At 42.1% G+C, this 57,671-nt stretch carries 57 protein-coding genes and 1 tRNA gene (2 of these 58 only partly in view); 34 read left to right on the top strand and 24 right to left on the bottom strand.

The features are described 5' to 3' along the window. Window positions 1–1,582, bottom strand: partial view of a BamA/TamA family outer membrane protein gene (locus IQ13_RS03070; RefSeq protein WP_144884379.1) — the 5' portion only. 920 nt of this gene lie to the left of the window's left edge; 1,582 of the gene's 2,502 nt are visible here — the first part of the coding sequence; its start codon is at window positions 1,580–1,582; its stop codon lies beyond the left edge, outside the window. 13 nt (window positions 1,583–1,595) lie between these two features. Here IQ13_RS03070 and IQ13_RS03065 point away from each other — a divergent pair, with 13 nt between their 5' ends. Next, the gene (locus IQ13_RS03065) at window positions 1,596–2,333 is read left to right on the top strand and encodes a TrmH family RNA methyltransferase (protein ID WP_144884377.1); all 738 of its coding nucleotides are present in this window, start codon (window positions 1,596–1,598) and stop codon (window positions 2,331–2,333) included. Between the two features lie 77 nt (window positions 2,334–2,410). Here IQ13_RS03065 and IQ13_RS03060 read toward each other — a convergent pair whose 3' ends face one another. Further along, the gene (locus IQ13_RS03060) at window positions 2,411–3,040 is read right to left on the bottom strand and encodes an NAD(P)-dependent oxidoreductase (protein WP_144884375.1); all 630 of its coding nucleotides are present in this window, start codon (window positions 3,038–3,040) and stop codon (window positions 2,411–2,413) included. A 127-nt stretch (window positions 3,041–3,167) separates the two neighbouring features. Between IQ13_RS03060 and IQ13_RS03055 the strand changes: the two genes are divergently transcribed. The 4 genes from IQ13_RS03055 to IQ13_RS03040 all read left to right on the top strand — a co-directional run bounded on the left by IQ13_RS03055 (window position 3,168) and on the right by IQ13_RS03040 (window position 5,764). Next, window positions 3,168–3,587, top strand: a complete 420-nt coding sequence (locus tag IQ13_RS03055; protein ID WP_144884373.1) for a hypothetical protein — start codon at window positions 3,168–3,170, stop codon at window positions 3,585–3,587. Between the two features lie 133 nt (window positions 3,588–3,720). Then, window positions 3,721–4,419, top strand: coding sequence for an SMI1/KNR4 family protein (locus tag IQ13_RS03050; RefSeq protein ID WP_158637288.1), 699 nt, complete (start codon window positions 3,721–3,723; stop codon window positions 4,417–4,419). A gap of 224 nt (window positions 4,420–4,643) precedes the next feature. Next, window positions 4,644–5,093 carry a hypothetical protein gene (locus IQ13_RS03045; protein ID WP_144884369.1) on the top strand — a complete coding sequence of 150 codons (450 nt, stop codon included), beginning with the start codon at window positions 4,644–4,646 and terminating at the stop codon, window positions 5,091–5,093. A gap of 158 nt (window positions 5,094–5,251) precedes the next feature. Continuing rightward, window positions 5,252–5,764, top strand: coding sequence for a hypothetical protein (locus IQ13_RS03040; RefSeq protein WP_144884367.1), 513 nt, complete (start codon window positions 5,252–5,254; stop codon window positions 5,762–5,764). Window positions 5,765–5,842: 78 nt separating this feature from the next. On the opposite strand, the gene IQ13_RS03035 is transcribed toward IQ13_RS03040, so the two are convergent. The 8 genes from IQ13_RS03035 to IQ13_RS03000 form a co-directional block, all read right to left on the bottom strand. Continuing rightward, window positions 5,843–6,847 (bottom strand): hypothetical protein, encoded by a 1,005-nt coding sequence (locus IQ13_RS03035; RefSeq protein WP_144884365.1) that lies wholly within the window; start codon window positions 6,845–6,847, stop codon window positions 5,843–5,845. A gap of 38 nt (window positions 6,848–6,885) precedes the next feature. Continuing rightward, a complete protein-coding gene (locus IQ13_RS03030; RefSeq protein ID WP_242009468.1) occupies window positions 6,886–7,506 on the bottom strand; it encodes a D-glycero-alpha-D-manno-heptose-1,7-bisphosphate 7-phosphatase in 621 nt (206 codons plus the stop codon). A gap of 3 nt (window positions 7,507–7,509) precedes the next feature. Next, entirely contained in the window at window positions 7,510–8,094 is a 585-nt protein-coding gene (locus IQ13_RS03025) for a D-sedoheptulose-7-phosphate isomerase (protein WP_144884363.1), read from the bottom strand. Window positions 8,095–8,112: 18 nt separating this feature from the next. Then, window positions 8,113–9,285 carry a glycosyltransferase gene (locus IQ13_RS03020; protein WP_144884361.1) on the bottom strand — a complete coding sequence of 391 codons (1,173 nt, stop codon included), beginning with the start codon at window positions 9,283–9,285 and terminating at the stop codon, window positions 8,113–8,115. Between the two features lie 24 nt (window positions 9,286–9,309). Further along, window positions 9,310–9,699 carry a GxxExxY protein gene (locus tag IQ13_RS03015; RefSeq protein WP_144884359.1) on the bottom strand — a complete coding sequence of 130 codons (390 nt, stop codon included), beginning with the start codon at window positions 9,697–9,699 and terminating at the stop codon, window positions 9,310–9,312. A gap of 86 nt (window positions 9,700–9,785) precedes the next feature. Continuing rightward, window positions 9,786–10,727 (bottom strand): glycosyltransferase family 2 protein, encoded by a 942-nt coding sequence (locus IQ13_RS03010; protein WP_144884357.1) that lies wholly within the window; start codon window positions 10,725–10,727, stop codon window positions 9,786–9,788. Between the two features lie 7 nt (window positions 10,728–10,734). Next, on the bottom strand, window positions 10,735–11,280 hold the full coding sequence (locus IQ13_RS03005) for a DUF4199 domain-containing protein (RefSeq protein WP_144884355.1): 546 nt from the start codon (window positions 11,278–11,280) through the stop codon (window positions 10,735–10,737). 10 nt (window positions 11,281–11,290) lie between these two features. Further along, window positions 11,291–12,556: a dihydroorotase gene (locus IQ13_RS03000; protein WP_144884353.1), complete on the bottom strand. Its 1,266-nt coding sequence runs from the start codon at window positions 12,554–12,556 to the stop codon at window positions 11,291–11,293. 194 nt (window positions 12,557–12,750) lie between these two features. Between IQ13_RS03000 and IQ13_RS02995 the strand changes: the two genes are divergently transcribed. From IQ13_RS02995 to IQ13_RS02985, 3 genes are all read left to right on the top strand, one after another. Further along, window positions 12,751–12,993: a GIY-YIG nuclease family protein gene (locus IQ13_RS02995; RefSeq protein ID WP_144884351.1), complete on the top strand. Its 243-nt coding sequence runs from the start codon at window positions 12,751–12,753 to the stop codon at window positions 12,991–12,993. Between the two features lie 3 nt (window positions 12,994–12,996). Next, window positions 12,997–13,070: transfer RNA gene (locus tag IQ13_RS02990), tRNA-Pro, on the top strand. Window positions 13,071–13,312: 242 nt separating this feature from the next. Then, a complete protein-coding gene (locus tag IQ13_RS02985; protein WP_144884349.1) occupies window positions 13,313–13,942 on the top strand; it encodes a metal-dependent hydrolase in 630 nt (209 codons plus the stop codon). A 115-nt stretch (window positions 13,943–14,057) separates the two neighbouring features. Here the strand turns inward: IQ13_RS02985 and IQ13_RS02980 are convergent, their stop codons facing one another. Together IQ13_RS02980 and IQ13_RS02975 are read right to left on the bottom strand one after the other, a co-directional pair. Further along, complete coding sequence (locus IQ13_RS02980) at window positions 14,058–15,236, bottom strand: Gfo/Idh/MocA family protein (protein WP_144884347.1); 1,179 nt, start codon at window positions 15,234–15,236, stop codon at window positions 14,058–14,060. Between the two features lie 89 nt (window positions 15,237–15,325). Next, the gene (locus IQ13_RS02975) at window positions 15,326–16,354 is read right to left on the bottom strand and encodes a GntR family transcriptional regulator (protein ID WP_144884345.1); all 1,029 of its coding nucleotides are present in this window, start codon (window positions 16,352–16,354) and stop codon (window positions 15,326–15,328) included. Between the two features lie 172 nt (window positions 16,355–16,526). On the opposite strand from IQ13_RS02975, the gene rhaT reads away from it, so the two are divergent. From rhaT to IQ13_RS02935, 8 genes are all read left to right on the top strand, one after another. Further along, a complete protein-coding gene (gene rhaT, locus IQ13_RS02970; protein WP_144884343.1) occupies window positions 16,527–17,618 on the top strand; it encodes an L-rhamnose/proton symporter RhaT in 1,092 nt (363 codons plus the stop codon). A 22-nt stretch (window positions 17,619–17,640) separates the two neighbouring features. Beyond that, entirely contained in the window at window positions 17,641–19,761 is a 2,121-nt protein-coding gene (locus IQ13_RS02965; protein ID WP_144884341.1) for a bifunctional aldolase/short-chain dehydrogenase, read from the top strand. Window positions 19,762–19,851: 90 nt separating this feature from the next. After that, on the top strand, window positions 19,852–21,126 hold the full coding sequence (locus IQ13_RS02960) for a sugar isomerase (protein WP_144884339.1): 1,275 nt from the start codon (window positions 19,852–19,854) through the stop codon (window positions 21,124–21,126). Next, on the top strand, window positions 21,126–22,499 hold the full coding sequence (locus IQ13_RS02955) for an FGGY-family carbohydrate kinase (protein ID WP_144884337.1): 1,374 nt from the start codon (window positions 21,126–21,128) through the stop codon (window positions 22,497–22,499). Before IQ13_RS02960 ends, IQ13_RS02955 begins: the two co-directional genes overlap by 1 nt. Before the next feature lie 51 nt (window positions 22,500–22,550). Further along, window positions 22,551–23,288, top strand: a complete 738-nt coding sequence (locus IQ13_RS02950; protein WP_144884335.1) for a (Fe-S)-binding protein — start codon at window positions 22,551–22,553, stop codon at window positions 23,286–23,288. After that, window positions 23,285–24,664 carry a lactate utilization protein B gene (locus IQ13_RS02945; protein WP_144884333.1) on the top strand — a complete coding sequence of 460 codons (1,380 nt, stop codon included), beginning with the start codon at window positions 23,285–23,287 and terminating at the stop codon, window positions 24,662–24,664. The genes IQ13_RS02950 and IQ13_RS02945 overlap by 4 nt, the downstream gene beginning before the upstream one ends. Then, complete coding sequence (locus tag IQ13_RS02940) at window positions 24,661–25,245, top strand: LutC/YkgG family protein (RefSeq protein WP_144884331.1); 585 nt, start codon at window positions 24,661–24,663, stop codon at window positions 25,243–25,245. Before IQ13_RS02945 ends, IQ13_RS02940 begins: the two co-directional genes overlap by 4 nt. A 177-nt stretch (window positions 25,246–25,422) precedes the next feature. Then, window positions 25,423–27,345: a glycoside hydrolase family 97 protein gene (locus IQ13_RS02935; RefSeq protein WP_144884329.1), complete on the top strand. Its 1,923-nt coding sequence runs from the start codon at window positions 25,423–25,425 to the stop codon at window positions 27,343–27,345. A gap of 212 nt (window positions 27,346–27,557) precedes the next feature. Here IQ13_RS02935 and IQ13_RS02930 read toward each other — a convergent pair whose 3' ends face one another. Further along, window positions 27,558–28,436, bottom strand: coding sequence for an AraC family transcriptional regulator (locus tag IQ13_RS02930; RefSeq protein WP_144884327.1), 879 nt, complete (start codon window positions 28,434–28,436; stop codon window positions 27,558–27,560). Window positions 28,437–28,602: 166 nt separating this feature from the next. Here IQ13_RS02930 and IQ13_RS02925 point away from each other — a divergent pair, with 166 nt between their 5' ends. The 11 genes from IQ13_RS02925 to IQ13_RS02875 all read left to right on the top strand — a co-directional run bounded on the left by IQ13_RS02925 (window position 28,603) and on the right by IQ13_RS02875 (window position 39,012). Continuing rightward, on the top strand, window positions 28,603–30,246 hold the full coding sequence (locus IQ13_RS02925; protein WP_144884324.1) for a UxaA family hydrolase: 1,644 nt from the start codon (window positions 28,603–28,605) through the stop codon (window positions 30,244–30,246). 21 nt (window positions 30,247–30,267) lie between these two features. Next, window positions 30,268–31,044 carry an SDR family NAD(P)-dependent oxidoreductase gene (locus tag IQ13_RS02920; protein WP_144884322.1) on the top strand — a complete coding sequence of 259 codons (777 nt, stop codon included), beginning with the start codon at window positions 30,268–30,270 and terminating at the stop codon, window positions 31,042–31,044. 119 nt (window positions 31,045–31,163) lie between these two features. Beyond that, window positions 31,164–32,009, top strand: coding sequence for a fumarylacetoacetate hydrolase family protein (locus IQ13_RS02915; protein ID WP_144884320.1), 846 nt, complete (start codon window positions 31,164–31,166; stop codon window positions 32,007–32,009). An 80-nt stretch (window positions 32,010–32,089) separates the two neighbouring features. Next, the gene (gene fucP, locus IQ13_RS02910; protein ID WP_144884318.1) at window positions 32,090–33,343 is read left to right on the top strand and encodes an L-fucose:H+ symporter permease; all 1,254 of its coding nucleotides are present in this window, start codon (window positions 32,090–32,092) and stop codon (window positions 33,341–33,343) included. Window positions 33,344–33,350: 7 nt separating this feature from the next. Continuing rightward, the gene (locus IQ13_RS02905) at window positions 33,351–33,689 is read left to right on the top strand and encodes an L-rhamnose mutarotase (RefSeq protein ID WP_144884316.1); all 339 of its coding nucleotides are present in this window, start codon (window positions 33,351–33,353) and stop codon (window positions 33,687–33,689) included. Then, entirely contained in the window at window positions 33,689–34,516 is an 828-nt protein-coding gene (locus IQ13_RS02900) for an amidohydrolase family protein (protein WP_144884314.1), read from the top strand. The genes IQ13_RS02905 and IQ13_RS02900 overlap by 1 nt, the downstream gene beginning before the upstream one ends. Before the next feature lie 130 nt (window positions 34,517–34,646). Beyond that, window positions 34,647–35,435, top strand: coding sequence for an SDR family oxidoreductase (locus IQ13_RS02895; RefSeq protein ID WP_144884312.1), 789 nt, complete (start codon window positions 34,647–34,649; stop codon window positions 35,433–35,435). An 84-nt stretch (window positions 35,436–35,519) separates the two neighbouring features. Further along, window positions 35,520–36,854, top strand: a complete 1,335-nt coding sequence (locus IQ13_RS02890; RefSeq protein ID WP_144884310.1) for an alpha-L-fucosidase — start codon at window positions 35,520–35,522, stop codon at window positions 36,852–36,854. Window positions 36,855–36,995: 141 nt separating this feature from the next. Then, on the top strand, window positions 36,996–37,640 hold the full coding sequence (locus tag IQ13_RS02885) for a murein L,D-transpeptidase catalytic domain-containing protein (RefSeq protein ID WP_144884308.1): 645 nt from the start codon (window positions 36,996–36,998) through the stop codon (window positions 37,638–37,640). Beyond that, on the top strand, window positions 37,630–38,289 hold the full coding sequence (locus IQ13_RS02880) for a M23 family metallopeptidase (RefSeq protein WP_144884306.1): 660 nt from the start codon (window positions 37,630–37,632) through the stop codon (window positions 38,287–38,289). Before IQ13_RS02885 ends, IQ13_RS02880 begins: the two co-directional genes overlap by 11 nt. 81 nt (window positions 38,290–38,370) lie before the next feature. Then, on the top strand, window positions 38,371–39,012 hold the full coding sequence (locus IQ13_RS02875; protein WP_242009467.1) for a TrmH family RNA methyltransferase: 642 nt from the start codon (window positions 38,371–38,373) through the stop codon (window positions 39,010–39,012). 6 nt (window positions 39,013–39,018) lie between these two features. Here IQ13_RS02875 and IQ13_RS02870 read toward each other — a convergent pair whose 3' ends face one another. The 7 genes from IQ13_RS02870 to miaB form a co-directional block, all read right to left on the bottom strand. Then, complete coding sequence (locus tag IQ13_RS02870; protein ID WP_144884304.1) at window positions 39,019–39,987, bottom strand: YihY/virulence factor BrkB family protein; 969 nt, start codon at window positions 39,985–39,987, stop codon at window positions 39,019–39,021. A 27-nt stretch (window positions 39,988–40,014) separates the two neighbouring features. Continuing rightward, window positions 40,015–41,037, bottom strand: coding sequence for an endolytic transglycosylase MltG (gene mltG / locus IQ13_RS02865; RefSeq protein ID WP_144884302.1), 1,023 nt, complete (start codon window positions 41,035–41,037; stop codon window positions 40,015–40,017). A 148-nt stretch (window positions 41,038–41,185) separates the two neighbouring features. After that, entirely contained in the window at window positions 41,186–41,527 is a 342-nt protein-coding gene (gene secG / locus IQ13_RS02860) for a preprotein translocase subunit SecG (protein WP_144884300.1), read from the bottom strand. 3 nt (window positions 41,528–41,530) lie between these two features. After that, a complete protein-coding gene (locus tag IQ13_RS02855; protein ID WP_144884298.1) occupies window positions 41,531–42,532 on the bottom strand; it encodes a DUF8458 domain-containing protein in 1,002 nt (333 codons plus the stop codon). A 22-nt stretch (window positions 42,533–42,554) separates the two neighbouring features. Further along, window positions 42,555–43,106 (bottom strand): LPS assembly lipoprotein LptE, encoded by a 552-nt coding sequence (gene lptE, locus IQ13_RS02850; protein WP_144884296.1) that lies wholly within the window; start codon window positions 43,104–43,106, stop codon window positions 42,555–42,557. Next, window positions 43,087–44,340, bottom strand: coding sequence for a sigma-54 interaction domain-containing protein (locus IQ13_RS02845; protein WP_144884294.1), 1,254 nt, complete (start codon window positions 44,338–44,340; stop codon window positions 43,087–43,089). The genes lptE and IQ13_RS02845 overlap by 20 nt, the downstream gene beginning before the upstream one ends. 5 nt (window positions 44,341–44,345) lie before the next feature. Beyond that, window positions 44,346–45,776 carry a tRNA (N6-isopentenyl adenosine(37)-C2)-methylthiotransferase MiaB gene (miaB, locus tag IQ13_RS02840; RefSeq protein WP_262711268.1) on the bottom strand — a complete coding sequence of 477 codons (1,431 nt, stop codon included), beginning with the start codon at window positions 45,774–45,776 and terminating at the stop codon, window positions 44,346–44,348. A gap of 135 nt (window positions 45,777–45,911) precedes the next feature. On the opposite strand from miaB, the gene IQ13_RS02835 reads away from it, so the two are divergent. Beyond that, a complete protein-coding gene (locus tag IQ13_RS02835) occupies window positions 45,912–48,335 on the top strand; it encodes an outer membrane beta-barrel protein (RefSeq protein WP_144884292.1) in 2,424 nt (807 codons plus the stop codon). A gap of 9 nt (window positions 48,336–48,344) precedes the next feature. On the opposite strand, the gene IQ13_RS21455 is transcribed toward IQ13_RS02835, so the two are convergent. The 4 genes from IQ13_RS21455 to IQ13_RS02815 all read right to left on the bottom strand — a co-directional run bounded on the left by IQ13_RS21455 (window position 48,345) and on the right by IQ13_RS02815 (window position 50,741). Then, the gene (locus tag IQ13_RS21455; RefSeq protein ID WP_199758155.1) at window positions 48,345–49,187 is read right to left on the bottom strand and encodes an META domain-containing protein; all 843 of its coding nucleotides are present in this window, start codon (window positions 49,185–49,187) and stop codon (window positions 48,345–48,347) included. A 386-nt stretch (window positions 49,188–49,573) separates the two neighbouring features. Continuing rightward, window positions 49,574–49,840, bottom strand: coding sequence for a hypothetical protein (locus IQ13_RS02825; protein WP_144884288.1), 267 nt, complete (start codon window positions 49,838–49,840; stop codon window positions 49,574–49,576). Window positions 49,841–50,039: 199 nt separating this feature from the next. After that, the gene (locus IQ13_RS02820) at window positions 50,040–50,486 is read right to left on the bottom strand and encodes an energy transducer TonB (RefSeq protein WP_144884286.1); all 447 of its coding nucleotides are present in this window, start codon (window positions 50,484–50,486) and stop codon (window positions 50,040–50,042) included. A 72-nt stretch (window positions 50,487–50,558) separates the two neighbouring features. Continuing rightward, window positions 50,559–50,741 (bottom strand): hypothetical protein, encoded by a 183-nt coding sequence (locus IQ13_RS02815; RefSeq protein WP_144884284.1) that lies wholly within the window; start codon window positions 50,739–50,741, stop codon window positions 50,559–50,561. Between the two features lie 262 nt (window positions 50,742–51,003). On the opposite strand from IQ13_RS02815, the gene IQ13_RS02810 reads away from it, so the two are divergent. The 6 genes from IQ13_RS02810 to IQ13_RS02785 form a co-directional block, all read left to right on the top strand. Then, the gene (locus tag IQ13_RS02810; RefSeq protein ID WP_144884282.1) at window positions 51,004–52,896 is read left to right on the top strand and encodes a DNA topoisomerase IV subunit B; all 1,893 of its coding nucleotides are present in this window, start codon (window positions 51,004–51,006) and stop codon (window positions 52,894–52,896) included. 107 nt (window positions 52,897–53,003) lie between these two features. Beyond that, on the top strand, window positions 53,004–53,792 hold the full coding sequence (locus tag IQ13_RS02805) for a class I SAM-dependent methyltransferase (protein ID WP_144884280.1): 789 nt from the start codon (window positions 53,004–53,006) through the stop codon (window positions 53,790–53,792). Between the two features lie 5 nt (window positions 53,793–53,797). Next, window positions 53,798–54,643 (top strand): DUF1835 domain-containing protein, encoded by an 846-nt coding sequence (locus tag IQ13_RS02800; RefSeq protein ID WP_144884278.1) that lies wholly within the window; start codon window positions 53,798–53,800, stop codon window positions 54,641–54,643. Between the two features lie 15 nt (window positions 54,644–54,658). Next, window positions 54,659–55,033, top strand: coding sequence for a DUF4260 domain-containing protein (locus IQ13_RS02795; RefSeq protein WP_144884276.1), 375 nt, complete (start codon window positions 54,659–54,661; stop codon window positions 55,031–55,033). 3 nt (window positions 55,034–55,036) lie between these two features. Continuing rightward, entirely contained in the window at window positions 55,037–57,550 is a 2,514-nt protein-coding gene (locus IQ13_RS02790) for a DNA gyrase/topoisomerase IV subunit A (protein WP_144884274.1), read from the top strand. Window positions 57,551–57,630: 80 nt separating this feature from the next. Beyond that, window positions 57,631–57,671, top strand: partial view of a hypothetical protein gene (locus IQ13_RS02785; protein ID WP_144884272.1) — the 5' end (the start) only. It continues 328 nt past the right edge of the window; only the first 41 of its 369 coding nucleotides appear in the window; its start codon is at window positions 57,631–57,633; its stop codon lies off the right edge, out of view.

Raw genomic sequence — 57,671 nt, 5'->3', positions numbered from 1 at the left:
ACGGACTTACACGCCACAATGCATTCTTGGGCGTTTGAAACTGCCAGCCAAATGTTGAACTCACAGTGGTAAGCGCAAACGATCCATTCTTGTTGATATTTCTATCGATGATAGAAATATTGGAGGTTAAGAATGTTTTGCGGTTGAGCCAACGCCTGCTTTTACGTGTAAACAGTTTATCGGGTATGCGTGGCCATGTTATGGAATTGCTGAAGGTTAACTCGGTTGCCTGCAAACCGGCATTGATAGGAGGTAAGCCAAACTCAATACCGGTACGCAAAGTGTTCGTCATCTGGATACCTTGTTTGGCAATATTACGATCCTGCAAACCAAAGTTTACACCCAAACCAACAAGGTTACCGGCACCTGTCAGCTGGTTTAACGGTTGGTTAAACACACCTTCAAGGTTGGTACTGAACGTGTATCGCTTGTAAGGAATCAGCAATACATCGTAATCGATTTTTGCTGAATCTTCTGTTGAAATTTTTGGCTGAATACGGATAACCTGCCACACATTTAGTTTATTCAACTCTTCAGCTGTTTGGCTAATCTTTAAAGCACTGTACAAACTGTCTGTTCGTAATTTCAGATTACGACGGATAAACAACGGTTTGAACTTCCCTTCCTGAAAACGCACAATAATGTTGTTGCGTACACTATCAACATAAGGAATAGAATCCGTTTTATCGCCCCCTTTAAATTCAGGATAAACAACAATTTTGTTATTGGTGAACTGCTGAAAAACGGCAGGATTTAATTTGGGCTTGGTACGGATGTACACATTGATCACCGGGTTCTTTCTGCGTTCCTGTGCTTCCTGGAATACTTCAAACTGGCGGATAGGATCCAGTGCCAGCAATGGGTCGAGCAGTGCAAGAAAAACCGTATCTACATCGGCATAAATAGCATCACGGGTAAAATTGTAATACCCGTTGTTGCGGAACAGCTCCACCAACCGATTCATTTCGCCCGATACCAGTTGTTCTGAAAAGGGCTTGCCTTTTTTCAGCAAACTTTGCGACAAATATTTGTTCGATAACTCCTGCAGCGGCACAAGGTAGTTACGTCCCGAATCGTTTGGAATAATAGCAATAGAATCGATGCGGAAAACAGGTCCGGTGTTCACAATAAACTTGGTTGCAACCCGTATCTGTTCTTTTTCAGGATTGCCTTTGTAAACTGTATCGAAGGGAAACAGTTCGTAATTGACCTTACCGTTATAATAACCTTCGGTCTTTAGATAGATTTCCATGTTACGGGCACTGTTAACAGCGTACCCCGTATCGTAAACAGCGGGCGACTCGAGTTTCTTAAAAAATACAAACGACTCTTTTACGATTGTTTGCAAACTATCGTCGAGCTGTGTACGTAACCCATCACCCAAAACTGTTTTTTCATCCTTGCTCAACTTATCGTTTACAACCTTTATTTCGTTGTAATAAACAAAGGGCTTATCTATGGGATATTTCTTTACTTTGGTATATTGACGCCGGGTTGGTTTTTTAAATGCCGTGCAGGAAACAATTGCCTGCATTGCAATAAAACTGAATAATATGGTAACAGCTGCCCGGGTGAATTGCATAAAAAGATGATCAATGCTCAGTAAAAACGAAGTCAAATATATCCAAAGTTTAGGCCACAAAAAAAGAAGGGACCAAGAAAGGCTGTTTTTGGTAGAAGGCAGCAAAATGGTGGCCGAGCTGGTGCAGCATTATCCTTCGCAAATAGTGCGGTTATACGCTACCGAAACATTTTACGGGCATTGCGCTGCTGCAAAAAATATACAACAGCATTTTGTTGTTACGGATGATGAACTGGAGCGTATTTCGCAACTGCAAACGCCTAACCAGGCACTGGCCTTACTGCATTATTTTCCACAGCAGGAGTGGAGCGCTGCTGCAAATGATTGGACACTGGTACTCGATGCTATTCGTGATCCCGGCAACATGGGCACCATCATTCGCCTGGCCGATTGGTTTGGCATTAAGCAGATCGTTTGTTCGCCCGATTGTGCAGATATCTACAATCCCAAAGTAGTGCAAGCCACCATGGGCAGCATTATGCGTGTAACCATCATTGAAAAAGAGTTGACAAGCTTTCTCAGCAAGCAGCAACTGCCGGTTGTTGGTGCAGTGCTGTGCGGAAAAGAACTAGCTTCGTTTACGTTTCCAGGAAACGGTATTTTAGTCATTGGCAACGAAGCCAATGGCATTCGTGAAGAGGTGATTCCTTTGCTGAGCGACGCCTTGATGATTCCCCGTTTTGGTGAAGCTGAATCGTTGAATGCAGCCATTGCGACCAGTATCTTTTTATGGGAGCTGAAACGAGGATAGCACTACAAATTAGGATAGCTATGCAATGATTTCATATCCGTTACTATCAGCAACAATCTGCGTTATCCGTGTTTCTATTATTTAGCTGAAATACCAACCCTGCTTTGCACATAAGCATTTTCTTCCAGCTCAGTTAGCATAAACTGGGCAAGATCGCCGGCGTTGATGCGGTATAAATTGGGTTGCGGCGGATAATCTTTATTCGTGGTGTAGTTGCCCGTTGGTCCATCGTTGATGATATCCGGACTGCAGACAAATGTCCAATCGAGCGACGAAGCCTGCAAGTATTCAAATGCTTTGCGGTGCTCGTTGCCAACAGGCAGGTATTCCTGCGGATAATCTTTCTGATCGATGAGCAACGAATGTTCATCAAAATTTAAAATACCCATGCCGCCCAGTGCAACAATGCGGCGTACAGCTGCCTTTTTCATTTGTGTCACAATATTCTTCATACCCAGCGATCGGGATTTATCGGCACCATCAAATGCACCACCAATAACGCTGATCACCGCATCGCAGCCTTTTATTGCATCGTATACATCGCCCTCATCAAACAAAGCGCCTTTGATCAACTGCAGCTTCGGATTACCATCGGCCAGCTGATGCACATTACGGCCATAGGCTTTTACTGCATGTCCACGCCACAACGCTTGCTTTACTACCTGCACTCCAACCTGCCCGGTTGCTCCGAATACAATCAGGTTCATCTTGTGCTGTTTAGATCTACAAATTACAACAGGTTTACGAATAATGCCGGGGTAAGAACCTTGTTAAATTTAACAGGCTGCCAACCTCTTTGCCGTTTTTGTGATCTTTGTGCTTAAATTCAATTGCGTGAAGCAGTTTCTTTTTATACTCGGTTTTGTTTGGTTGTGTGCAGCGGCAAAAGCGCAGCATATCGATAGCTTGTTTTTTAACCTGTATACTGACAGTTTAAAAAAAGGCTCGTGGAATTATATTAACGTGGACGCCAAACTGAGCAATGGCAAATACATGCCGCTTACGTCCGAACAGCTGGATTTTAAAATCAGCGCCGGCAAACTGGAACGCAATACTATCTGGCTCGACTGGACTTTTCCGTACGACAGTGTGGTTGTTGAAGTGCGTTTGAAAAAAGAACCCGCAGTACGCAAAAGCATCACCATTTGGGTAAAGAAAAAAGACGAACAACTCGATGCACCTGTAAATGATTCGTTGCTGCAACAGATCAATAACCGGCCTAAATCATCAACTAAAAAGAAAGGGAAGGGATAGTGTTCTGCACCTCCAGGCCGTTGTTGGTCGCCCGACCAACGAACGAAATGCTTGAATCCATTTAATGTAACTTTTTGGGAAGACAGCACTTGTGTAACTGATAAGGCATGAATAAAATCCTGTGACGCTTTTTTTGCCTGGTACATTTGGTGAAAGACAGGTTGCAGATCAATGGTTGTTTAAACAAGAAGGTGTGTATATTTATACGTCAGGCGCAACATATGCGTCAGTTTTTAAAAATATTACCTTGAAAAAATATTGGGAAAAGATTGAGACATGGATTCTTGCAAATTGCCCACCAATCCTTGACACCTTAAATGCTGGCGCTTCCGAGCAAGACATTAATAATTTAGAAAATGTTATTAGCTTAAAGCTACCACTCGACTTTATTGAATTTTATAAAATTCACAACGGTCAATCATTTACACACTTGAATTTATTTGACGGTGACAGATTATTAAGTGTTGACGAGATTATTTCTGAGTGGAAACTTTGGAACGAAGTTTTGCCAGATATTGACAAAAATTGCAAAGAAATGTATGGTGAAGCAGCAAGCTCAACGCCGGACAAAGGAATAAAGCCTTATTGGTGGAGTTCTTCTTGGATTCCTATTACATCTAACGGCTGCGGTGACAATTATTGCATTGACTTAGACCCTACAAGCGATGGCACTTGCGGACAAATTATCAGGATGTGGCATGACATGCCAAACAGAGACTTACTTGCAACATCATTTAAAAATTGGATAGATAATTATGTGACTGACTTGCAAAGTGGAGTTTATACAATTTCAGATGACGTTGGTTGGGGCGGCATTGTAAAAAAAGATTGACAACAATGCGTCTAAAGTTGGATTTTATGCAGTTTGGGCATGACCAGCAAACATCAAAAAATTTCAAATCCAAACTGTGGTTCGGGCTGGACAAACGACTTTCAACTTTAGTTCTTAAATTCAATTTTATATTTTCAACCCGCAGCGGTTGTCGGCAGATGGAATACTAATTCCCAACCTGCATAAAGCCCTGCTCGTTGGATGTAATTTGTTAGACACCGATAATGGAAGATATTCAATTATATATTTCGAAAGGAACAGTTTTAAGATTAGAATTTCTTGACTTAGTCCATCCAACTTTAGTTCATATAAAGGCAGACCACTGGAATTTTATCTATCAGCTTTACCGTGACGACAAATTGATTGACAGTGGGCTTTTTACACCAAATTATCTGATTATTGAGGAACGACAACTGTTGATTATACAAGAATATGATACTTCAATTCTGAATAAAGAAAACATAAAAACAGATCAAGACCTTGTTTTTAATTTGAGACTGTTTGATTTTTCGAAAGGCAAAACAGGCAGATTTTCAAAACTGACAGGCGGTAATTTCAAACTGGAAAAACTTGTTGACAGCATCTTAATATTCCATAAAAAATATCAAGATGTGACAAAAGAATTTGAAGTAAATATCAACGAAATTAATATGACTGCTGTTGCGGAAAGATAAACTACAGCCAACAGAGCATTTGTAAACGAGAGGCTGAAGTGCTAAATTGAACAGCAAAACATAAATCGACAATAAAACAAACGTGAAGCTGAAGGAACCCAGACATCCACTCCTTCACAAACGTTTTGGGCGTTGGCAGGCATTACAAACCATTTATCATGACCGACAAAGACAAACAATTACTTGCTGAACTTGACTATGGAATTATTACGACTGAAACTTTCTTGAAGAGTTTTTCGGTTGACATAAAAAGTGACACAGAATTTGTAAGGACAGAAATGATAAATGCGATTGCAAATTCTGACCCAGACGAAATTCAAAGGACACTTTCTCTTGTTTTGTTATCAGGTGACATTTCTAAGTATGTTGACATTCTAAACGAACTTCTAATAAATCCCAACCATAAAAGGCATCAACAAATTGCTAAGACCTTACAAGATGAAGCACCAAGTCCATCGACAGTGCCTTTTATCAGGAAAGCGTTGGAAAGCAACTTTGACTATTTAGAATATACCTGTTCCGATTCCTACGCTATTGCAAAATGGTTCAGTTGGCTTTTGTATTCAATCGGGACAGCAGAAGCCATTGACTTAATGAAAGAGTATAGCAATGCCACAGACGAAGGAATACGAAAAGAAATGGCTTATCGACTTAAAAAAGTTCACGTTTGACAAAGCATAACGACAACTAACATTGGGAAGGGCTCTGTTACTTACAATAAAGAAGGCCACGATGCGTGGCCTTTATTTTTAATTCCCTGTTTTCTTTTTCACCGGTGGTTTGGCAACCGGCTTTTTCTGCGGTTGTTGCTTCGGTGCTGCTGGTGGCGCTTCTTCAATAATTTCACCCTTCAATAAACGGTTGTTGAAATCGATGGCTTCAGGTACAGGTGCCTGTCCGTCTTCTAACTTAAAGTTGAAGACTTTATCGATGTGTTGCCATTGTCCGTTTTCCCATTTAAAGCCTTCGTAGTCGCCATCGGGGATGAGTGTGTATTTTTTACCGGGCTCACTTGTTTCTGATACAAGATGATCGAAAATGATCATATCCATTTCCTCATCGTACTGCACACGTGCACGGCCATCTTTTTTGTACTCCAGTAAAAAACGATTCGTTGCAGGCTTCGGTACAGAATCCTGTGCAAACGAAAAAGCACCCTGTTTACCAAACACTGGTTTTTCATTTTCATCGAACCACATCACATCCAACCATTTTCTTGTTGTACGTGTATCGTTTTCATCGTAACCAAACAGCGTATAATATTTTTTACCGTTGAATTCTTTTTCTACAATGCGGTAATACACGGCTCCGATCCACCACATATTGTTGGCAATGGTATCCACATCGTTGGTAATAAACTGGTCAGCATCACGCAGCGGAATAAACTTTTCTGCACCCTTTGGATTACGGAACTGGATAAATCCTTTCTGCCGGCAGTAATCATCATCCTTTACTACCTGCCAGGTAAATATGCGGAACGAACTGTCTTCGCTGTAAATTTTAGAAATGGTTTTTAACGAATCGAACGGATATTGAAATGATTTATCCTGGATGATTGCACGAACGAGAATACGGGTAAAGTTACTGTCGCTGCGGAAACGCACTGCTGCATCTTTGCCACGCACAATTTCATAACCGAATTTCTTGAGCGAATCTTCACGCAAACGAAACTGCTTTAACTCAACCGGAGTAAGCTTCTGTGCCGATGCTGTTACTGCAACAAAAATTGTAAGAAGGGTAAACAGGTTCTTCATTGATGCTATTAACTGTTTAAAGGCAAAATTATTGTGTTTTACGCCTTGCTGCTGAGGGTCTGTGCAAAAGCTAACAAATCTTTATACTGTGCGTCTACCGTAGAGGGGTCGGGCTTTTCCTCAGGACGGGTAGGCAGATAAACGGTAAATGCGCCGAACTTTCTTCCAAACCACATATCGTTGGGCATATTGCCCACCATGATCGATTTCTTCAAATCGATTTCAGGAAAATCCTGTTTGGCCTGCAACGCCATGCCGGGATTAGGTTTACGGTTGATGTGTTTGTTATCGGTTGAAGGGCAGAAATAAATTTTATCGATCCGTCCACCTGCTGCAGTAATTGCCTGCAACATGTTGGTATGAATTTCTTCCAATGTTTCGAGTGTCATCAATCCTTTACCAACGCCTGCCTGGTTCGTCACGACAAAAATGCGATCGAATAATTTCGATAATGCAGCAATTGCCTCCAAGGTTCCTTCGGTGAAATGAAATTCACTCCAGCTTTTGATGTAATCGCCCACCACATCTTTATTGATCACGCCATCACGATCGAGAAACAAGGTCCATTCGTTGGTAACGGGTGGTAATTCTTTATGTGGTAGCGGCATAAAATAAGCGGTATTGGCGGGAACCTTGTTGGTAAGTGTTGTGTGGATCATGCATTAATTCTTTGGATTGAAATAACGCTCTTCCACCAACTGGCAAATGATATGACCGAGCATAATGTGACTTTCCTGTATACGTGGTGTAACCGTCGATGGTACATTGAACAGATGATCACTAAATTCTTTCAGCTTACCTCCACTTGCGCCGGTAAAACCAATGGTGATCATGCCTTTTTCTTTCGCTGCTTTAAACGCTTCAATAATATTGGTTGAATTACCGGAAGTTGATAAGCCCACCAGTATATCGCCGGTATGTCCAACGCCTTTGATGTAACGTGCATAGGCCACTTCAAAACTGTAATCGTTGGCAATAGCAGTTAGGTACGATGTATTTACATGCAATGCTTCAGCAGGTAACGCATCCCGATCGAAGTAAAAACGACCACTGAGTTCTGCAGCCAAATGCTGTGCATCGGCAGCACTACCACCGTTGCCACAAAAAAGAATTTTCTTTCCTGCACGGAAGGCATCCACAATCAAATCGCTGATGCTGTTGATCTTTGTCATCATTGCTTCATCGCTGAGCAATTGCTGTTTTACAGCTATTGAATCGCCGATGATCTGTTTGATCTGTTCGTTCATACTGCAAATGTAAATGAATTAAGCGGTGGCAGCGAGTTGCAGAATAGCCGCCGTCATTTTATCCCAGCCGTATTTCTTTTTTTCTTCCTGCAGGTGAGGCAGAAAATGGGCAGAGCCTTTTTGCATAAATTGCTGCATCGCCTCTGCAATAGATGCTACATTGGGTTCACAAACCAAACCTACTTTTCCTTGCGGTACAAAGGCAGGCAGTCCACCCACATTGGTAACGATCATTGGAATTCCGAAATGATAGGCAAGGGGCGTAACACCACTTTGCGTTGCATTGCGGTAAGGCTGTACCACTACATCGGAAGCACAGAGATAATATTTCACTTCGCTATCGGCAATGAATTCTGTTTTAAGAATCAGGTCATCTGCAATACCCAGCTGTGCGATCTGTTCGTCGTAATGCTTACGGTCTTCGTAAAACTCGCCGGCTATTAGTAATTGGAACTTGGGATTTGGAATTTGGGTATTGGGATCTTGATGTTTGGCAGCTTTCAGTTTTGCAAAAGCTTCCAGCAGCATATCCAATCCTTTGTATTTACGGATGAAGCCAAAGAAGAGAAAGATGAAATCGTTTTGATTGATGTTGAGATGTTTTCTTGCTTCTTCTTTTGAAACAGCATTGCCAAACACATCGTACAACGGATGTGGTTGCAACACAGCCGGTTTTGTTTGGGTGAAGCTGCGCAGATCAGTCATCACTTTTTCGCTCATGGTAACGAAGGCATCAACAGGCTTAATAAAATACTTCGTGAACGCATGATCGCCTGCACGTTTTTCGTGCGGCACTACGTTATCGGCAATACAAACAATTTTTGTATGTCCATTAGCTTTGATGCGGCGAAGGATTGTACCCAACGCCGGGCCCATTAACGGCAGCCAGTAACGTACCACCACTAAATCGGGCTTTTGCTTTTTGATTTCGTTGCCAACGATCATCCAGTTAAGCGGATTAATGGAGTTGACTTTTATGTTGATGTTGAGATCGGCAGGAGCAGGTTCCGATGAATATTGTGTGGTACCCGGAAACAAAAAGCCGGGATATTGCAGGCTGAAAGAGTAGATGCTTACATCGTGTCCTTCGTTTTGAAATTGCCGTGCCAGCCGCTCGTTAAAAATGGCGATACCGCCACGTAAGGGATGCGCAGGGCCGAGGATGATTATTTTTTTTGATGATAGATTCACGGATGACACTGAGTTGAGCTGATTCTAACGGATTTGTTTATTTTCATTGGTAAACACCTTTCGTTTGAAAGAAGGTTTTTCACCAAAGAACAAAAGTAACCCAATCTCATAATCTGTAGCCTTTAAATAGTTGAGAAGCTGCAACTCGTGTTCCATAATAATTCCTCCTTCACCTGCTTTCAGTTCGAGAATACACATGTCTTCAACCAATATGTCAGCATAATAACTGCCGACCTGCACATTTTCGTAATACACTTTAATTGGTTTTTGCTGAAGTGCCTGCAACCCGTTCTTTTGCAATTCAATCAGCAGCGCATTTTCATATACTTTTTCAAGAAAGCCGTATCCAAGTTTATTATAAACATTGTAAAAACAGCGGAGTATTTTACTGGTAAGTTCTTCATGTAGCAGCATAAGGTTGTTTTAATCTAATCAAGATAATCAATGATCAGAAAAAATCCGCCTTAATCTGTATACATCTGTGTTATCCGTGTCTCTATCTATATCCCTGCCTTCTCACCAATCAAATAAAAATTACGTTCAGGTGCATTGCGTGCAATCAGTTCACCAATAAAACCGGCGAGGAATAATTGCGAACCAATGATCATTGACACCAACGCAATAAAAAATGTTGGACGATTGGTGATGGAAAAATTAAAGTCGATGAGCTTGGCTACAATCAAATAGGCGCTGATCAAAAAACCAATCATAAAAAACAGTGTTCCCCACAAACCAAAGAAATGCATCGGACGTTTACCAAACTTCCCTACAAAAGAAATAGTCGCCAAATCGAGGAAACCATTTACAAAACGATCCCATCCAAACTTGGTAACACCATATTTACGTTTGCGGTGTTCCACTACTTTTTCACCAATATTTCTAAAACCTGCCCACTTGGCCAGCACCGGAATGTAACGATGCATTTCGCCGTAAACTTCAATGCTCTTTACAACTTTACCGTTGTACGCTTTTAATCCGCAATTGAAATCGTGCAGATAGATACCACTCATGCGGCGTGTAGCTGCATTAAAAAATTTCGACGGAATATTTTTTGTGAGTGTATTATCGTAACGTACTTTTTTCCAGCCACTCACCAGATCAAATCCATCGGCTTTGATCATCTTGTACAACTCCGGAATTTCATCGGGACTATCCTGCAAATCGGCATCCATAGTAATTACTACTTCGCCAAGTGCTGCTTTAAATCCTTCGTTTAGTGCAGCCGACTTACCATAGTTTCGCTGAAAGCGAATGCCTTTAATATTGCTGTTGGCCGAACGCAGTTCCTTGATCACCTTCCAGGAATCATCGGTACTACCATCATCCACCAGAATAATTTCGTAACTGAGCTGCTGTTCGTTTACCACACGTTCAATCCATGCACAAAGCTCCGGTAACGATTCGGCTTCATCTTTCAGGGGTATAACTATGCTTAAGTTCATGAAGTAATTAAAGAGTTTGAGGCATTTCATTTTCGGGATTCTTCTTCTTTACAATCGCCGCAATAATTAAAGCTAAGAGAAAATAAATAAAGCAGCTGAAAGCAAAGCCCAACAACATATTGCTGATGCTGAAACTATCTTTCTTCCTTGCTTCATCCATTGCCTTATCAATCTGATCCTGCGATGCACCAAATTTCTTGAGCATTTTTTCCGACATGTTCAGCGATTCTTCTGTCATGGCCTGTTTAAACTCAAGATCAATCACATTAAAAAGCACATAGGAGAGAACAGAGATGGCCAGTGCAGTCAATACAAACACACCAAAGCTTGTTTTTAAAGCCTTACCAAATTCAAGATATCCGCCACCTTGTTTTTTAGCAGCCAGACAAGCCATTACTGCAAACACAATAGGCAACAGGTAGCTTGTTACAAATGCCAGCGGACTCATTAATATTTTTACGCCACCCAAATACAAACCAATATAGGCGATGATACCAACAACTGCCGAGATAAGACCGAACTGTAAGAGGGGATTTGCTTGTTTTGTTTCCATAAACAAATGTTTAGTTGAGTTTTAGTTGATTGTTATTGATGATGCCAATCACTTTACCTTTTAACTCTTTGCCAACAAAGGCAGAATTTTTCGATTTTGAACGAATGGCATCTTCTGTAAACACATATGTCGCCAAAGGTTCAAACAATGTTACATTCGCCACTTCACCTTCTTTAATTACCGGTTGTGAAAGCTGCATCAATTTACGTGGGTTGCTGCTGGCCAGCTCCACCCAACGCTCTGCACTCAATGCATCGCCAAACACAGCGCCCATTACACCATAGCAGGTTTCCAAACCAATCATGCCTGGCTTGGCATATTCAAACTCACAAATTTTACTGTCGTATTCGTGTGGTTCGTGATGGGTCGTAATACAATCAACGCCGCCATTTAAAACAGCTTCCCGTAATGCATTCCGTTCAACAGCTGTGCGTACAGGTGGATATAATTTCAGATTCGTATCATACGTCTGCAGATCTTCATCGGTAAAATAAAGATGCGCAGGTGTTACGGAGCAACTGATTGCTGCACCGCTTTGTTTTGCACGATTGATATAATCGATACTCTTGGGCGAAGTAATGCCTGTGAAGTGCAACTTCGATTCGGCATAGCGTGCCAGTTTAATATCTCTGGCTACCTGAATTTCTTCTGCAAGAATGGGTTTGCCCGGCAAGCCCAGTCTTGTACTGATGATGCCTTCGTTCATCAACCCATACGTACCGATTGTTTTATCATCGGGTATCTGGATAATTGTACCATCAAATGCTTTTACATATTGCAAAGCTTTGAGCAACAAACCTGCCGATTGCACAGGATGCAATCCATCAGTAAAAGCTGCTGCACCGGCTGCTTTCATATCGTACATTTCGGCCAACTCTTTCCCTTCGGTTTGTTTGGTAACAGCACCCAGCGGATGTACACTCACCATGCTGTGTTTTGCTTTCTGCACCATGTATTCCACCTGCGACTTACCGGTTACAACCGGGTTGGTGTTCGGTAACAGCAACACTTCGGTAAAACCACCGGCCGCAGCTGCAGCAATACCCGTTTCCAATGTTTCTTTAAACTCAAAACCCGGATCGCAAAAATGTGCAAACACATCTACCCATCCCGGCGACAGATGCAGATTGTTGGCTTCAATCACCTGGTCGGCCTCTTGATTAGCGAGTGTACCGATTTTGCTGATGCGGCCATTATCAATAAAAACGTCTTGTGTACTCTTATGAAAAGGAGAAAGCGGATCGATAATATGCGCCTGACGAATAAGAATAGTCATGTACCTGGGGAAAATTATTGCGCCGCTAAGATCGTTTTTTTTGATTGATTTTGTGCCAAATAGATATAAATCTTACATTTGCAGCCCCCGATGAAATCCAGGGGTGGATTTCTCAATTTTTGTTCGGGACGTAGCGCAGCCCGGTAGCGCATCCCGCCTGAGGCGGGAGGGTTGCTAACCAAAATAGAGAGTTTATGTTTTACGTATATATTCTCTTTAGTAGTTCTTTAGAAAAGTATTATGTTGGTTATACTGAAAATGTAAGTATCAGATTAAATCAGCATAATGCAGGAAAAGGTAATTATACATCGAAAGGTGTTCCTTGGATTTTAATTACAATAGTTGAATGTACTTCTCGATCAAGTGCAGCTCAACTGGAATTGAAAATTAAAAAAAGAGGAATCAAACGATACTTACAGGATCAAGGTCTTGTTTGAGTTCGGGACGTAGCGCAGCCCGGTAGCGCACTTGCATGGGGTGCAAGGGGTCGCTAGTTCGAATCTAGTCGTCCCGACTTTTAAAAGCTTCACAGAAATGTGAGGCTTTTTTATTTGTGCTATTGATAGCGCATCCCGCAGGAGGCGGGAGGGTCGCTAGTTCGAATCTAGTCGTCCCGACAAAAAAGAGCATTGATTTGTCAATGCTCTTTTTTGTTCCTGCAATGCAGATGCAACACACTTCACCGATGAGAGTACACAACAGTTAACAGCTTTTACATTTTATAATTTCTGTATAAATTACAGAAAACTATCTGCTATGTTCCTTGGACATTTTGCTGTTGCTTTCGCAGCTAAGAAAGCTGATAAAACCCTATCTCTTGGCAGTACCATGCTTGCTGCTCAATGGCTCGACTTACTATGGCCTGTGCTCTTGTTGACCGGTACAGAGACGGCAGCCATTGCTCCTGCAGGATCTAACATTCCGCTGGAATTTACTTCTTATCCTTTTTCGCACAGCTTGCTGACTGTAGCAGGCTGGGCACTGTTGTTTGCAGTTGTATTTTACGGAATTACCAAACAACTGCGATCTGCTTTTGTAATAGCCTTTTTGGTTTTGAGCCATTGGTTTTTAGATTGGCTGGTGCATATTCCCGATCTGCCATTAACACCATTTAGCAATGAGAAACTTGGTTTGGGTTTGTGGAATTATAAAACCGCAGAGTTGCTTTTAGAATTACTGATGTATGCGATTGCTGTTGCATTGTTTTTTAAAAGCAGAGTGAACCCGGGAAAAAGAAAAAGTATCATTACATGGTCGCTGATCATATTCCTGTTAGTGATACACATCATGAACGTTTTTGGTCCGCCACCGCCTGCAATTACACCGGTCGCCGTGGTTGGATTATTACAATGGATATTTGTTGCCTGGGGTTACTGGGCCGATTAGTGATCGCTTTGTAGTTCCTCTTACATATGCCAAATTTGACTACAGAAAAATGTATAAAAACAAAAAGCTTCACATTGCTGTGAAGCTTTTTGTTTTTATACCGAATCTGTTGTTTCTATTTTTTCAAACTCATCGGCTTTGCATTTTTCTGTGCAATCAAAGCCAGCTCGGTTGCAAGAAAACAATGCGCCTGGCTCATGGCTGTTTCTGTACGGTTCAAGACATCATCCACAAACAAAGGACCAAAGGGGAGTGCTTCGTTGTTGCAATCCATGTGCAGCATTTCTTTTTTGTTGACGAGGTATAAATGATTGCCACCTTTCTTACCCGAAACAATATCGGTGTTCTTACGCACTTCAATGGTTCCTTCGGTACCCATGATGATCAATCGTCCATCGCCCCAGCTATCCAGGGCATCGGGTGTAAACCAATCGACACGGATATAACCCACACCACCATTACCACTCAGCATTACATCGCCGAAGTCTTCAAAGTTTGGCGCTTGCGGAAAATGTACATTGCCCACCTGCGACATCAGCACCGTTGCTTCGGTTGAATTCGTAAAATGCAAATACTGATCGAACTGGTGTGAGCCAATGTCCGTTAAAATTCCACCGTAACGTTTTTTGTCCCAGAACCAATCGGGCCGTACTGCTAAGCCCGATGTGCCGAACTTATTGCTGATGCGGTGCGGTGCTAAATTGATCGTTTGTATCACATTGCCGATTGCACCAGCCTTTACCAGCTGACTTGCTTTTTCGGTGCCTTTGTTTTCCAAACGCTCACTATACATAATGGAATAGATGCGTTTGGTTTCTTTCTGCACTTTTTTAACTGCTGCCAGTTGTTCTAAACTGATGATGCCCGGCTTATCGGTTAAATAATCTTTGCTGTGCTGCATTACACGAATACCCAGCGGGGCACGCTCATCAGGAATACCGGAGCTGAGCACCAGTTGAATCGACTTATCTTCTAAAATTTCTTTTTCTGATTGAGCCAGTTTTGCTTCGGGATAAGCTTTGGAAAAAGCTGCAAGCAGATCGGCTTCTTTTGCATATACTGCCACCAATTCGCCACCGCCTCTTTTAATGGCATCGGTCATACCATAAATATGCGGATGATTGATATTGATCACTGCGAATTTTATCCTGTTCGGGGCAACAGCAATCGTTTTTGGTTTCGAAGAAGACTGTACTGTGCTGAAGTTTTCAAACATCGGTGTCATAAACATAAGTCCCGATGCTTTTACAGAGTCTTTTAAAAACTGTCGTCTGTGTTTTGTTTCGTTATTCATTTGGCAAGTAGTTGTTTCGTTATTGTTTGCTAAGTGAGTTTATTAAAAGTACAATGCACAACAGAAATTGAGAACGTAAAGAAAAAACACTACAACGAATCCCGCAGCACCAACGAAAACGGCACTTCCAGTCGTTTGTGTTCGCTTTTTAAAACTACCTCGGCAGCCATTTCGCCCATACGTCTAAAATCGGTTGAAATGGTGGTGATTCCATTGAGGATAAAACGTTTCCACGGTGTTTCGTTATATGAAATAATGCCGATGTCTTTACCTACAACCAGATTAGTTTCTTTTATTTTATCAAGTAATACCACCAGGTCATCTTCCATAAGGTTGATGTATACTTCGCCTTCTTTAATGGGCTCCTTTGCAATTTCGTGCACCACTTTATAGTTGAATGCATACTCCATACAGAAATGTTCAAACCCCCGTAATATCTCTTCAGGGAAATACGTGTACGAAGGAAACACCAGTTTCAGATTCTGGTAATTACTCAGCTTGGGCAATGCTTCTTTCAATGCATTGAAAAGATCTTTCTCAAAGTTTTCATATACGGCTGCATACTCCCGTTTAATACCGGGAATCAGTTTGTCTAATAAAATCAACTGCCCATCGGTTATTTCATTGATCACTTCATACGCATTTTCACCTCCTTCGAGGAAGTGGGGAATAATCACATAATGCGTATAACCTTCTTTCCGGCTTTGTAACAACTTACGGAAAAGGGCATAGTCGTTATTATAAATGTAAAAGTCAATTGCTGCCTTATCACCCAGCGTTGCCACAAATGAATCGTAAATGATCTTCTTATGCGAACTGAGTTTATTGAAGATGAGAAAGACTTTAATATCCTGCCGGATATCTGTCTTCGAAATAAAATAACCCTTGCCTGGTACCGAACCCACCACACCCAATTGCTTTAGCTGGCGATATGCCTTCTCGGCCGTATCACGGGCAATGCTCAGTTCAAAACTTAAATCGTTAATGGAAGGCAGCAGGTACTCCTTATGTATCTGGCCCATTTCAACGGCCTTCAGAATGGAGTTTACAATTTGTACATATTTAGGGGTGATGGACTGTTCATCAATTACGATATGGCGGTAAATATTGTCGCTCATAAACAAGATTTGTAGACAATTAAGATCGGTAAGGGATGTAAATGTACAGTTTATGAACGAACCATTTAGCGGCCGACACTGTTCTTAAGCTCAGGATAGTACATGACGGAATTTCTGCCACAGCAAACTACTTTTATCTTTTTATGTCTTGCCATATAAATCAAGGATTACAATGAATGTATTATTAGGCGTTATTTTTCACTTTATCGGCGGTTTCGCATCGGGCAGTTTTTACATTCCTTACAAAAAGGTAAAAGGTTGGCATTGGGAAAGCTACTGGATTGTTGGCGGTTTGTTTTCCTGGCTCATTGTTCCTCCTATAGCGGCTTACTTAACTATCCCTGGGTTTGGCGATATTATCAGCGGAGCAGCCGGCTCAGCTTTAGCAATTACATTTATGTTTGGCGTGCTTTGGGGCATTGGTGGTTTAACCTATGGTCTTGGAGTTCGCTACCTTGGCGTATCGTTGGGCAGCAGCATCATCCTTGGTTTATGCATGGTATTCGGCGCAATCATTCCCGCTATCTATTACGATTTTAATCCTGTTGCAGGAAAAGATACATTCAGTGCAATGGTTGGCTCTAACTGGGGCCTAACCATCATTGCCGGTTTATTGGTGTGTGTAATCGGTATCATCATCAGCGGTAAAGCCGGTATGATGAAGGAGAAAGAACTGAAGACAGCAGGTACCGATCCGCATGGTGCCGAAACAAGCACCGAATACAAATTTGGCCTGGGTATGTTTGTGGCCATTGTTTCAGGTGTACTGAGCGCCTGTTTCAACTTTGGTTTGGAAGCAGGGCAGGAGATGGCCACTGTTGCCAACGAAGCATGGAAAGCTGCCAACCCCGGCGAAGGTGAATTCCTTTACCGGAACAACGTTATTTATGTGGTGTTGCTTTGGGGTGGTTTATCCACTAACTTTATCTGGTGCATGATTTTAAATGCACGTAACAAAACATTCGGCGATTACACAAACAAAAAAACACCGTTATTAAAAAACTATCTCTTCTCCGCATTGGCCGGTACAACCTGGTTCCTCCAATTTTTCTTTTACGGAATGGGCGAAAGCAAATTAGGCAATGGTCCAAGTTCATGGATCTTACACATGGCATTCATTATCCTTGTTGCCAACATGTGGGGCCTTGTGTTGCGTGAGTGGAAAGGCGTAAGCAAAAAAACCATTACAACCATAACAGTAGGCATTATCATTATTATCCTGTCGGTATTACTGGTAGGACGTGGTAACAGCCTCCATATATAATAACAACTGAAAAGAACAGAATATGTCAGTAGCAACTAAGAATTTTAAACACGTAAGCTATTTGTGGGATGATGCAAAGGCTGCAGAATTAGCCGGTGATGAAGTGGCTTTGTTAGTATATCGCTCAAACTTATTGGGAGCCGATCTGCGTTTAACGAACTATGGTGGCGGTAATACTTCGTGCAAAGCCATGGCGAAAGATCCGCTTACAGGTAAGGAAACAGAAGTAATGTGGGTGAAGGGTAGTGGTGGCGACCTCGGCACCATGAAGCGCAGCGGCCTGGCTGCATTGTATGTTGATCGTTTACGCAGCTTAAAAAATATCTATCGTGGTATTGAACACGAAGATGAAATGGTGGAACTTTTCAACCATTGTATTTACGATCTGGCTTCGAAAGCTCCATCGATCGACACTCCGTTGCATGGTTTTCTTCCATTCAAACATATTGATCACTTACACCCCGATGCAGCGATTGCCATTGCTGCAGCCAAAGATGGCGAAAAGATCACCAAAGAATTATTCAACGGAACCATTGGTTGGGTAAAATGGCAGAAGCCCGGTTTTGATCTGGGTTTGCAGTTGAAGCAATGTCTCGATGAAAACCCCGGCATCCGTGGTATCATGCTTGGCTCGCATGGTTTATTTACCTGGGGCGATACTGCTTACGAATCATACATCAACACACTCGAAGTAATTGAGCGTTGTGCAGAATATTTACAAGATAACATCAGCAAACAAACAGCCATTTTCGGTGGTGCAAAAATTGAATCCTTGCCCGAAGCCGATCGTAAAAAACAGGCGGCTGCATTAGCACCGGTGCTGCGTGGTTTCTGCTCATCGCAAAACCGTATGATCGGTCATTTTACCGATGATGCACGTGTGCTTGAATATATCAACTCCAACGATCTGGATCGTTTGGCTCCTTTAGGCACAAGCTGTCCCGACCACTTCCTGCGCACAAAAATTTCTCCGCTGGTGTTGAATCTTACAGCAGGCGAAGATTTGAGTGATACAAAAGCGATCAAAGAAAAAATCGCACCGCTGTTTGAAGCATATCGTGCCATGTATACAGAGTATTACAATACCTGTAAACATCCAAACAGTCCTGCCATTCGTGATACAAATCCGGTGGTAATTATTTATCCCGGTGTTGGCATGTTTACGTTTGCCAAAGACAAACAAACTGCACGTGTTGCTGCTGAGTTTTATATCAATGCCATTAACGTAATGAAAGGTGCAGAAGCCATTTCTGAATACACATCATTACCTCGCCAGGAAGCATTCAACATTGAATACTGGTTACTGGAAGAAGCAAAACTGCAACGTATGCCTAAGCCAAAAGCTTTGAGTGGTAAGGTTGCATTGATCACCGGCAGCGGTGGCGGTATTGGCAAAGCCATTGCAAAGAAATTTGCAGAAGAAGGCGCTTGTGTTATTCTGAACGATATGAATGCAGAGCGTTTGGCCGAAGCAAAAGATGAGTTTGTAAAACTGTTTGGTAAAGATGTAGTAGCTGCCGATATACTGGATGTTACCAAAGAAGATACCGTTCTTGATACGTTAACCACATCGGCACTGGCGTTTGGCGGTGTTGATATTGTGGTAAACAATGCAGGTTTATCTATTTCGAAATCGATCGAAGATCATACAGAGAAAGATTGGGATATTCTTTACGATGTATTGGTGAAAGGGCAATTTGTGGTAACCCAAAAAGCGGTAGAAGTAATGCGCAAACAAGGCATTGGTGGCGATGTGTTGAATATTGTTAGTAAGAATGCCTTGGTAAGCGGCCCGAACAATGCAGGTTATGGTTCTGCAAAAGCTGCACAATTGCACTTATCACGGTTGAATGCGGCTGAATTAGGTAAGGATAAAATCCGTGTAAACGTAGTAAATCCTGATGCTGTAATTGCAGGGAGTAATATCTGGAGTGGTGGCTGGGCTGCAGGTCGTGCAAAAGCTTACGGTATTACCATCGAAGAATTACCGGCGTATTACGCAGGCAGAACTTTATTAAATGAAATTATTTTACCCGATGATATTGCGAATGCATGTTACGCCTTTGTAGGTGGCCTGCTCAACAAATCAACCGGTAACGTATTGAATGTAGATGGCGGTGTTGCCAATGCATTTGTACGCTAAGATTTTTTGTTCATAATCAATAGTTGACGGGTTGGTAGTTCCCTATCGACCCCTTTTTTTAACTTCATTTAATTACTCTAAAATCATTTTATGATTCTCGATAAAAACAGAATTGCTGAGTTTAACGGATTGCATGCTGCATCACACAAACGCAAATTCGATTTTCTTGCTTCAGAAATAAACAATGTGGAAGATGTGCTGCAAAAGCTCATCGATTTCCAGGTTGCCATTCCCAGCTGGGCATTAGGCACAGGAGGTACACGCTTTGGCCGTTTTGCAGGTGCAGGCGAGCCCGGCAGCTTAGAACAAAAATTAGAAGATGTTGGTTTGCTGCATGCGCTCAACCAATCGAGCGGTGCAATCTCATTGCATATCCCATGGGATATTCCAGAGAACTATGCAGCTATTAAAGCACAGGCCGCACAATTGGGTTTGCAGTTTGATGCTGTGAATTCAAATACGTTTCAAGATCAGAAAGATCAGGAACTGAGTTACAAATTCGGTTCGTTGCAACACGTAAACAAAGCAGTGCGTAAACAAGCCATCGAACACAACATTGAAGTAATTAAACACGGTGTGGAGTTGGGTTCGAAATCACTCACCGTTTGGTTGAGCGATGGGAGTTGCTTCCCCGGCCAGTTAAACTTCCGCAAAGCATTTCAAAACACATTGGAAAGCTTGCAGGAAATTTATGCAGCACTACCTGAAGATTGGAAAGTATTTGTAGAATACAAAGCATTTGAACCCAACTTCTACTCAATGACAGTAGGAGATTGGGGACAATCGTTATTGTATGCTACCAAGCTTGGACCTAAGGCATCTACATTGGTTGATCTGGGCCACCATCTTCCCAATGCCAACATCGAACAAATCGTTTCCTTGTTGCTAATGGAAGGCAAACTGGCCGGATTCCATTTCAATGATAGCAAGTACGGTGATGATGATTTAACGGTGGGCAGCATCAAACCTTATCAACTGTTCTTAATTTTTAACGAACTCGTTGAAGGCATGGATGCAAGAGGCATGAATCATGCAACAGATCTTGGCTGGATGATTGATGCAAGCCATAACGTCAAAGATCCGCTGGAGGATTTACTGCAATCTGTTGAAGCTATTATGCTGGCTTATGCACAGGCATTGACTGTTGACAGAGTGAAGCTGAATGCTGCACAGGATGCAAATGATGTGGTAGCAGCACAGGAAATTTTGCAGAATACATTCCGCACCGATCTGCGTCCGTTAGTTGCAGAAGCAAGATTACGCAGTGGCGCTGCCTTGTATCCGTTGCAATTCTTCCGTGAGCAACAACTGCGTGCAGAACTGGTAAAAGAACGTGGAACAAAAACTATTGCAACAGGATTATAATGGCAAAGCTTCCGGTTATAGCAATTTTTGATATTGGTAAAACCAATAAAAAGCTATTGCTGTTCGATGAGCATTACAAAGTAGTGCACGAAGAAAGCCAGCAACTCGAAGAAACCACTGATGAAGATGGGTTTGCCTGCGAGGATGTACTACTGCTGACCAACTGGGTAAAAGCTACGTTTGAAAAAGTTTTACAAGACGAACGTTTCCAGGTAAAGGCAGTGAACTTCTCTGCATACGGGGCCAGCTTTGTGTACCTCGATAAAAACAAGGAAGTCATTCTTCCGCTGTACAACTACCTGAAGCCGTACGCACCGGAGTTACAGAAATTTTTCTATGATACTTATGGCGGCGAAAGCATGGTGTCGAAAGAAACAGCATCACCTGTTCTGGGTAATCTCAACTCCGGAATGCAACTTTATCGCTTACGGTACGAGAAGCCGGAAAAGTTTGCGCAGATCAATTACGCATTGCATTTACCACAATATCTCTGTTTTGTTCTCAGTGGTACATTGCATACAGATATTACCAGCATCGGTTGCCATACCAACCTGTGGGATTTCCAGGAAAAGAAATACCATGAGTGGGTTATAAAAGAACACGTTGCTGAAAAATTTGCACCCATCTTAAAGAGTAATGCGGTTGCAGGTTATACGCAAGAAGAGATTCCCGTTGGTGGCGGTTTACACGACAGTTCATCGGCTCTCATTCCTTACCTCGCATCTTTTCACGAACCGTTTGTATTGCTTTCAACAGGTACCTGGTGCATCACTTTAAATCCGTTCAATCATTCGCAGCTGAGTGATCTTGAACTGCACCAGGATTGTCTTTGTTATTTATCGTACGAAGGCAACCCGGTGAAAGCGTCCCGTTTGTTTGCCGGTTACGAACACGAACAGCAAACAAAACGATTGGCAGAATATTTCAATGTAGCAAACGATTATTACAAACAGGTTGAATACAACCCGGCGATTGTGCAGAGCATTATTGAAACCAAAGCATTTGCCAAAACAAGCAATGATGAGGTGATGATCAAAGAATCGGCATTTGCCAACCGTGAGCTGCTACATTTCAGCAGTTACGAACATGCCTATCATCAGCTCATTGCAGACCTTATTACACAACAGGTGTACAGCACCAACCTTGTGCTGAAAGGAACAAAAGTGAAACGCATTTTTGTTGATGGCGGCTTTGGCAAGAATCCCATTTTTATGCATATGCTTGCCGATGCTTTTACCAATATTGAAGTATTTGCGGCATCAGTTGCACAGGCTTCATCGTTAGGCGCAGCATTGGCGTTTCATAAAAACTGGAACACGAAAGCATTACCCACCGATATCATCGAACTGAAATATTATTCCGAATCGAAATGATTCTGTAGATAACTTTACAGGTAAGTTGTTGTAAGAAAAAAAGACGAAGAGATGAATGTTGGTTTATTTATTCCCTGTTATATCGATCAGTTTTATCCAAACGTAGGTATTGCCACCTTACAGTTGTTAGAAAAACTGGGATGCAACGTAAGTTTCCCGCTCAATCAAACCTGTTGCGGCCAACCGATGGCCAACAGTGGTTTCGCTTCACTCAGTAAATCATGCGATAAAAATTTTGTATCGAACTTCCGTGGTTTCGATTATATCGTTGGGCCATCGGGTAGTTGTGTATTGCATTTAAAAGAACACCTGCACGTTGAACAACATTCCGGCGAAGCGGAGCATATCCGTAAACATGTATACGAACTCACTGAGTTTTTGGTGGATGTATTGAAAGTAGAAAAGCTCAACGCATCTTTCCCGTATAAAGTGGGGTTGCACAACAGCTGTCATGGTCAGCGTGGATTGCATTTATCATCCATGAGCGAACGAAACTTACCAGCCTTTTCTAAACCGCAGCAATTGCTGAGTATGGTGAAGGGCCTCGAATTAAAAATGCCTTCACGCCCCGATGAATGTTGTGGCTTTGGCGGTACGTTTTGTGTGTTTGAAGAAGCAGTGAGTGTGAAGATGGGGAAAGATCGCATTGCTGATCATGCCAATAACGATATACAATACATTACCGGTGGCGATACCAGTTGCCTCATGCATTTAGAAGGGATTTTAAAACGCAACGGCAGCAAGGTGAAGACCATTCATATTGCAGAAATTTTAAACAGCAACGCATGAGCCATAACAGTACATTAAAACATGCCGAAGCTGCTGCACAGTTCATTAACGATGAGCCACGTACCAACTGGCACGATGAAACACTTTGGTTTGTTCGCCAGAAAAGAGATAAAGCCGCACACGGTTTGCCCGAGTGGGAGCAGTTGCGTGAATGGGCTTCGCAAGTAAAAAATCATACACTTTCCAATCTTGATAATTACTTAAAAGAATTTGAAAGTAAAGCGCAGGACAATGGAGTGATTGTACACTGGGCTGCAGATGCTGAAGAGCACAACAGAATCATTTACGACATCATTGCGCATCACAAGATCAAAAAAATTGTGAAGAGCAAGAGTATGCTCACCGAAGAATGCGGGTTGAATGAATTCCTGCACACAAAAGGCATTGAAACAGTTGATACAGATTTGGGCGAACGCATTGTACAATTCAGAAATGAACCGCCGAGCCATATTGTATTACCTGCCATTCATTTAAAGAAACAGGATGTAAGTGATACGTTTCATGAACATCTCAACACCGAAAAAGGAAACAATGATCCGCAATATTTAACCGAAGCTGCAAGGCAGCATTTGCGTGAAAAATTTATTGAATCGGAACTCGCCATCACCGGCGTAAACTTTGCCATTGCAGAAACAGGCGGCTTTGTGGTTTGTACCAACGAAGGCAATGCCGATATGGGTGCACACGCTGCGAAAATTCATATTGCCTGTATGGGTTTTGAAAAGATGATTCCGAGAGCAGAACATCTTTCTGTGTTTTTGCGTTTGCTGGCACGGAGTGCAACCGGTCAACCCATTACAACATACTCCAGTCATTTTCACAAACCAAGACAAGGGCAGGAGATGCACATTGTGATTGTTGATAACGGACGTAGCAGACAGTTGGGTCGTGCTGATTTCAGAAACTCGTTGAAGTGTATCCGTTGTGCTGCATGTTTCAATACTTGTCCGGTATACAGAAGAAGTGGCGGACACAGTTATCATACAGCAGTTGCAGGACCAATCGGTTCTATTCTCAATCCGAATATTGATATGCGTGCAAATGCTGATTTGCCGTTTGCATCCACACTCTGTGGCAGTTGCAGTAATGTTTGTCCGGTGAAGATTGACATACACGATCAGTTGTGGAAATGGCGACAGGTCTTGGTTGCAGAAGGATATGTTGATACAACCAAGAAAGTTGGACTGAAAGGAATGGCGTTTCTGTTGGCAAGGCCAGGACTGTATCGCTTTGCAGGTAAAGCAGGAAGAGCCGTGATGCGTTTATTCCCGTGGATCGTGAACAACAAACTTAATCCCTGGTACAAACAACGGGAAATGCCTGCGCCACCGAAACAAAGTTTTCGTGACTGGTATCTTCAAAACAAGAAACAATGAGTGCAAGAGAAACAATACTGAAAAATATTACAGCGAATAAACCAGAGTTGGTAGAGCTTCCGTCAATTGATCTCAATGCAGTTATTCAATACAGTGATCTTGTACAGCAATACAAAACAGTGTTGCAAAGTATTGGTGGCGGCACAGTAGAGTTGCAGAATCTTGCTTCGCTTAAACAGGAGTTGGAAAGCAGAGTAGCAAAAGGTGATTTTGTTGTGAACAGAATTGCTGCATTAGGCGAAGTGAGTGATTCGCTTGCGTCGCTTACTGCAGATGAACTTGCGGCTGTTGATACAGCTTACCTGCAGGGAGCAGTTGCTGTGGCAGAGAATGGCGCTATCTGGTTATACGAAAGCCAGATGGGGAATCGTTTGCTGCCATTTATTTGTCAGCACCTAGTAATTGTGATAGAAAGAAAGAATATCGTGCCAACTATGCATCATGCATACAAACAAATTGAAAGCGCTAAAGAAGGGTTTGGTGTTTTCTTAGCCGGCCCATCCAAAACAGCCGACATTGAACAATCGTTGGTGATTGGTGCACACGGTGCCAGAAGTTTGATCGTGTATATTATTGGATAGAGTCACGGATGACACGGATTTAAACTGATGTACACAGATTTGATCCGCTATCATCCGCATCCATCAGCGTCATCAGCGTTTCTATTAGCACACATTCGTTAGGGTATTAATTTTTTTCTGATACTATTCTTTCTGTTTCTTTGCGTGAGTAATTGTTAACCCTTTAATCGATTGTTCATGCGTTTGTTGATTGCCGTTTTTCTTCTCGTTTCAGTACAAAAACATCTTGCTGCCCAGGTTGGCATTATCAGTCCCGATAAAAAACTTTCCGTTCAGGTTTCTGTAAACAAAGCAGGAGAAATTAAATACAGTGTACGTTATCTCGATACAGAAGTATTACGCTCTTCATCACTCGGTATTCAAACTGCTACTGTTGATTTTTCGAAAGGCAACAATCTGCTTGGTGCAACACCGGTACAAACAATCAACGATGCGTATAGTATGGTTTACGCCAAGAAAAAACAAAGTACGTATACAGCCAATAAACGCATTGTGCAATTCAAAAACAACAATGGCAAGGCACTCGATATTATTTTCCAGGTGTCGAACGATGCAGTTGCTTTCCGTTACCACTACAACGAAGGAAATAATTTTACCGATAACATCACCAACGAGTTAACAAGTTTTCATTTTCCAACAACAGCCAAAGCATGGTTACAACCGATGCAGGTTTCAAAAACAGGATGGGAGCAAACCAATCCTGCGTATGAAGAACATTATGTACAGGATGTTCCTGTGGGTACAAAATCACCATCGGCGGCAGGTTGGGTTTATCCGGCTTTGTTCCGTGCAAACGATGTGTGGGCGTTAATCACCGAAGCATCAGTGGAACCAAACGACTGCGCAACACGGTTAAAAGCAGAATCACCTGATGGCGAGTACAGCATCGGTTTTCCTGATCCACGTGAGATCATCACCGGTAAAGGATTGTTGCCTACATTTCAATCAACTTATGTTTCGCCGTGGCGCATCATCACTATCGGAAGCTTAGCAACCATCATCGAATCAACAGCAGGAACCGATCTGGCAAAACCATCAGTGATCAAAAACACAGCCTTTGTTTTACCTGGTAAAGCATCTTGGAGCTGGATCAATTCCAAAGATGATTTTATTGTATATGATGAACAGATCAAGTACATCGATTTTGCAGCGAAGATGAACTGGCAATACTGTCTTGTTGATGCTGCGTGGGATACAAAAATCGGCTACGAAAAAATGAAAGAGCTGGCCGACTATGCAAAGACAAAAAATGTTGGTCTGCTGTTGTGGTATAATTCTGCAGGCGATTGGAATACGGTGAAATACACACCCAAGGATTTACTCCTCACCGCAGAAAGCCGTGCAAAAGAATTTCAGCGTTTGAAAGATATGGGCATTAAAGGTGTGAAGATCGATTTCTTTGCAGGCGACGGTCAATCGGTAATGGAATACTATCACAGTATTTTAAAAGACGCTGCGAAACATGAACTGCTGGTAAATTTCCATGGTGCTACGTTACCAAGGGGATGGGCACGCACTTATCCGCACTTAATGACAACGGAAGCAGTGCGTGGTTTTGAAATGATCACATTTGGTCAGGGTGATGCGGATAAAGAAGCTACGCATTGTGCGATGTTACCGTTTACCCGCAATGCATTTGACCCGATGGATTTTACACCGATGAACTTGTACAAACTGCAAACAAAAGTGCAACGCAAAACAACCGCTGCATTTGAATTGGCAACATCAATATTATTTCTATCCGGCATTCAACACTATGCAGAATCGCCGGAAGGTATGCAGCAGGTTCCCGAAAACATTCAGCAGTTTTTACGCAACCTGCCCAACACTTGGGATGATGTGAAATTCGTTGATGGTTTCCCTGGTAAATATGTGGTGATTGCAAGACGTTCTGGCAACAAATGGTATATCGCCGGTATCAATGGCGATGCGGCAGCAAAAACCATTCAGCTTGATCTTTCTTCATTCAAAAAAAAGAAAGCAACATTGATCACAGAAGGAGAAGGCGGCCAGCTGTTTGCCGAAAAGCAAATAAATTCAAAGAAACCGCAAACAATTACAATGCCTGCAGCAGGTGGTTTTGTTGTTGTGCTGGAATAATGATGCCTGGAACGTCATTGCGAGGAACGAAGCAATCTACCTTAGCCAAATCAGATTGCTTCGCCCAACAACAGGGCTGGAAATGACGCTTCGGTTTTTACATTGCGTCATGTCGACGCAGGAAACATCTCCAAGCGTTAACGATGTTTACATACTTTAACAACGCTGCAAATTGGGAGATCCCATCCTTCGTCGGGATGAAGGAAACAGTTCTACTCAACCGTTGTCGTATTATATGCCTGCTGAAAGGCCAACGGTGTTTGTCCGGTAAACCGTTTAAATGTTTTATAAAAGTTGGTTACGTTGTTAAACCCGCTTTCGTAACAGATCTGCGAAATAGAAAGCTTATTTTCAATCAACAATTTACTGGCATGCCCCACACGCAACTCGTGTAAAAAGTTACTGTAGGTTTTACGAGTATGCACTTTAAAATAACGGCAAAACGAATTGGGACTGATATTCGATACTTCAGCAATCTTTTTTAAACTGATCTTCTCTTTAAAATGCGCCAGTGTGTACGCATAAACGGAATTGATCTTGTCCGTTGACTTCTGTTCCAGCTGTGTACTGAACCCTGCAGATGAAATCAGTTTCAGCTGTTTGCTCTGTGCAATCTTTCCAAGTATCTGCAGCAGCAACACAATGCGTTCGCTGTCTTTCGCTTCCAGCATTTTATCGAGATGCGCAATCACAAACTGTTTGGTAGCGCCGGTGATGCTGATGCCACGCTTTGCTTTTTCCAGCAACTGTTTCAGTTTTTTGTTCTCCGGTAATTCCAAAAATGTTTCGCCCCAAAAGTCTTCACGAAAATGCGCCACCGTTGATTGCGCTTTCAATGTTTTGCTTTTCTGAAAATACGCATCATCACATCGCCACAGGTGGGGAAGATTGGCACCGACCAGTATCACATCATCTTTCTTAAAGCGTTGGATGGAGTCGCCGATAAACTGGATGCCTGTTCCTTTCTGTATGTGCAGCAACTCCACTTCGGGATGAAAGTGCCAGCGGTTGTAGAAGTAAGGAACCACATCATGCCGGATGTTGAAACTCTGGTGCGGCGCTGTACTTACTTTAAGCAGATGAGGATTCATTACAGTATTTTATCACAAAATAACGAAATATGCCAGCAGGTTGCCAAAATAGTACAACACAAAGCCAATAAAAGTAAAAGCAAAAGACAGGCATTTACCTATTTTTACCTCTCTTAAAACAACCTTTGCAAAGGGTGTTTTCATTTTTGACTAAGCAATTTGCTATATGAAACAAAACGTGTTAAAAGTCCATCCTACGGACAATGTACTGGTAGCGTTGAAAGACCTGAAACAGGGTGAAACGATCAACTTCGAAAACGAATCCATCACACTTACAGAAGATATTGCAGGCAAGCATAAAATCTTTATGCAGGACATGCAGCCCGGTGAAAAGATCATCATGTATGGTGTAACCGTTGGTACTATTGCACAGCCCGTTTTAAAAGGTGCACGTATGAGTACTGATAATACCAAACATGCAACTGATCAGTTCGATTACCGTGGCAGCAACTTTACGTGGACAGCTCCGGATGTTTCAAAATTCGCCAACAGAACTTTCATGGGGTATCACCGCAAAGATGGCCGTGTGGGTACAGCCAATTACTGGATCTTTATCCCGATGGTGTTTTGCGAAAACAGAAATCTTGATGTGATACGTGAAGCCATGCATAACGAACTCGGTTATGCAGTTACCGACAAATACAAAACCTATACACGCAAACTGGTTGATGCGTATCAGCAAGGACAGGACATTACGCAAATAGATATTTCATCTGTGCTTAATACACCCGGCAGCAGCCGTGTATTTAAAAATGTAGATGGCATTAAATTTCTAACACATCCCGGCGGTTGCGGTGGTACACGCCAGGATGCTGAATTGCTTGGTAAACTATTGGCATCTTACGCCGATCATCCAAACGTTGCAGGCGTAACCGTATTGAGTTTGGGTTGCCAGAATTTGCAGGTGCGTGATTTTGAACGTTACCTTGCTGAACGTAATCCCAACTTCGATAAACCGATTCTTATTTACGAACAACAACAGAGCAGAAGCGAACCGCAAATGATTGCTGAAGCTATACAGCAAACATTTGTGAACCTCATTGAAGTAAACAAGATCGAACGTAAACCTGCACCTTTATCAGAACTGGTGGTTGGTGTGAAATGTGGCGGCAGCGATGGTTTCAGTGGTATTTCTGCCAACCCTGCTGTTGGTTATTGTGCAGATCTTGTTGTTGGTTTAGGTGGTAAAGTATTGCTGGCAGAGTTTCCTGAATTGTGTGGTGCTGAACAAGATTTGATTGATCGTTCGGTGAACGAACCCACAGCACGCAAGTTTATGAAGCTGATGACTGATTACAATAACCAGGCATTAGCAGCAGGTTCAGGTTTTCATATGAATCCTTCGCCCGGTAATATCAAAGATGGTTTGATTACTGATGCCATTAAAAGCAACGGTGCCTGTAAGAAAGGCGGTACATCACCAGTAACTGATGTACTCGATTATACAGAGCCAGCGGTGAAGCCCGGTTTAAATTTAGTATGTACACCCGGTAACGATGTGGAAGCAACCACAGGTAAAGCAGCAAGTGGTGCAACGTTGATTTTGTTTACAACAGGTTTAGGTACACCAACAGGAAATCCTGTTTGCCCGGTTATTAAAGTATCAACCAATACCAATCTTGCAAAACGCATGGGTGATATTATTGATATCGACACAGGCAGCATTATTGAAGGAGAAAAAACAATTCCTGAAGTGGGCGAAGAAATACTGGAGTATGTGATCCGTGCGGCAAGTGGCGAAGTGATTCCGAAAGCTGTATTACTCAACCAGGACGATTTCATTCCATGGAAACGTGGAGTATCTCTCTAACTATTTTTTTGTTTTACGTATATGTTTCAATTTACAGGAAAGACAGCGATTGTAACCGGAGGCGGCAGCGGTATTGGCCGAGCCATCTCCACCATGTTTGCAAAACAGGGTGCATTTGTTTTTGTATTTGATATTGATGAAAACGGATCTGCTGCAACCGTTGCAGAAATTCAACAGGCAGGAGGTAAGGCTGAAGCGGTGATCCTCAACATTACCGACCAACAGGCCATCAAAACTGCTGCACAGAAAATTGTTGATCAACATCAACGCATCGATATACTAGTGAACAATGCAGGTGTGGCGCATGTAGGTACTGCCGATTCAACAACGGAAGAAGACTTTACCCGTCTCTTCAACATCAATGTAAAAGGTGTGTACAATTGTCTGCACGAGATCATTCCTTTTATGAAAGCACAACAAAAAGGTGTGGTGCTGAACATGTGTTCCATTGCAGCAACGGTTGGCATTACCGATCGTTTTGCGTACAGCATGAGTAAGGGTGCCGTGTTGGGTATGACGCTTTCTGCAGCACGTGATTATCTTGCTTACAATATCCGTGTCAATTGTATTTCTCCTGCACGTGTGTTTACACCGTTTGTAGAAGGATTCATTGCGAAGAATTATCCGGGCAAAGAAGAAGAAATATTTGACAAATTATCGAAGAGTCAACCGATTGGCCGTATGGGAACGACAGATGAAGTAGCGCACTTAGCATTGTATCTCTGCAGCGATGAAGCTGGATTTGTAACCGGTTGCGATTATCCGTTAGATGGTGGATTTATAAAACTGAATAATTAAAACGATTTACACTTTGTGTACTTCGTGCAACCCTCTGTGTCCTCTGTGCTATTGCATTACACAAAGTTCACGAAGGAGCCACGAAGAACACAACAAAATAAAACATATAAACTGAAGAAATGAAACTGATACGTTTTGGAGAAGCCGGCAAAGAAAAACCGGGTGTCATGTTAAGCACCATTTGCTATGATGTGTCTGCGCATGTGAGCGATTACGATGAAGACTTCTTTGCCAATGATGGTTTGAAAAAATTAGAACAACTTGTTGCTACAGCAAAGCTGCCGGTGGTGAATGTAGAGCGTTACGGTTGCCCCGTAAAGCGTCCGTCGAAGATTGTTTGTATTGGTTTAAACTACAGCGATCATGCAAAAGAAACAGGCGCAACACCTCCAAGTGAACCTGTGATCTTTTTCAAATCAACATCGGCACTCATTGGCCCGAATGATGAAGTGATGATTCCACGTGATTCGGTAAAAACAGATTGGGAAGTGGAGCTGGCTGTAGTGATCGGCAAAAAAGCTTCGTATGTTGAAGAAGCTGAAGCGATGGACTATGTTGCAGGTTATTGTCTGCACAACGATATCAGCGAACGTGAATTTCAATTAGAGCGTGGCGGCACATGGGATAAAGGAAAAGGTTGCGACACGTTTGCACCCATCGGCCCATGGTTAGTAACCAAAGATGAAGTAAGCAATGTACACAACCTGCGTTTGTGGTTAACACTCAACGGACAAAAAGTACAGGATGGTTCAACAGCCAATCTCATCTTTAATGTACCGTTTCTTATTTCATACGTCAGCAAATTCATGACCTTGCTGCCTGGTGATATTATTTCTACCGGTACACCGGCAGGTGTGGGTTTGGGAATGAATCCACCTGTGTATCTGAAGCCGGGCGATGTAATGGAGCTGGGTATTGATGGCTTAGGTACATCGAAGCAGACAGTAGTTGCATTTAAAAAATAAACAATACGCCCCGTCAGACGTCCTCGTCGGACGGGGTTCTTTTTCAATACAAATTCTTACTAAACCTTAACGATTGCCCAATGACCAGCCAAAAAAGTCAATCATACCTCTTTGCCTTTGCATTAGTAACCAGTTTATTTTTCCTGTGGGGTTTCGTACACAACCTTGATCCCATCCTCATTCCGCATCTGAAAAAATCATTCACGTTAACAACAACACAGTCCACACTTATCGACTTTGCTGTGTATGTTGCGTATTTTCTAATGGCACTTCCTGCTGGTTTTATCATGAAGAAATTCGGGTATAAAATCGGCATCATAACAGGTTTGTTATTATTTGCCATTGGATCATTCATGTTCCTGCCTGCAGCTGATTATCAATCGTACAATTATTTTCTGATTGCCTTGTTCATTATTGCATGTGGTTTAACCATTCTTGAAACAGCTGCCAATCCTTATGCGGCTGTATTGGGAGATCCCGCAACATCCACACAGCGATTAAATTTTGCACAATCTTTTAATGGATTGGCTGCAGCATTAGCTCCTGTAATTGGTGCAAGAATTATTTTAACGAAAGGACATACAGATGCCGAGTTAAATGCAATGACTGAAGCTGCAAGAAAACTTGCCTTAGCATCAGAAGCGGCTTCTGTAAAAATGCCCTACATGATTTTGGGAATTGTTCTGGTAGTAGTTGCCATTTTATTTGCACTTACGCATTTACCAAAACTCAATACAGATCCTGCACATACTCCCAGCAAAAATATTTTCCATGCGTTTAAACACAAGCATTTAACCTGGGGAGTAATTGCACAATTTTTTTATGTTGGTGCGCAGGTTTGTGTGTTCAGCTTATTCATTTTGTATGCAGAAAAATCAGCTGGACTTGAGCAGGTTACAGCAGCTGATTATCTGGGAGCTTGCGGTATTGCATTCCTCATCGGGCGTTTTCTCGGAACATTTTTAATGCGCTACATTCTTCCTGAACGATTACTCACTTTTTACGCAGCAGCTTGTATTCTGCTTTCTGCAATCGCAATCTTTGCAACAGGTATGATTACAGTTTATGCTGTAATCGGTATTTGTTTCTTTATGTCAATTATGTTCCCGACAATTTTCTCTCTTGGCATTAAAGATCTGAAAGGTGATACAGAATATGGCAGCAGCTTAATTATCATGTCAATTGTAGGTGGTGCAATCCTTCCTCGTTTTTTTGGAATGATTGCTGATTCTACAGGAAACATTCAACATGGTTATATCATCCCCTTGATCTGTTTTGCCGTTATTCTGTTGTTTGGATGGACAGGTCATAAAGTTGTTACAACTGATAAATAAGTAAAACATGAAACGTTATTGTCTTGCATGTGATTTAAAAAATGATCCCAAGCTCATTGCAGAGTATGAGCAATACCACGAACGTGTGTGGCCGGAAATCGAAGCATCAATCAAAGATTCCGGTATTGTAAGCATGGAGATCTATCGCATCGAAAACCGCTTGTTCATGATCATGGAAACAACGACTTCGTTTTCGTTTGAAGCAAAAGCGGCAGCCGATACCGCCAATGAAAAAGTGCAGGAGTGGGAAACATTGATGTGGAACTACCAGCAGGCATTACCCACAGCGAAGAAAGGAGAGAAGTGGATGCTGATGAAAAAAATATTTGATTTAAAACATTCGTGATGACGATCATTGATACACACCAGCACTTTTGGAAATACGATCCGGTGAATTACAGCTGGATCACTGATGAGATGCAGGTGATCAGAAAAGACTTTTTACCGGGTGACCTTGCCGTTGTTGTGAATGAAGAAAAACTGCTTGGCACTGTTGCAGTTCAAGCCGACCAGACAGAAACCGAAACTGATTGGCTGTTACAACTTGCAGCAAAAAATGATTTCATTAAAGGCGTTGTTGGTTGGGTTGAGCTTCGGAGCAGCCATATTGAAGAGCGTTTGCAGTATTATCAGCAGTTCAGCAAACTGAAAGGCTTCCGTCATGTGTTGCAGGGAGAAGAACCTTCGTTCATGTTGCAGGAAAGTTTTCTCAACGGCATCAGTAAACTCAATGAGTATGGTTTTGCCTATGACATTCTCATCTTCCCCCAACATCTTGAAGCGGCCTTGCAATTGGTGAAACAATTTCCGCAACAGCGTTTTGTTGTAGATCATGTAGCGAAGCCGTACATCAAAGATGGTAAAATCGATGAATGGAAAACAGGTATGCAGCAGCTTGCAAAACACAATAATGTCAATTGCAAAATCAGTGGCATGGTTACCGAAGCAGACTGGAAGAAATGGAAGGCAGAACAATTGAAACCATACATCGATATTGTGGTTGAAAGTTTCGGCATCGACCGCATCATGTACGGCAGCGATTGGCCGGTGTGCTTAGTCGCATCATCTTACAACAAATGGATCGAAACAGTAAAAGATTATTTCAGTTCGTATTCAGCAGACGAGCAGGAAAAAATTTTCAGTGGCAATGCAATTAAATTTTATCAACTATAAAAATTCTTTGTGCACTTTGTGAAAATTAACTCAGTGTTCTTTGTGCTAAAACATAGCACAGAGGGCACGAAGAAAAGGCAGCACGAAGCACACAAATAACTCATAACATTCAACTTATAGCTTACACAATATGAATCTTCAATTAGCAGATAAAGTAGTCATTGTAACAGGTGGTGCAAAGGGCATCGGCAAAGGCATTGTAGAAGTATTAGCAAAAGAAGGAGCTATTCCTGTTATTGTTGGCAGGAGTGAAGCCGATAATCTTGCAACGGTAAAAGAAATTGAAACGGCCGGTGGTAAAGCCTGGCAGGTTGTTGCCGAATTATCGCAGCCGGAAGAATGTGAGAAAGCGGTAAAAGCCGTCATTGAAAAATTCAACCGCATCGATGGACTCATCAACAATGCCGGCGTAAACGATGGTGTGGGTTTGGAAAATGGCGATTACAAACGTTTTATGGAAAGTCTGCATAAGAACGTGGTGCATTATTACCTGATGGCGCATTTCGCCTTACCTGAATTAAAAAAATCAAAAGGCAGCATTGTCAACATCACATCCAAAACTGCAGAGACAGGACAGGGAAATACATCAGCTTATGCTGCGGCCAACGGTGGTCGTAATGCGTTGACAAGAGAGTGGGCGGTGGAGTTGGCGAAATATTCAATTCGTGTAAATGCATTGGTGGTGGCCGAATGTTATACACCGTTGTACGATAAATGGATCAAAACATTACCGAACCCTGAAGAGAAATTAAAAGAGATCACATCAAAAATTCCGTTCGAACAACGCTTTACCACCGCTGAGGAAATAGCGAATATGACGGTGTTTTTATTATCGCCTGTATCGAGCCATACAACCGGTCAGTTGATTTATGTGGATGGTGGTTATGTGCATCTCGACAGAGCGATGGCGAATGCGTAATGTCCGTCTGACACCCTCGTCTGATAGACTATAATTCGTCTGGTTACTCATTGCTGTTTGTAATCAATCTTTAAACCATAAAACATGAAACTGTTTCGATTGCTGTTTACCTGCTGTGCAATGCTGAGCATAGCAAGTAGTGCTATTGCACAAACCTACACGCCTTCTGCAACTAACCTTGCAGCAAGGGAAGAATTTCAAAACGATAAGTTCGGGATGTTCATCCATTGGGGTGCATCAAGTGTGCTTGGCAGTGGTGAGTGGGTGATGAATCAACGCAACATCCACGTAAAAGAATACCAACGCCTCATCAACATTTTCAATCCGCAAAACTTTGATGCAGCCAAATGGGTAGCCACTGCAAAAGCAGCGGGCATGAAGTATATCACCTTCATCACTCGTCATCATGATGGTTTCAGTAACTGGGATACGAAGCAAAGTGATTGGAAAATCACCAATACGCCTTATGCAAAAGATGCGTTGAAACAACTGGCGGATGAATGTCATAAGCAAGGTATCAAACTCTATTGTTACTATTCATTGCTCGATTGGTACCGCAGCGATTATCAATACGAAACAGGTAAAACAGGAAAGGGCACAGGTCGCAAACAAAAAAGTGATTGGGAAAGTTATATCCGTTTCATGAAAGCACAGTTAACTGAACTGCTCACCAACTATGGCGAAATTTCCGGTATCTGGTTCGATGGACATTGGGATCAGTTGGATAATGATGTTGACAAAACACTCAAATCGAAAGTAAACTGGCACTACGATGAAATTTATGAACTCATTCATCGTTTGCAACCGCAATGCCTCATCAGTAACAATCATCACCTGTTACCAATTCCCGGCGAAGATTTTCAGGCATTTGAAAAAGATCTGCCCGGCCATAATACAACAGGCTTCGGCGGACAATCCGTTTCGCAGCTTCCATTGGAAACATGTGAAACAATGAACGACAGCTGGGGTTTCAACATTACTGATCGTAATTATAAATCTTCTAAGAATCTGATTCAGTACATGGTGAAAGCGGCGTGTTACAACGCCAACTTTTTATTGAATGTTGGACCCATGCCCGACGGTACGATTCAACCGGAGTTTACCGATACACTGGCATTGATGGGCAAATGGCTGCAACAATATGGTGCAACGGTTTACGGCACAAGAGGAGCGATTACAACACCAAAAACCTGGGGCGGCTTTACACAAAAAGACAAGACCGTGTACATGCACATTTTGCAAAAACAGGAAGGCGATTATATTTTTATTCCGGAGTTAAAGCAAAAGATAAAAAAAGCTACTTCGTTTGATGGCAAGACAGTCATCAAATTCAAACAACAACCCGAAGGAACATTTATCTATCTTAACGGCGTAAGTTGGGATGCGATTGATACGATCCTGGAGTTACAGTTGCAATAACTGCTGAAGTAACAGCAGCCAATTGAACAGCATTTGTAAAGCTTTTGTGAAAAAGAGTTTTGCAGATGCTGTTCTGTTTTTATCCGGCGTTTTCTTCTGTGGAATTATACTGATACTGCATCCTTCCCGTCAAACAATCGCATGAAGAAACCCATCATCCTGCTGCTCTGCGTGCTGCTACTTGCAACCATTGCATACTATCTATACAATACTGTTTACACAACAGATTCGCCTGTTCATATCAACAAAGCGTTAAAAAAAGAAGAACCGGAAAATGTTACAACAAAAACGTTGCTGAGCAAAGCCAAAACAGCAAAGCAATTTGTAAAAAAGAATAAGTACAACGAACAGGTTTGTTTTTTGATCGACATGAAAATACGCTCAGGTGCAGAACGCTTTTTTGTGTACGATCTGAAAGCCGATACAGTCATTACTTCCGGCGTAGTAACACATGGGCGGTGTAATGAACGCTGGCTGGTTGGTCGCAAATATGGAAATGAGCCGGGTTGTGGTTGCACCTCATTAGGGAAATATAAAATCGGCAATGCATACAACGGTCGTTTTGGGCTTGCTTACAAACTGCATGGCCTTGAATCATCCAACAATAAAGCCTTTGAACGTTTTGTGGTACTACATGCACACGAATGTGTACCCGAAGAAGAAGTATGGTCGGAGATCTGTCAGAGCGATGGATGTCCCACCGTTTCACCGGGCTTTCTTCAACACTTAAAAAAAATCATCAACACATCCCGACAACCGGTTTTATTATGGATTTATGAATCCTGACGAAAGTGAAAGAGACCATCCCTTACATTTGTACTTTATGTACAAAGCAACCTTGTACCTTATTGTATTCTTTTCCTTTTTGCTTTTGTTGAGCAGTTGTGCGGTTAACAAAAGTCCGGAGGCTTTTCGTTTCCGTGCTTTGCAAAAAGGAAAAGTAAAAGACGACAGCAGTTACGTGTATGCATTGCCGTATGCCGTTGGCACGAAGCATCGGTTGGTACAAGGATATTTCAGCAGGTTTACCCACCGCAACAGGGCTGCACTCGATTTCAAAATGAAAAAAGGAACAGCTATTTATGCGGCACGTGGCGGTGTAGTAGCACGGGTAAAAGAAGATGGCGATAAAGGAGGTTTGGATGCGGCTTACCGGCAATTCGGCAACAATATCATTATTAATCATAGCGATGGAACCAGAGCCGGATACTGGCATTTACAGCACAATGGAATTGTTGTAAATGTGGGCGATACGGTGCAACAGGGACAACTCATCGGTTACAGCGGCAATACCGGCTACACTGCATTTCCGCATTTACACTTTATTGTCTGGAAATCGGAAGCAGGCAACTGGCGGCAGATCGGCACACGTTTTCTTACAAGAAAAGGAGCAAAGTACCTGCGGCCTTTTAAAAAATATAAACGTCCCGCTTAAATACCAAATAGAAAAAATCAAGCTCCAAAAAACAAAATCCAAATTCCAATTCCCTTTTAAATACCTATTAGTCGTTGCAGCATGCAAATGCATTATTTTCGTGGTATGACTCCCGAACGCAGAGAACGTTTACTATCAGTATTACGCAAACGTCAACCCGATCTTACCGTTGTATTGGAAAATGTGTTTGATCCGCACAATATTTCCGCAGTCATGCGCACCTGCGATGCTGTGGGCATCCAGGAAATTTATGTGCTGACGAATAAAATTCCCCGGCATAAAAAATGGGGAGCAAGAAGTTCATCCAGTGCAGCGAAATGGTTAACGGTTCACCAGTTTGAAAGCGCTGAAGAATGTTTTGCTGCTTTGCGAAAGAAGTATACTAAAATCTACACCACGCATCTCAGCAGCGATGCAGTTAGTCTGCATGACATTGATTTTACTGAAAGTGTAGCGCTTGTGTTTGGCAACGAGCATGCCGGTGTAAGCGAAGAAATTATAGCAAAGGCTGATGGCAATTTTATTATTCCGCAAATGGGCATTATTCAATCGCTGAATATTTCTGTTGCATGCGCTGTGAGTATTTACGAAGCCATGCGGCAGAAGAAAAATGCAGGCCATTACGATAAGCAGCGGCTAGATGACCCAACGTTTAACGCTTTATTGGATGAGTGGGGATTCAGAGCTGATGACCTGGATGCGATCAACAAAGAAGAACAATAACAAAATTTATTGCAGCTCTTTCGTCGTACTACTTATTTCATCTTTCAATCTTTTATCGCTCTGGCGCTTGAGTAATTTTATACTCAGGTTCAGTTCAAAACCAATAAGCAATACCAGCGAAATAAAATTGATAAAGATCATGAGGATGAGGATGGTGCCGATAGAACCATAAATAGAATAGGCTGCAAAATTGTTAATCCAGTACGAGAAGAGAAAGGTAAACAGGATAATCAGCAAACAGGCAACAATAGAACCGGGTGAAATCAATTTCCATTTTTTTTCAACCGATGGTGCGTGTTTATAAATAAATGCAATGGAATAAAAGAACAAGCCAATAATAACAACCCAACGTAAAATAATGATGAGCCATTTTACCAATGCATTATCAATATTTAATTGCGCCAGTAACCAGTTAAACAAGGCTCCCTGGGTAATCAGCAAAATCATACTTGCAATAAAAATGAGAATAATTACAAAAGTTAACCTGATTGCTTTCCATCTGTAAGCAAAAAAGTTTTTGCTTTCCACTTCGTGAATGGACTGATTAAAACTATGAATGATCCCCAGCACCGCATTCGAAGAAAAGTACAACGACGTTAAGAAACCGATCGACAGCAGACTGTTTTTCGGACGCTTAAAAAAATCATCCAGAAAATTTTCTACAATATCTCTTGTTGCTGCATTCGGTGTAAGGTCACGCACAAACGAATTGACCTCATAATAAAACTGATCGGCAATCGGGAACAGAGGCACCAGCGAAAACAGGAAGATACAGGCAGGTGGCAGTGCCATAATGAAATTGAACGAAATAGCAGCAGCACGTTGGTTTAACCTGCCTTGCTGAATCTGCCTTATAAAGAAATTGGTTACTTCATACAAGGTTACACCCTCGAAGCCAGGCGGACGAAAACGTTTACTGAAACGCACCAGCGAACGCACGAGGGGCAACTGATATATAAATTCACCAAAGGTCATGTATACCGAAAGTACTTGTTTTAACGCTTACTTTATATTCAAACTATCGAGCCATTGCTGATAAGCCTTTGCATTTTTTGCATGCTCAATATCGTTCGATGCAAAAGCATGGTATCCGTTACCGTTAGGCTTGGCGCAAAAAAACAGGTAATCGGTTTTTGCAGCATTTAAAACTGCATCAATGGTTGTTTCGCTTGGTGTGCAGATGGGACCGGGTGGCAATCCTTTGTTTTTGTAAGTATTGTACGGCGATGATGCGGTAGAATTAATGTGCCCAAACAAAACACGTTTAATGGAAAAATCACCAACAGCAAACTTGATGGTTGGATCAGCGCCGAGGTTCATGCCTCTATTTAAACGGTTCAGGTACACACTGGCAACAGTTGGCTTCTCATCGTTACGCAAAGTTTCTTCTTCCACAATCGATGCAAGTACATACACCTGCTCAGGTGTTAAGCCCAGCTGTTTTGCTTTTTGCTTTCGTTCATCCGTCCAGAACTTAGTCCGCTGTTCGTTGAGCTTACGGAAGATCTTTTGCGGCTCGGAGTTCCAAAGCAGGGAATAGGTGTTTGGAAAAACAGCCGTCATAACAGTATTCGTATCTAAATTAAATTTCTTCAGCGAATCATTGCTTTGCATGAAATGTAACATCGCTGTTGAATCCGATTCAAACTTTCGACCTACTAATCCTGCAAAATCATTGCGTGTACGCAGCTTGGTGATTACAAGATTAACCGGCGATTGCGAACCGTTACGCAGCTTACGTGCAAGGGTGAGGATGGATGCTCCTTTTTCAATTTCGTATTTACCCGGTCGTAATCTTTCCCACACCTTTAATTTACTCGCCAGCCAGTTAAACATACCGGGGTGTTTTAAAAAACCTGAATCCTGCAGTGTTTGCATCACTGCTTTTTCACTGGCAGCGCCTGTATGGATATAAAGGAATTTGCGGGACTCGGAAAAATTGGTTGCACTGCCGGCTACACGCCATGCAAAAAATAAAGCAACCACCAAAAGAATAAGTAAACTATAGCCAAGTATTTTTTTCATCTGCTAAAACAAATTGTTTTCAAAAGAACTGGTGTTAAAGAAATGATCGTGCCATTTCGAAAGAGTAATGCAATCATTTCAGGTGTTTCAAAATAAAACAAAAAACCCCGACGCAAGGTCGAGGTTTGTAAAAATAATTTGTCAACAATTACTTTGCAGGTGCCGGAGCAGGAACTGCAGGAGTAGTTGTGTTATTTGTTGCCGGACGGCTTTGTTGTGTTGCAGGAACTTTATCAAGATTACCGGAACCACCTGAACCTTCTACTTCGGAGATGAACAAAGAAGAAACCAGGCAAAGTACAGCAATGATGGAAGCAAATAACCAAGTACCTTTTTCCAATACATCGGTTGTTTGTTTAACACCCATAAACTGGTTGCTGAAACCGGCTACAGAACCGCTAAGGCCACCGCCTTTTGGGTTTTGCACCAACACCACAAATCCTAATAATGCACTGGCCAAAACTACCAGTATAATGAATAACCAAGTCATTGTTTATTGTTTTAATTCTTCAATACGGGAGGCAAAATAAACGCTTTTTTCGGGATGCAACAAACTTAATTTGCTGTACAAATCAATGGCTTGTGCCTTTTTACCCTGTTTGGCCAGTACTTCGGCCATCGTTTCGGTGATTACATCTTCCTGCAGGTTGCTTTGGGTAGCCTTGTTCACCACTTTCTCTTCCTCGTTTGAATCGAGCTGTTTCTTTTCTTCCACATAGATCTTCTTCATGCTGCGGAGCCATTGGGTAAAGCTTTTCACCTGTTTACCCAATGCATCATTGCCCAAACGGTCTTCCTGCAGTTTAATGCCCTGCGATGCAAAATAATCGACTGTATGAAAAGGCTCGAATGTAATAACAGGTTCCTGGGCTGGTGCAGACAGGTCGGGCATCACAAACGGTTTGATGATGGGTTCCTGTAGAGCCTCGTTGGCATCTGCAGCTTCAATGGCAGCATCCGCAGCCAGCTCGGCATCGGTCTTTTCAATAAAATCAGCTACTTCACGCTCGGCATCAGCAGCAATTATTGCTTCAGCAGCAGCTTCGGCTTCTGCTTCTTCTATTAATTTGGCAGCTTCTATTTCAGCCTCTGCATCCAACACTATGGCTGCATCAAACGCTGTTTCATCTTCTGCGAGTTCTACTTTTTCACGTGTATCTTCAGCTTCAACCAATGCCATTGCATCAATTGCTGCATCCGTTTCATCGGTTGTCATCGTTTCGTTTGCTACGACCGATTGTTTACCCCCCAAGGCTTCAGTAAACAATTTGTACCGGTTGGCAAGCCATAAAGATTTTGCAGTATAAGCAACTGCCTTTTGAAAATCCTGATCAGAAACGGCTACATCGTTCTGTTGTTTTTTTGCAGCAATCAATAAATGTGCGGTGCTGAACCATGGATATTCATAGGCCAGCTGTTCGAGTTCTGCAAGTGAAGTTTCTTTTAGTAAAGAGGGTTGTTGCAGCAATCGGTTAAAAGCATCTGCATTCATCATTGCGGCAAAGTAAACGAAAAAGTTACCAGTTAGAAAAAATGCGGTTAAAAATTTCGTCGGTTAAGTTTTGTACAACAAGATCGGTTAACGATGCTTCGGCCTGGTTTAACGAAAGACTTGCCGAAAAATCGAAGTTGCGTGTAAAGTCTGTTTCAAAACTTTTCTTATCATCGATGCGGTTCTTGAAGATAATATGCACCGTTACGTTCAAACGGTTGGTTGCAGCCTGTTGATTGGATATACCCGATGTAGTTACATAGTAGTCGGTGATTTGTCCACTGATATCGTAATGTGCTTCATCGCTGTTGGTTTGTGATAAACGTGTTTGGTTGATCACTTTCTGCCGCAGCTTATCGGTTAACCGCTGACTGAGATTAGGATTGATGATGCGTGCACGGTTATCGATATAACTGATGCGTACTGTTTTTGCTTCAGGTTCTATCGAAACATCTTTGAAGGAATAGCAGGAAGCAAAGAAAGCCGATAGTACTAAGACGATAGTCGCTAGCCTGATAATGGCTGACAACTTTAAACTATCGTCTACCGGCTTGTATTTAAAGTTCTTCAATATCATACTCCTTCAGTTTTCTGTACAGTGTGCGTTCGCTGATGCCGAGATCGAGTGCCGCATCTCTGCGTTTGCTTTTATGTTTCTTCAGTGCTTTAATAATCAGTTCTTTTTCTTTATCCATGATGTTGAGGCTTTCTTCCACCTCCACATGTTCCTGAATATCGCCGTTGCCACCAATAATCATTGGCTGACTTGGTTGTGCCTGGCTGATGACAGGTTGCTGTGCAACTTCCATGGGTTTATGCTCAGGCATCAGTGCATCATTAAAAAAGTTGCCGGGCATTTGTACCGCTGCGCCTCCGTGTTGTAACACTTCCAGGAACATCTTCTTCAGTTCGGTTACATCACGTTTCATATCGAAAAAGAGCTTGTACAAAATTTCCCGTTCGTTTGCAAATTCTGTTCCACTTCCTGCAACCGGTTGCTGATGTGCCAGCACAGGCAAACGGTTAAAGCTGCGTTCGGGTAAAAAAACAGACAGGTCTTTTGCCGATACAATTTTATTGGTTGAAAGAACGGAAATCTGTTCTGCAATATTCTTCAATTCCCGCACATTACCGGGAAACGGATAACTGATTAACAGATTTTTCGCATCCTCTTCCAGCTGTACAGGCGATGTTTTGTAACGCTCTGCAAAATCAACCGAAAACTTACGGAAGAGGAGAGGAATATCTTCCTTTCTGTCACGCAAGGCAGGTACACGAATCGGTACAGTATTTAACCGATAGTACAAATCTTCCCGGAACTTATTGGTTTGTGTAAACTCAAACAACTCTTTGTTAGTAGCTGCAATTACACGCACATCGGTCTTCTGTACTTTCGATGAACCTACACGGATAAACTCACCTGTTTCCAACACACGCAGCAAACGGGCCTGTGTGCCCAGCGGCATTTCGCCAATTTCATCCAGGAAAATAGTACCGCCGCTTACGGTTTCAAAATAACCTTTACGTGCATCTACCGCACCGGTAAACGATCCTTTTTCATGACCGAATAATTCTGAATCAATTGTTCCTTCCGGAATGGCGCCACAGTTTACCGCAATAAACGGGTTGTGCTTGCGGGCCGATAATGAATGAATGATTTGTGAAAACACTTCTTTACCAACACCACTTTCCCCATTGATCAATACCGTTAAATCCGTAGCACTCACTTGTACCGCCACATTCAACGCATGATTGAGGGCAGGGGAGTTACCTATAATGCCAAACCTGTTCTTTATTGTTTGTAAATCCATGGTTGTTATTTTTCTATTACACCAAGCAATGTTCCTTTGGTGCAATCTGTTACGGTTACATACACGTAATCGCCTTTCTTTAAGTTATACTGCTCTTTCGCAAACACAATTACTTTGTTTTGCGAGTTGCGGCCCATCCAGGCATTTTCATCTTTCTTACTTTCGCCTTCAATCAACACTTTGTATGTTTTACCCACATCACGTTTATTGCTTTCTAACGAAAGATGATATTGTTTATCTACAATCTCCTGTAAGCGACGTTTTTTCACTTCTTCCGGTACATCATCTTTATAACGGCGTGCAGCCAAAGTTCCCGGGCGTTCGCTGTAGAAGAACATATAGCTATAATCGTACTGACTGTAATCCATAATGCTCAGCGTATCCTGGTGCTCTTCTTCTGTTTCGCTGCAAAAACCGGCAATGATATCGGAGCTGATGCCGCAATCGGGAAGAATTTCCTTGATGCGATCCACCTTCTTCATATACCATTCACGGGTGTATGTTCTGTTCATCAGCTGCAATACACGTGTGTTACCACTTTGTACCGGCAGGTGAATGTATTTACAGATGTTCTCGTATTTGGCCATCGTGTACAATACTTCATCCGTAATGTCTTTCGGGTGAGAAGTGGAAAAACGCACACGCAGGTCTGGAGAAATCAACGCCACTCGTTCCATAAGCATGGCGAATGAGACGGTCTCATTACTTTTTTCATCAACAAAATAATAGCTGTCTACATTCTGTCCGAGTAACGTTACCTCACGGAAACCACGATCGAACAGATCCTGTGCTTCAGCTATAATCGATTTCGCATCACGACTACGTTCACGGCCACGTGTAAAGGGCACCACGCAGAAACTGCACATATTATTACAACCACGCATAATGGAAATAAAGGCACTCATACCATTACTTTCCAAACGTACCGGCGAAATATCGGCATAGGTTTCATCACGGCTCAACAATACGTTTACCGATTTTTGTCCACCTTCTGCTTCTTCGATAAGGCCGGGCAGTGTGCGATAAGCATCTGGACCAACCACCATATCTACCAGCTTTTCTTCTTCCAGCAAATTGGCTTTTAAGCGCTCGGCCATACAACCCAGTACGCCCACCAGCATGCCGGGCCTGCGCATTTTGGCTTTGCGGAATTCGGTTAATCGTTTACGGATGGTTTGCTCGGCTTTTTCCCGGATAGAACAGGTGTTGAGCAGAACGAGGTCGGCCTCTTCTGTATCCCGTGTGGCCCCATAGCCCGCACTATTGAGGATGCTGGCTACAATTTCACTGTCGCTGAAATTCATCTGGCAGCCGTAACTCTCGATATAAAACTTCTTTTTGTATTGATTAGGGTCGTTGGCAAAAGGCGCATAAGCTTCACCCTGGCGGCTTTCGTCGTGTACCTTGTTGTCTGTCATCAGATCCATCATATTCATTCGCAAATTGAGCAGGCAAAGTTAGCGAAAGAATCCCGAAGTAGTGACAGATTGACAGCAAAAGATACCGCTGATGGAATACCCGGCTTTTGATGATGCTTTGAAAATTATCTTTACCCGAAACAACCCGGCAATTTGAAATTTCGTTTCCTCCTTCTTGTCCTTACCCTTGCAGCCCTCACAGGCACAGCCCAGCAGTTGAAAAAAGACGGGCTGATTGTGGGAACGGTGATTGATACTAGTAATCAAAAGGCCATTATGGGCGCAACTGTTGCAGCTATACCATATACCGATACCAGCAAACAAACCGTTTTTTTAACCGATAAGAATGGCGGATTTACCTTGAGCAACCTGCAGCTGGGTTATTACCGGGTACGCATCAGTGCCGTGGGCTACCGCACACTTACCATCGACAGTATTCACCTGCGGGCCGACCGGGCTGATTTTAACCTGAATGATCTTCCGCTGAGCAACCAATCGATAGAACTTTCGGAAGTGGTGATATTCGTAGAGAAGCCATTGATTGAATCGAAAGAAGGAAATATCACCTTCAATGTAGGCGAAAGTGCTTTGAGCAATGGCAGCAACGCTACTGAATTACTAAAACAAACACCACTGGTTACAACCGATGCGGATGGAAAAATAGCAGTGCGTGGAAAAGAGCCGAAAATTTTAATTGATGACAAACCGGTTGAATTAAATGCGCAGCAACTGCAGGATCTTTTAGAAAGTATGCCCGGCAGTATGATTGAAAAGATTGAAGTACTCACCAATCCACCACCGCAATATGCCAACGAACAAGGCGGTGTCATCAACATCGTTACAAAAAAAGGAAGGGTAGGTTTTGGAGCAAGAGTGAATTTGTATGCAGGTACAAGAGGACAAACCGGCATCAGCACCAACTTCAACTACCGCAGACAAGGTTTTGCAGTAAACCTCAATGCAGGAGTTGGTTACAACGAATTTCAATCGGAAGGGTACAGCAACCGCACCAATATTTACAAAGACTCCAGCAATCAGTTGAACACCATCAACAATTCGTTCAACAGGAGTATTCGTCCCAATCTTCGTTTAAATATTGATTACGAAGTAAACAAATGGAACAGCTTCAATTTTGTTGCACAGTACAATCAAAGCAACAGCAACAATAGCGGATTTAACCGCTATACCAATATCAACCGTTTCGATGCCATTTCACGACTGAGCGAACGTACCATTGCCTCAGCAGGTGCCAATCAAAACCCATCGATCAACTTTACTTATATCCACAAAAGCAAACGACCCGGCGAATCGATTCGCATCATCTCCGCAGCAAACTTTGGCTGGAGTAAAAACATCCGTAACTATTTCCAGGAATTTTTAAATGCAGATGATACGCCAACAGGTGTTGATAGTACACAACGGCAAACCAACAAAACCCGGAACAATGGCTACAGCATCAATGTGATGTATGATCGCCAGTTGAGCAATAAAAAAACCAGTCTTTCAACAGGTGTGGCTTACTATCGTACCAACAGCGATGTGTTGCTGGTAACCGAGTTTATGAAAAAGCCGGAGTATACTTTCCTGAAATCGGATTTACTGAGCAATGATTTTATGTTTCACCAAGACATCATCAGTGCACGCATTTCAATGAAGCACATTTTTAAGCCTGGCTTTTCGGTTACAGCAGGATCAGCAGTTGAGCAGACAAATTTTTTATTTGAATTATTCAGAGATCAAAAAAAAGAATACAACCGTTACATTAATTTTCTGCCCTTTGCCAATGTAAACCGAAGCTGGAAAAACGGTACGAATCTTACGTTTTCCTATCGACGCACAATACGCAGACCGGGAATTGGTGAATTAAATCCGGCCATAGATTATGGCGATCCGTACAATCTCCGTTACGGTAATCCCGATCTGTTGCCATCGCAATCGCATACGTTTGATTTGGTAGCAGGTAAAACAAAAAGTAAATATTTTGCCAATGTAAGTATCGGCTATAATCTGGTAGAAGATGTATTTAGCCAGATACGCACGTTGCAAACCGATGGCAAAACCATTGTTACATGGGATAATGTAAGCAACCGCCAGGAGTTTGAAGCAAGTACATGGGCCGGGCTTACCATCAGCCGTAAATTAAGAACCAACCTCAGTGCAAGCTATTCGTACAACAAGTATGGAAGCTTCGACAAACTGGTGCGTAAGTTTCGTGATGGTGGCACCTTCACTTCCAACTTCAGCACCAACTATAACCCAACCGATTTGTGGACGTTTACCGGAGCATTTTCATTCAACCGTTTTGCCAATCCACAGGGAACAGTACGCAGCAACATCTCCATGAACATCGGAGCACAATACAAACTGTTTAAAAAGAAAGTCATTATCAGCATCAACACAACCGATCCGTTTATTCAGCAGCAAAACAGGGTGTTTACCTACGGCCCTAATTTTAACTTAGAAAGTTACAGCCGTACGCAAACAAGAAATTACCGCATTACACTCAGCTATAACTTTAATAAAACATCCACTGTTAAACGTAAAACAGTGGATGTGTTGAAGAGCATTAAAAAATAAGTGAGTGGTTTATTTTCGTACAAAGCGCATCACGGCAATATCACCCATTAAAAAGGTAAGTGCATTATCATCGCTCAAGGCGTAGCGGTTTACTTTCAAGAGCATTTCATTAAACGCTTTTTCACCGTTGCCGGGACAGGCCATCATGGTTGAAATACCCGGTGCAAATTTGATATTGTTTCCGTTGATTGTGTACTTACTGCTGAAACCATTGCAACTGGTATTACCGTTGATTTGACTGTTGGCTAAGTCGAAACGGATAAACGGTTTTTTCTCCGGGTACAGACCATCAAATGCAATTCGGCTACCCGAAATATAATTCAACTCCCAGTTACCTTCCAGCTTGGCAACAGCTGCATCAACAGATGCAAACTTCACCAACAGTTTATCCTCTTCATAGAAATAAAGTTCCCGGTTGCGGATAATCCATTTGCTTGTTTTACTGAGCGCAGACAAAAAATTTGATTCTACATCGCCGCTATTCATACAAGCCATTTTTGTAACAGCCAGCGGCGAAAACTTAATCGCATTGTCTTTCATCAATTCAAAACTGCCGGTTAAACGATTGCAACCTGTAGAGCCTGCAACAGTGCTCACCTGGCCGGGAGAAAAAATAAGATGTGCTGCTTTTGCCTGATCGGCCAACGTAACAGCTTTGCCGTTGATTTCGCTAACATACCAACGATACATGTATAAGTATTCGCTACCTTCGCTCACCACAGGAACTGCAATGTTGGGCGGGTTAACCACTGTGTTCGAAGAAGCAACTGTTTTGTTTGTTTTACTTGTTTTACATGACGTTGCCTGCAATAAACCTAAACATACCGACAGACTGATAACAATATACTTCATAACCTTGAATTTAGTGATGGATGTAACTGCCATTGACTTTACATAAAATGATAACTGTAACTGATTCGTTTTGGCAATTTGTTAGCATTTAACCAAGCATCTTACTGAGATTGATTGCTGCAGCTTGTTTGATAATCGGAAAATAAAAATGAAAAGCAGCAGGAGAAGGTGAAAGTATGCTAGGTAGTTTCGGCATATAGATGTTGTTTCATTAAACGTACAAGTTAGGCGAAATAAATGCAAGCTTTGTTCAATATTAAAACAAAAGCCTGTGTAATGATAAAACAAAAATGTATAAAGTAAAAACAGGTTGCAAAAGCAACCTGTCAATACATTTAAAAGCCAAATCATTCAAACAACGATTAACTGCACATTCTCTTTTGCGCTTATTCTTCATCATCCTCTTCGTAATAAGCATCCTGGCTATAGTAGAGTTTTTCCCAGGCAGCAACAGCCTTGTCATCCAAACATTCAACAATGTCATGTATGGTATCTGCTTTTTTCTTCCACACAATTTCTTCGCCCTCTACAAAAGTAGACACACAAACAGCATGATCACTTTTGAAATGCAGCTTGATCAATTTCAGCTGATCGCTCTCTTTTTCCTGAATAAGATAATGGCACCCTGCCTCTAAAAGTTCGTACGTAAACATAGCTCTCCGTTTAAAAATTCAACAATAGGTTAATCCGGAATTGTAATGGGTTGTAAAGTAACCGGGCGGGGTTTTGTAAGTACGGGTTAAGCACAAAACAAATGTAGCATGTTTCGAAATTGGCAGAGCTGTTAATCTGTCACAAACAGCGCATTTACAAAAATTTAATTAGTGGCTATTGTAAACCAATAATTTACACTTAATCAAGTTCGGTGATGGTTATCTTCTTGCCTTCGAAGCTGATCTGCAAAATTTTGTACGATCGTACGGGTTGGCCGTTGTTAATGGCGGGTTGCCATTCGTATAGATCCATCCAGGCTTTGAGCTTGGCCATATCTGGGCGTACATTGCTGTTGGGGCGCACTTCGTAAGTACAGGGCTTGCCATCGCTATTTATCAGCAGACTGATGGTTATTTTTCCACCTGCCCGTTTTTGCGTGTATACATCAAAGAATTTTTCAATATGCGAATCAAGAGAAGGCTTTTTGGTTTTCCATTTGGCAGGCTGTTGCACACGTACCACTACATCGTCGAAGGCATTGGCGCCAAATTGAACACAGCTGTCGAGTTTGTAAACTTCCTGTTGCTGTTGTGCTGCAGCAGATAAAACGGAGAAAAAGAGGATAAGGGATAAGACTGATTTCATGAAGTAAATATAATAAAGTAGCCTTAAGCATGGCTTAAGGCTACAAATAAATTATCTGTGGAGATGTATGTTTTAACCTTCGTGCTTGCGGTTTAGCATCCAGATAAAGAATGCAATCAGGAAAACCACAATACCTGCGCCACCGAAAATGAGCGCTGTTAACACTTTTTGTGCACCTGTTGATAATACCATTGATAAAGCAATTACCAGGTAGATGATGTAGATGGTAAGCAGGGTATAAATCTTTTTATCCATGATTGTGATTTTTATGCTGCGAAATTGAGAAATAATCAGTTACAGGCCAAAAATTATTCACAGGGCTGTGAACAAATTTGGGAATGGAAGGGGAGGTCGGTTTTGTTATATTTGCCCGTTCCGGTAAGGAAGAAGGAAGGAAGTACGATCATGAGCAGTTGTTCAATATTGTACTCCTGTACAAGGGTGCGACGCCAATGCGGCTGACAGGCTTTCTGCTGCCGGTAACAAAAACTGAGAACAACAAACTATAAACTGAGCAATGGCTGAAGAAAAAAAGAATTTGTTTGATTACGACGAGAGCTCCATTAAAACCCTCGACTGGCAGGAACATATTCGTCTGCGACCCGGTATGTATATTGGTAAGCTGGGCGATGGCAGCAGTGCCGACGATGGTATTTATGTTTTACTAAAAGAGGTGCTGGACAATTGTATTGACGAACACACGATGGGTTACGGTAAATCGGTGGATGTGACCATTGAAAAAGGAACAGTTACCATTCGTGACTATGGCCGTGGTATTCCGCTGGGTAAAGTGGTGGATGTAGTGAGCAAGATCAACACCGGCGCCAAGTACGACAGCAAAGTGTTTCAAAAATCGGTTGGTTTGAACGGTGTGGGTACAAAGGCCGTAAACGCTTTAAGCAGTTATTTTAAAGTAACAGCCTACCGTGATGGAAAAATGAAGACTGCCGAATTTGAAAAAGGTATTCTCAAGAAAGAACATAAAGAAGAAAAAACAACCGAAAGCAACGGAACAGAAGTAACGTTTATTCCAGACGATTCTGTGTTTAAAAACTACCATTACATCCATGAGTACATGGATAACCAGTTCTGGAACTACTGTTACCTCAATGCCGGACTGGTGATCAACTTCAACGGAAAGAAATACGTTTCTAAAAATGGTTTGCTCGATTTGTTGCAACGCAAAACCAACGAAGATGAACTGCGTTATCCCATCATTCATTTAAAAGGTGAGGATATTGAAGTTGCCATTACCCACGAAAATCAATACGGTGAAGAATATTACTCGTTTGTAAACGGACAGTTTACTACACAGGGTGGTACGCACCTCGCTGCTTTCCGTGAGGGCTTTGTAAAAACCATCCGTGAGTTTTACAAAAAGGATTACGATGCTGCTGATATACGTGGAAGCATTTGTGCTGCTGTAAGTGTGCGTGTCCAGGAGCCGGTGTTTGAAAGTCAGACAAAAACCAAACTTGGCTCGAGTGTGGTGTATGAAGGTGGGCCTACTATGAAAAATTTTGTAGGGGAATTTCTTGCACGTGATCTGGATTTATTCCTGCACAAAAATCCATCGGTTGCAGAAGCGTTGAAAAAACGCATTGAGCAAAACGAAAAAGAACGGAAAGAGTTAGCCGGTATTAAAAAGCTGGCGAACGAACGAGCGAAGAAAGCCAATCTTCATAATAAAAAATTAAGAGACTGCCGTTTTCATTACAACGATGAAGTAACAGGTAAAGACAAGGATAAAATTATTGAGAAGCAGAAAGAGACGACCATCTTTATTACCGAGGGTGACAGTGCGAGTGGAAGTATTACCAAAAGCCGCAATGTAGAAACGCAGGCGGTATTCAGCTTACGTGGTAAGCCGTTAAACTGTTACGGGCTTACCAAAAAAGTGGTGTATGAGAATGAAGAGTTCAACCTGTTGCAACATGCACTAAATATTGAAGACAGCTATGAAGATTTGCGTTACAACAATATTGTAATTGCAACCGATGCCGATGTGGATGGTATGCACATCCGTTTGTTGTTGATGACCTTCTTCCTGCAATTCTTCCCCGATCTCGTAAAGAACGGACATGTGTTTATTCTGGAAACACCGCTGTTTCGTGTACGGAATAAACAGGAAACCATTTATTGCTACGATGAAGGAGAGAAACAGGCTGCAATTAAAAAGCTCGGTGGCAAACCGGAGATCACACGTTTTAAAGGTTTGGGTGAAATCAGTCCGGAAGAGTTTGGCCGATTCATTGGTGCAGAAATGCGCAAGCAACCGGTGATGCTGTTGCCCGAAACACATATCCAGCAGGTGCTGGAATATTACATGGGTAAGAACACACCCGACCGTCAGGAGTTTATTATTGATAACCTGAAAGTGGAACTGGATAAAGTGGAAGAAGAAGTGTAACCACGAATTACACCAATTAGCACGAATGAATACATGGAGAATTAAAAGAACAACCGTTAAAATAATTACAGCGAATCAATTCGTGTGATTCGTGTAATTCGTGTTTTATGTTTGAATTTCACGCCGACAGGAAACGTTATTTCGACATACAGATACTGAATACTGAAAAGTATGTGTTGCCCTTTATTGAGAAGGAATTCTCATTGAAGCCAGGCATGCGTGTTTTGGAAATCGGTTGTGGCGAAGGCGGTGTGTTAAAAGCCTTTATTGATAAAGGCTGCACAGGTGTTGGTATTGAACTGGATGAAACCCGTTTGGTGAATGCAAGAGAATGGATGAAGAATGAAATAGCACAAGGCAAAGTCACCTTTCATTCAAAAGATATTTACAAAGCAACCGATGCTGATTTTGGTGGTGCGTTTGATGTAATTGTGCTGAAGGATGTTATTGAGCACATCCACGATCAACCAAAACTGATTGAATGGATGAAAACCTTTTTGACAACGAATGGCGTGATCTTCTTTGGCTTTCCTCCTTGGTATATGCCGTTTGGCGGGCACCAACAGATCTGTAAAGGAAAGTGGTTGAGCAAAATTCCTTACTATCATTTGCTGCCAACGCCCATTTACAAATGGCTGTTGAAATCGAATGGCGAGAACTGGGAGGAAATGCTGGAGATAAAAGAAACAGGAATTTCCATTGAGCGTTTTGAACGTATTTGTAAGGCGAAAGGATACAAACTCATAAACCAAACACATTTTTTAATTAACCCGATCTACGAATACAAGTTTGGCTGGAAACCGAAAGAACAGTTTGGTTTTGTAAAAGCTCTTCCGTTTGTACGGAACTTTTTCACCACTTGTGTTTATTATTTGATACAGGTAAAACAGAACTAGATTTTATGATACATATTGTTTTTAACGAACCCGATATTGAGGTGCTGCAAAAAGCCTTTGAACTGGATGAAACCCTGCAAGGCGAAGTATTGCAGGTAGAAGATGATTATGCAGTTGGTCCTTTGAAAGATATTTATACCGAAGAAGGTATTGCTGCACGCCGTGCATGGTGGAAAGAAGTATTGGCTGGAACAGACCAGGAAAAGAAAGTGGATGAAGGTGAAGTGGACGATAATAAACTCGTTGCGTTTTTAATTGAGCGATTGCAGAAAGATGAAGAAGAGAAAGTGTGGATCTGGGCTGCACAAAACAAACACGATGTAAGTGGTTATTACTGGCTCATCAGTCAGCTGAAAGATTTCCAGGGCCGCATTTATATTCTGTACCTCAACAATCTGCCCTTCATTAATGAGAAAGGGCAGTTGTTTTACCCGGAGTGGATCAGCACTATTCAGCCAAAGGAAATGACGAAGGCAAAGAAGCTTGCACGTTTGGTTACGCCAAGTGAGTTTGAAGTTGATCCGGATGAGTGGACAAAACTCTGCAACGAAGAAAAAGGTGTGCGTTTGCTGGAAGGCGGTAAAAAACTCGGACAAAAGGATTATGATTTTTATGACGCCGATCTCAAGAATTTTATTACCGGCGATTGGCAAAAAGCAAACAAAGTCATCAACCAGTTTTTGAGTAAGAACAAACACACTACCGGCGATATGTATTTGCTGTGGCGTTTGAAACAACTTATCGCAACTGATTTATACGATGTACAGGGCGAATTGAAGAACCTGAAAGATTTTGAGCTAAAGAAAAAATCGGGACAGCTGTTTGAAACCGCTCAGCCAGCAGAACAATAACGCTAAAAAGTAAACATGAAAACAATACTGAAACTGGAAGAGCTGGCAATGTTGCTTGTATCGATTGCAATGTTATACATCTCGAATGTGGAATGGTGGTGGTATCTGTTGATGTTTATTGGTCCGGATATAAGCATGCTTGGCTATTTGGCAGGCAATAAAACAGGAGCAGTGTTGTACAATATTTTTCATCATAAAGGAATCGCCATATTGCTGATTGCTGTTACACTGATTGCAAAACTGCAATTGCCTTTTTTTGATCCCGATCCGTTTGTGCAAGCGGGCATTGTGTTGTTTGGCCATGCATCGATGGACAGAATATTCGGCTATGGTTTGAAATACGAAAACGGATTTAAGTTTACGCATTTAGGTGAAATAGGAAAGAAATAAATTATGAGTGCATCGAAAAAGAAAGAAAATGTTTTTGACAACGATGGTGGTGTGCAAGGGCAGTATAAAAACTGGTTCCTCGATTACGCATCGTATGTAATTCTTGAGCGTGCCGTACCTGCCATTGAAGATGGCTTGAAGCCGGTGCAACGCCGTATCCTGCATGCCATGAAAGAAATGGATGATGGCCGCTTCAACAAAGTAGCGAACATCATTGGCCAGGCGATGCAATACCACCCACATGGTGATGCAAGTATCGGGGATGCGTTGGTGAACATGGGCCAAAAAGATCTGTTGGTTGAAACCCAGGGTAACTGGGGCGATGTTCGTACAGGTGATGATGCTGCGGCTCCACGTTATATTGAAGCACGCTTATCGAAATTTGCATTAGATGTTGCGTTCAACAATAAAACTACCGAATGGCAATTAAGCTATGATGGTCGTAAGAATGAACCGGTGGTATTACCGATGAAGTTTCCGTTGTTGCTGGCGCAAGGTGCAGATGGTATTGCGGTTGGACTGTCAACAAAAATTCTTCCGCATAACTTTTGCGAATTGATCGAAGCTTCTATTAAATCGTTGCGTGGCAAACGTTTTGAACTGTTACCCGATTTTCAAACGGGAGGCATGATCGATGCAAGCAACTACAACGATGGTAAGCGTGGCGGCAAAGTAAGAGTACGTGCACACATTGAAGAGTTTGATAAGAAGACCTTACTGATTAAAGATGTGCCTTACGGTGTTACCACCACACAGTTAATGGAAAGTATTGTAAAAGCAAATGACCAGGGAAAAATCAAGATCAAAAAGGTAACTGATAATACGGCTGCTGAAGTAGAGATACAGGTTGATCTTGCACCCGGCATTTCTCCCGATATCACCATTGATGCCTTGTATGCATTTACGGATTGTGAAGTATCAATCTCTCCCAATGCATGTGTAATTGTAAACGATAAACCACAGTTTTTATCGGTAAGCGAATTATTGCGATTCTCTGCAGAGCAAACAAAAGGCTTGTTGCAGAAAGAACTCGAGATCAAGCTGGGTGAATTACAGGAAAAATGGCATTATACTTCACTGGAAAAAATCTTCTTTGAAGAACAGATTTACAAAGAGCTGGAGAAGAAACATGAGACATGGGATAAAGTAATTGAAGCGATTGATAAAGCCTTTGTTCCATTTAAGAAACAGCTCAAGCGTGATATAACAAGAGAAGATATTCTAAAGCTGACGGAGAAACCTGTACGTCGTATTTATCGTTTGGATATTGCTGAGCTGAATGAACAGATCAAAAGTTTGGAGGCAGATATTAAACAGGTGAAATATGACCTGGATAATCTTGTTGATTATGCAGTTGCTTATTACGAAAATCTGCTAAAGAAATACGGCAAAGGCCGTGAGCGTAAAACGGAGATCAAACCGTTTGAAGTGATTCAGGTGAAGCAGGTAGCCATTGCCAACACCAAACTGTACATGAACCGTGAAGATGGTTTTGTTGGTACATCCTTAAAGAAAGATGAGTTTATTACCGACTGTTCGGACTTTGACGACATCATCGTGTTTACCAAACGTGGTATAATGAAAGTGGTGAAGGTGAGCGACAAAGCCTATATCGGCAAAGACATCATCCATGCTGCCGTTTTCCAAAAGAACGATGAACGTACCACGTACAACATGATTTATGTGGATGGTAAAACAGGCATCAGCTATGCCAAGCGTTTTAATGTAACCGGTGTTACACGTGATAAGGAATATGATCTTACCAAAGGCGATCCAAAGAGTAAGGTCCATTATTTCACAGTGAATCCGAATGGAGAAGCCGAAGTGGTGAAGGTATTGCTGAGTCCGAGTGCAAGTGCCCGTATTAAAGAGTTTGATTTTTATTTTGAAGAACTCGATATCAAAGGCCGCAGCAGCATGGGTAACCAGGTGACCAAGTATGCGGTGAAGAGTGTGAAGTTTAAAGAGAAAGGCCGTGCCACATTGAGCGGAAAGAAAATGTGGTTCGATGATAAGTTTGGTCGTTTGAATACCGAAGAGAAAGGCCAGTACCTCGGCAAGTTTGAACCGGATGATCGTATCCTCGTAGTGTACAAAGATGGGAACTATGAAATTACCGATCAGGAAATGACGCAGAAATTCGATCCGGAAAATATTCTGCTAATCGAATTGTTTAAACCCGATCGTATCATCACTGCTGTTTATTTAGATAACGACAAACTGCAGTACAATGTGAAGCGTTTTAAAATTGAAACAACCACACTCCGCAATAAATTCTTCTTTATTAAAGAAGGAGCGAAGAATTATGTGGAAGCAGTAACAACAGATGAAGAACCTGTTCTTTCTGTCCAGAGTGGTAAAGGCGCACAGGTTCGTAGCGCAAAGATAAAGCTGGCGAAAGTAGCAGAGGTGATGGGTTGGAAAGCAGTAGGCGCAAAACTTACCGATTACAACAAGAGCATTGAAATGGAGTGGATCAAAGAAGACCCGAATGCACAACCGGAGTTGTTTGGGTGATGAAGAATGAATAAGGAGTAATCAGTATAAAGGTTGCCAACTTTTTAGAAGTTGGCAACCTTATTTTTAAACAGTTCGAAATGAGAAATATTTATACCTTCTTTTGGATTTCTTTGGCTGT

Origin of the sequence: Lacibacter cauensis (assembly GCF_007830055.1) — a bacterium.
Lineage (GTDB): Bacteria > Bacteroidota > Bacteroidia > Chitinophagales > Chitinophagaceae > Lacibacter > Lacibacter cauensis.
Note: the sequence above shows the minus strand (reverse complement) of the source record. Positions and strands in the feature narration are given on the sequence as shown.

Excerpts from the sequence above, each read along its gene's own strand:
- IQ13_RS03065 (WP_144884377.1), top strand. The coding sequence starts at position 1,596 with ATGCTCAGTAAAAACGAAGTCAAATATATCCAAAGTTTAGGCCACAAA.
- IQ13_RS03060 (WP_144884375.1), bottom strand. The coding sequence starts at position 3,040 with ATGAACCTGATTGTATTCGGAGCAACCGGGCAGGTTGGAGTGCAGGTA.
- IQ13_RS03045 (WP_144884369.1), top strand. The coding sequence starts at position 4,644 with ATGGAAGATATTCAATTATATATTTCGAAAGGAACAGTTTTAAGATTA.
- IQ13_RS03040 (WP_144884367.1), top strand. The coding sequence starts at position 5,252 with ATGACCGACAAAGACAAACAATTACTTGCTGAACTTGACTATGGAATT.
- IQ13_RS03035 (WP_144884365.1), bottom strand. The coding sequence starts at position 6,847 with ATGAAGAACCTGTTTACCCTTCTTACAATTTTTGTTGCAGTAACAGCA.
- IQ13_RS03030 (WP_242009468.1), bottom strand. The coding sequence starts at position 7,506 with ATGATCCACACAACACTTACCAACAAGGTTCCCGCCAATACCGCTTAT.
- IQ13_RS03025 (WP_144884363.1), bottom strand. The coding sequence starts at position 8,094 with ATGAACGAACAGATCAAACAGATCATCGGCGATTCAATAGCTGTAAAA.
- IQ13_RS03015 (WP_144884359.1), bottom strand. The coding sequence starts at position 9,699 with ATGCTGCTACATGAAGAACTTACCAGTAAAATACTCCGCTGTTTTTAC.
- IQ13_RS03010 (WP_144884357.1), bottom strand. The coding sequence starts at position 10,727 with ATGAACTTAAGCATAGTTATACCCCTGAAAGATGAAGCCGAATCGTTA.
- IQ13_RS03005 (WP_144884355.1), bottom strand. The coding sequence starts at position 11,280 with ATGGAAACAAAACAAGCAAATCCCCTCTTACAGTTCGGTCTTATCTCG.
- IQ13_RS03000 (WP_144884353.1), bottom strand. The coding sequence starts at position 12,556 with ATGACTATTCTTATTCGTCAGGCGCATATTATCGATCCGCTTTCTCCT.
- IQ13_RS02995 (WP_144884351.1), top strand. The coding sequence starts at position 12,751 with ATGTTTTACGTATATATTCTCTTTAGTAGTTCTTTAGAAAAGTATTAT.
- IQ13_RS02985 (WP_144884349.1), top strand. The coding sequence starts at position 13,313 with ATGTTCCTTGGACATTTTGCTGTTGCTTTCGCAGCTAAGAAAGCTGAT.
- IQ13_RS02980 (WP_144884347.1), bottom strand. The coding sequence starts at position 15,236 with ATGAATAACGAAACAAAACACAGACGACAGTTTTTAAAAGACTCTGTA.
- IQ13_RS02975 (WP_144884345.1), bottom strand. The coding sequence starts at position 16,354 with ATGAGCGACAATATTTACCGCCATATCGTAATTGATGAACAGTCCATC.
- rhaT (WP_144884343.1), top strand. The coding sequence starts at position 16,527 with ATGAATGTATTATTAGGCGTTATTTTTCACTTTATCGGCGGTTTCGCA.
- IQ13_RS02965 (WP_144884341.1), top strand. The coding sequence starts at position 17,641 with ATGTCAGTAGCAACTAAGAATTTTAAACACGTAAGCTATTTGTGGGAT.
- IQ13_RS02960 (WP_144884339.1), top strand. The coding sequence starts at position 19,852 with ATGATTCTCGATAAAAACAGAATTGCTGAGTTTAACGGATTGCATGCT.
- IQ13_RS02955 (WP_144884337.1), top strand. The coding sequence starts at position 21,126 with ATGGCAAAGCTTCCGGTTATAGCAATTTTTGATATTGGTAAAACCAAT.
- IQ13_RS02950 (WP_144884335.1), top strand. The coding sequence starts at position 22,551 with ATGAATGTTGGTTTATTTATTCCCTGTTATATCGATCAGTTTTATCCA.
- IQ13_RS02945 (WP_144884333.1), top strand. The coding sequence starts at position 23,285 with ATGAGCCATAACAGTACATTAAAACATGCCGAAGCTGCTGCACAGTTC.
- IQ13_RS02940 (WP_144884331.1), top strand. The coding sequence starts at position 24,661 with ATGAGTGCAAGAGAAACAATACTGAAAAATATTACAGCGAATAAACCA.
- IQ13_RS02935 (WP_144884329.1), top strand. The coding sequence starts at position 25,423 with ATGCGTTTGTTGATTGCCGTTTTTCTTCTCGTTTCAGTACAAAAACAT.
- IQ13_RS02930 (WP_144884327.1), bottom strand. The coding sequence starts at position 28,436 with ATGAATCCTCATCTGCTTAAAGTAAGTACAGCGCCGCACCAGAGTTTC.
- IQ13_RS02925 (WP_144884324.1), top strand. The coding sequence starts at position 28,603 with ATGAAACAAAACGTGTTAAAAGTCCATCCTACGGACAATGTACTGGTA.
- IQ13_RS02920 (WP_144884322.1), top strand. The coding sequence starts at position 30,268 with ATGTTTCAATTTACAGGAAAGACAGCGATTGTAACCGGAGGCGGCAGC.
- IQ13_RS02915 (WP_144884320.1), top strand. The coding sequence starts at position 31,164 with ATGAAACTGATACGTTTTGGAGAAGCCGGCAAAGAAAAACCGGGTGTC.
- fucP (WP_144884318.1), top strand. The coding sequence starts at position 32,090 with ATGACCAGCCAAAAAAGTCAATCATACCTCTTTGCCTTTGCATTAGTA.
- IQ13_RS02905 (WP_144884316.1), top strand. The coding sequence starts at position 33,351 with ATGAAACGTTATTGTCTTGCATGTGATTTAAAAAATGATCCCAAGCTC.
- IQ13_RS02900 (WP_144884314.1), top strand. The coding sequence starts at position 33,689 with ATGACGATCATTGATACACACCAGCACTTTTGGAAATACGATCCGGTG.
- IQ13_RS02895 (WP_144884312.1), top strand. The coding sequence starts at position 34,647 with ATGAATCTTCAATTAGCAGATAAAGTAGTCATTGTAACAGGTGGTGCA.
- IQ13_RS02890 (WP_144884310.1), top strand. The coding sequence starts at position 35,520 with ATGAAACTGTTTCGATTGCTGTTTACCTGCTGTGCAATGCTGAGCATA.
- IQ13_RS02885 (WP_144884308.1), top strand. The coding sequence starts at position 36,996 with ATGAAGAAACCCATCATCCTGCTGCTCTGCGTGCTGCTACTTGCAACC.
- IQ13_RS02880 (WP_144884306.1), top strand. The coding sequence starts at position 37,630 with ATGAATCCTGACGAAAGTGAAAGAGACCATCCCTTACATTTGTACTTT.
- IQ13_RS02875 (WP_242009467.1), top strand. The coding sequence starts at position 38,371 with ATGCAAATGCATTATTTTCGTGGTATGACTCCCGAACGCAGAGAACGT.
- IQ13_RS02870 (WP_144884304.1), bottom strand. The coding sequence starts at position 39,987 with ATGACCTTTGGTGAATTTATATATCAGTTGCCCCTCGTGCGTTCGCTG.
- mltG (WP_144884302.1), bottom strand. The coding sequence starts at position 41,037 with ATGAAAAAAATACTTGGCTATAGTTTACTTATTCTTTTGGTGGTTGCT.
- secG (WP_144884300.1), bottom strand. The coding sequence starts at position 41,527 with ATGACTTGGTTATTCATTATACTGGTAGTTTTGGCCAGTGCATTATTA.
- IQ13_RS02855 (WP_144884298.1), bottom strand. The coding sequence starts at position 42,532 with ATGATGAATGCAGATGCTTTTAACCGATTGCTGCAACAACCCTCTTTA.
- lptE (WP_144884296.1), bottom strand. The coding sequence starts at position 43,106 with ATGATATTGAAGAACTTTAAATACAAGCCGGTAGACGATAGTTTAAAG.
- IQ13_RS02845 (WP_144884294.1), bottom strand. The coding sequence starts at position 44,340 with ATGGATTTACAAACAATAAAGAACAGGTTTGGCATTATAGGTAACTCC.
- miaB (WP_262711268.1), bottom strand. The coding sequence starts at position 45,776 with ATGAATATGATGGATCTGATGACAGACAACAAGGTACACGACGAAAGC.
- IQ13_RS21455 (WP_199758155.1), bottom strand. The coding sequence starts at position 49,187 with ATGAAGTATATTGTTATCAGTCTGTCGGTATGTTTAGGTTTATTGCAG.
- IQ13_RS02825 (WP_144884288.1), bottom strand. The coding sequence starts at position 49,840 with ATGTTTACGTACGAACTTTTAGAGGCAGGGTGCCATTATCTTATTCAG.
- IQ13_RS02820 (WP_144884286.1), bottom strand. The coding sequence starts at position 50,486 with ATGAAATCAGTCTTATCCCTTATCCTCTTTTTCTCCGTTTTATCTGCT.
- IQ13_RS02815 (WP_144884284.1), bottom strand. The coding sequence starts at position 50,741 with ATGGATAAAAAGATTTATACCCTGCTTACCATCTACATCATCTACCTG.
- IQ13_RS02810 (WP_144884282.1), top strand. The coding sequence starts at position 51,004 with ATGGCTGAAGAAAAAAAGAATTTGTTTGATTACGACGAGAGCTCCATT.
- IQ13_RS02805 (WP_144884280.1), top strand. The coding sequence starts at position 53,004 with ATGTTTGAATTTCACGCCGACAGGAAACGTTATTTCGACATACAGATA.
- IQ13_RS02800 (WP_144884278.1), top strand. The coding sequence starts at position 53,798 with ATGATACATATTGTTTTTAACGAACCCGATATTGAGGTGCTGCAAAAA.
- IQ13_RS02795 (WP_144884276.1), top strand. The coding sequence starts at position 54,659 with ATGAAAACAATACTGAAACTGGAAGAGCTGGCAATGTTGCTTGTATCG.
- IQ13_RS02790 (WP_144884274.1), top strand. The coding sequence starts at position 55,037 with ATGAGTGCATCGAAAAAGAAAGAAAATGTTTTTGACAACGATGGTGGT.